Below are 56,937 nucleotides of genomic sequence, written 5' to 3'. Positions count from 1 at the left end.
AGCAGAAGAATGAAGATATCACCGGCAATCCCATTGCTTAATAAAATGAATGAAATGGGACATATTTATTTTCTCTCTCGACATTAAAGCCCAACAATCACACCAACCTGCACTGCGTATTAAAAAGCAGCTTGCTGCTCCTAATACACTCATAGGTCAGCACATCGCCATTACAGCTCCGCCGCCACCTCATCAGCCCATTTCAGCCACGCCTCTTCACCCAATATGCCACGGCGTAGGGTGAGGTAAGGCAGGCGGTGCTGGGCTTTTTGTGCATCATCTAGGGCTAGATAGAGCTTTTCGATTTCCCGCAGGCTATGCAAGGTTTGCTGGTGGATATCCACATGGCGGGCCAACTCATCGCGCAGGTTGTCTGCCTCGATCAAGGTGCCGCCGTACAGTTTGACCAGCAAGGCGTCGTTGATCTTGTTTGCCGCCGCTGGTTCGCGCAGCCAGCGTTGCAGTTCGGCCATGCCCGAATCGGTGAGGGTATACACCTTGCGGTCGGGCTTATCGCTTTGTGCTTCGACTTGGCAATCCAGCCAGCCTTCTTCGCTTAACCGGCGCAGTTCTAAGTAGACCTGCTGGTGCTTGGCATTCCAGAAATAGCCCAGCGACTGTTTAAAGTGCTGGACGATGTCATAACCACTGCCGGGCTCGGTGGCCAGCAGGGTCAGAATGGCGTGGCGCAGTGACATAACACTTCCTTGATTTAAAACGGGCGCAGTTTACCTAGCGGATGACCGCGCCCCAAACCGTCCTAGTTTTTTAACCGATAGCCGGTGCGGAACATCCAGCTCACCACCGCTAAACAAGCCACTAAAAACACGCCGGTCATGGCAAAGCTCAGCGCTACATTGACGTCGGCCACACCGTAGAAGGTCCAGCGGAAGGCGCTGATCAAATACACCACCGGGTTAAACAGGGTGATGGTTTGCCACAGCTCCGGCAGCATGCTGATGGAGTAAAACGCGCCGCCTAAGAAGGTTAACGGGGTGACGATCAGCGCGGGCACCACTTGCAGCTTCTCCCAACCATCGGCCCACAGGCCGACGATGAAGCCGAACAGGCTAAAGGTGAAAGCGGTTAGCAGCAGGTAAGCAAGCATCCACACCGGGTGGGCAATCTCGAAGTCCACAAACAAGCGCGCGGTGAGCAGAATCACCACGCCGAGAATCACCGACTTGGTCGCCGCTGCGCCGACATAACCGATGACGATTTCCAGCGGCGAAATCGGCGCCGACAGCACTTCATAAATCGTGCCGGCGTAGCGCGGCATATAGATGCCAAACGAAGCGTTGGAGATGCTCTCGGTGAGCAGCGCCAGCATGATCAGGCCCGGCACGATAAAGGCGCCATAACTCACCCCATGCACCTGCGCCATGCTGCTGCCAATCGCCGAGCCAAACACGACGAAATACAGCGAGGTACTGATCACTGGCGTGGCAATGCTTTGCAACAAGGTGCGCCAGGTGCGCGCCAGCTCAAACAGATAAATAGCTCTAATGGCATACAGGTTCATACGCCCTCCTTGAGCAGGCTGACGAAGATGTCTTCCAGCGAGCTTTCTTTGGATTTCAAATCACGCAACTCGATGCCTGCCGCCGCCAGCGCGGTGAGCAAGCGCGGAATGCCGCTGTCTTCATCTTGGCTATCGAACGGGTAACGCAGTCCGTGGCCCTCTTCGATGCGCTCTAAACGGAACGGCACTAGGCTGTCCGGCAATGCGCTGAGCGGTTCTTTAAGGTGCAGAATCAGTTCTTTGCGACCGAGGCGCTGCATCAGCACGGCTTTGTCTTCGACCAAGATCAGCTCGCCCTTGCGGATGATGCCGATGCGGTCGGCCATTTCTTCGGCTTCTTCGATGTAGTGGGTGGTGAGGATTACCGTCACCCCGCGCTCGCGCAGGCGGCGCACCATGGCCCACATATCGCGGCGCAGCTCGACATCCACCCCAGCGGTGGGTTCGTCGAGAAACAACACACGCGGCTCGTGCGACAGCGCTTTGGCGATCATCACGCGGCGCTTCATACCGCCGGACAGCTCGATCAGCTTGGCGTCGCGCTTATCCCACAGCGACAGCTCTTTGAGCAGCTGCTCGATATACGCCGGATTGGGCTTTTTGCCGAACAGGCCGCGGCTAAAACTCACCGTGGCCCATACGGTTTCAAACACATCGTTAACCAGCTCTTGCGGCACTAAGCCGATTAAGCCGCGCGAGGCACGGTAGTCGCGCACGATGTCATGCCCGCCCACCAACACGCGGCCACTGCCGGGGTTAACGATGCCGCACACAATGCTGATCAGGGTGGTTTTGCCCGCGCCGTTGGGGCCGAGCAAGGCAAAAATTTCGCCTTCTTGGATATCCAGACTGATATCGCTTAAGGCGGTATGACCAGAGCTGTAGGTTTTGCCCAGCTGGTCGATATGGATGATGGCAGACACGCGCGGCCCTCAAAGCTGTCTTGAATTAGCGGCAAGCCTAGCACCCTTGGCCGCCGTGCTGATCTACGCTGTGTTAATAGCCACCTTTAATCCAACACAAGGAATGCCCTGCCGGTGAGCAAGGCCAACAACCTGCGACAACAACACAACCTGCAAGCTGGGCTGGCGCGCACCTTGATTGGCTCCATGCTGATCATCATGCCCATTGCCGCACTGGTTTTATGGTTGGGTGATGAGCCGGTGCGCGCCAAGCGCGCTGTGCTGATGTACGCCGTGATGCTGCCGCCACTGTTATTGAGCAGTTATTTGCTAATGCGTTTGCGCGCACGCGGCGCCCTGCTATTGGCGTGGTTAAGCACCTGGCTGATTCTGAGCTTAACCTTGTTTAGCGCCGGCACTGTGTTTGCCACCCCCATGCCGGCACTGGTGATCTTGCCCGTGGCGTTAGCGCTTAGCGGCGAGCGCCTGCTGAGCTGGCTAGGCTATGCCTTAAGCGCATTCAGCATCGCACTGGTGGCCTGGTTAGAGGCGCAGCAGCTGATCCCGCTGAAGGTGCCGACCAGCTTAGGCGGCATCGTACTGGGCTGCTTTATCGCGCTGCTGCTACTGGGCTTGCTGCTACGCAATATGAGCCGCCACGTGATTGGCCTTTATCAAGCCAGCGTGGATAACTCGGCGCGGCTTGAGCGCCTGACCTCGCGCCTCGAGCTGGCCCTTAAGGCGGGGCATATGTGTTATTTCCGCCTTAACCCAGCAGAGCGCAGCGTGGTGCTCAGCCCCAACGCGCAAGCCATGCTGCATAGCACCCACAGTCGTTGCGCACTGGAGCAGTTACCCGGTTTCGATCCACACAATGCCGCACTGCTACTGCAACAGGCTGAGGGCTTAGACGAGGCGGGCTTTAGCGAGCCTATTGAGCTGGAACTTAATGGCCCCGAGCACCACTTGTGGGCACGAGTGTTTTTGATTCGTGAGCACGACAAGCCCGAACTGATCTGCGCGCTGCAAGACATCAGCGCAGAAAAACAGCTAGCGCAAAGCAAAAGCCAGTTCGCCGCTATGGTCAGCCATGAACTGCGCACCCCGCTCACCGCGTTACTGGGCTCGATTCGTCTGTTGCACGGCTTGCACAACGCTCAACTCGACGCCCAAGGCCAGCAGATCGTCGATCTCGCCCTGCGCGGCGGCGAGCGTTTGGCGGCGCTAGTGAATGACATTCTCGACTTTGAAAAACTGCAGTCTGAACGCCTACAGGTGCAACTGAGCCAGCAGTCGATCAATGCGCAAATTCACGCAGCGCTAGAAACCCTGCAACCACTGGCCGTCACCGAACAGGTAAGACTCGGCTTTAATGCGGCCGAAGACTACCAAGTGCTACTTGATAGCGGCCGCACCCAGCAAGTACTGGTCAACTTACTGGCCAATGCCATCCGTTTCAGCCCTGCACACAGCACTGTGCAGATCAGCGTTAGCGCTACGCCCAACGGCTGCCGCATCACCGTGAGCGATCAAGGCCCGGGCATTCCCCTCGACTTTCAGGACAAACTCTTCCAACCCTTTACCCAAGCGCATAACGACGACACGCGGCAAACCAAAAGCACCGGACTGGGCTTAGCCATTAGCCAAAAGCTCATGCACTGCATGGGTGGCGAGCTGAGCTTCTTTAGCAAGCCGGGGCAAGGCGCGCAGTTTTATGCCGATTTTGTCAGTACGGAGCCTGCCAGTGAGGAGCCCTGTAGTGAGCCCGCTTAAGCCCTTTGCCACCTTACCCGCCAGCCTACGTTATGGCCTTGGCGGCCTTTGTTTGGCGCTGGCCTATGTGCTGGCAGGTCGCTTAGGGCTGTTATTGGCGGTGCCACCGGGGTTTGTAACGCCGATCTTCCCTGCCCTAGGCATTGCCGTGGGTGCGGTTATTCTCTGGGGCTACCCTATGCTTTGGGGCGTGCTACTGGGCAGTACTGTGCTCAATCTGAGCTTGGGTATCAGCAGCCTTACCGAGCTGAGCTGGGCTGGCTTGCCGGTAGCGCTGGGCATTGCCCTAGGCTCAACCGCGCAATGCTTGCTGGCCGCGTGGGCCATACGCCGCTGGCTCGGTGCCGACAACCCGCTGCAAGACGAGCGCAGCATTTTTTTATGGCTGCTATTGGCTGGGCCGCTGGCCTGCTTAATCAGCGCTCTGGTTGGCCCCAGCGTGCTGTGGCTGGCGGAGATAATCAGCACTGAGAAATGGCTGTTTTCTGCGTGGACGTGGTGGCTCGGCGACAGCCTTGGGGTGATGCTCGTCGCGCCCGTCATGCTTATGCTGTTCGGCAAACCCGCCCCTTTATGGCGCCCGCGTTTACTCAGCGTGGCGCTGCCGTTGCTCGTCAGCTGCGCGATCATGGTGTTTATCTTTTTGCGCGCCAGCGCCGTGCAACAAGAACGTGTGCAGTTGGAGTTTGAACAACAAGCCAAGTTGCTGTTTAACGCCCTTGAAAGCCGCCTAAATCGCTATGGCACGGTGCTCCATTCCATTGAGCGCTTCTTTACCGCCTCAACCTTTGTATCAGCGCAAGACTTTAGCCAATTCACCGAAGAGATGAACGACGGCTATCCAGGCTTGATTGCCTTAACCTGGAACCCTTTGGTGCAGCACTATGAGCGCGCCGCACTGGAAGAACGCTTACAAAGTATGCAGCCGGGTTTTGCGATTAAAGAGTTCACCCCTGACGGCCGTTTAGCGCTGGCAAGCCCGCGCGCGCAATACGTGGTGCTGGCATACATGAACCCCCTGCAAGGCAATGAGCGCGCCTTGGGCATCGACGTCAGCACTGAGCCAATCCGCAATGCCGCGTTAGAGTACGCCCGCGATAAAGGCAAACTGGCCATGACGGCCCCCATCACTTTGGTCAACAACGCCGAACGCAAGCTTGGCGTCCTGCTGTTTTACCCAGCCTATTGGACGGCCCCAAGCGCCCTCAATGAAGAACAGCGCGGGCTTTATCTACGCGGCTTTGCCGTTGCCGCCATCCAAGTGCAACGCTTAATTGAGGCCACAATCCACAGCTACACCGCCAGCGCCGATAATTTTATGCTGACGGTGAAAGACTCACAGGCCACGCAAAACACCCTGCTCTTTGGCGACGATAACTACCGCGTGCCCGCCTACGCAGAAGACTTACGGCAAGTCGCCACCCTGAACTTTGGCGGCCGCGCCCTGACCTTACAGCTATTACCCAGCGCAAGTTTTTTGCAGCACCAACAAAGCTTGCAGCCTTGGCTATTGCTCACCACAGGTTTGCTGCTGTGTAGTTTATTAGGCGCTTTTTTATTGGCCATTAGCGGCCGCGCGCAGGCAGTTGCCGAGCAAGTGCGCGAACGTACCTTTGAGATCACCTCGGTGCTGAATAACGCCGCCGAAGGCATCATCATCATGAATGCCAGCGGCCAATTCTTGCGCGCCAACCCTGCCGCGCAACAACTGTTGGCACTGGGCGGCAATGCCAGCAAAACCAATCTGCAAGACGTGCTGCGCGAGGTCGTCTCTGTGCCAGAACTGCTCAGCGCGGGGCTTGAAGAGCGGGTGGAATGGCAAATGCGCGACCTGCATCAATGCCCGCTGGATATTGAAGTCAGCCTGAGTAGCTATCTACTGCCCAATGGCCTGCGCTACGTGGCCATGCTGCGCGATATTTCCAGCCGCAAACAAATCGAGCGCATGAAACGCGAGTTTGTCGCCACCGTCAGCCACGAACTACGCACCCCACTGACCTCCATCAAGGGCTCACTCGGCCTACTGGCCGGCGGCGTGGGTGGCGAGCTCAACGAGCAAGCGCTGCAACTGATCAATATCAGTCGCAGCAATGCCGACCGCTTGGTGTCACTGGTCAACGACATTCTCGACATCGAGCGCCTAGAGCTGGGCCACAAGCAGCTAGAGCTCGCAGAGTACTCAGTAGCCGAGCTGCTTAACCAAGCACTGGTGCTGAATGCCGGCTACGCCAGCAGCTACAAGGTGCAACTGCATAGCGACTGCGCCGAGCTAAACGACGCCGTGCGCATCAGTGTGGATGCGCAAGCGCTGCAACAAGTGCTGAGTAACTTGATCTCCAACGCGGTGAAGTTTTCGCCCGAAGGCGACAGCGTGATGATTCGCGGCCGTCTGCACGACAACCGCGTGCATGTAGCGGTGGTCGATCACGGCCCGGGGATTCCTCAAGAATTTCACGGGCGTATTTTCGCCAAATTCGCCCAAGCCGATAGCTCCGACACCCGCCGACGCGGCGGCACGGGGCTGGGTTTAAGCATTAGCAAAGCGCTGATCGAGGCAATGGGCGGCGAAATCGGCTTTACCAGCCGCGAAGGGCAAGGCAGCACCTTCTACTTCGAACTGCCCTTGGCCGAACAGGCATAACCTAAAGGCAGAAAAAAGCCCGAGAGCATTACCCCTCGGGCTTTAGCAGACAGCCTGTTTAATCGGCGAACGACTCAAGCGCAAGGCGTACGGCGCACAGCAACCGAGACATACCTTTTGGTAGGTGAGGTTGCGAGCACCGCACAACGCAGCGATTGAGTTGTGCAGCCATTAAACCAGTGCCGCCTAGTGCCTTCTGCATGAATTCACGCTGCCAGCGATGGATTAGCGCAGAAGGATCACTTCGGTTAACCGCCCAGCCGTTAAGCCGTTTGCGGCTTGCTCTCCGCTTGGCCCTGCTCTGGCTGATAAGCCTCGGCGATCAATTTCTTCACCTTATAGGCCTGCCAACCGAGCATCCGCGCGGTGCACAGCACGCCGCCCATCAAGGCGCCGCCAACCCCAGCAGTCACCACATCCGAGCCGGTTAAATAGAAGTTCTTAATCGGCGTTTGCGGGTGAATCCAGTTCTGCTGGAAGCGCTTCACGGTGTGCTCGATGCCGTAAATCTCGCCTACTTGGTTCCACTGGAACCACTCGGTAGACAGCGGCGTCGACAGCTCGTAGAAGTCCAGCGCTTCACGCAGCTGCGGGTGGTGCTTGTACAGCGCCTCCAGCAGCACTTGGCTGATTTTTTCTTTAAAGGCTTCGTAGTCTTCGCCACGCTTGTTCCATGTGCTGCCCTTCCACTGCTCAAACCACTGCGGGAAGCTCGGCGCGACGATCTCGACGGTGGATTTATTCGGGTAGCGGCGGTTCCAGTCCGGGTCTTTAGCCGACGGGAAGGAGATATAAATCATCGGGAAATCGAGCCCCGGCGAATCCATAAAGCGCTTCACCGACAGGTCGTGATTGAACTCGGGGTACAACCAATAGTTAGTCTTCGGCAGGTTCAAGGCTTTGGCATCACCTTTGAACCCCGCGTAGATGCACACGTGCGAGGCCGAGGGTTTGACCTCTTCTAGGTCACTGAGCAAACCCAACGGCGCGCTGACGGTTTTTGGCAGCAGCTTGTCATAGGTCGGCAGCAAGCCGGCGCAGCTGACGATCTTATCGGCGGTAATCACGTGGCCGTCTTTAACCAACTGCACGCCGTAGGCGCGGTTGTCTTTAACCAGCACCTGCTCAACGCCAGCGTAGGTAAACACATGGCCACCGGCCGCTTCGATCACCGGAATAATGGTTTCAGCGATGCGAATCGAACCGCCCACGGGGTAGTTACCGCCGGTCACGTAGTGCTTAGCCACCATGGCGTGCATCACAAACGCCGCCTGCGCCGGCGGCAAGCCGTAGTCGCCCCACTGCGCGGTGAGCACGCCAATCAGCTGCTCGTTGCGGGTTAGGCCTTCCAGCACTTCGCGGGTGCTTTTAAAAAAGTAATCGGGAAACAGCTTGCGACGCAGCTTGTTGTACAGGGTGCCGATGCTGCGCGGCAGCGCTTGGCCAGCGAAGAACTTGGGGATTTGCGCGCTGACTTCGCTGATCAGCTCGACATAACGGTCGATGGCCGCCGCTTCCTCGGGGAAGTGCTTCTTCATCTCGGCCTTAAACTCTTCACGGCCGGCCATGTAGCGGAATTCCTGATCGCCGATGACGATATGGTCGTAGTGCGCGTCCATCTCGGCCCATTCCAACTGGCCATCGGTGATTACATCAAACACGCGGCGAATCACCGACCACGGCTTATGCACCTCGCCGATGTAGTGCACGCCCACATCCCACTCATAGCCGCCACGCTCGTACACATGGGTGTAACCGCCAGCGGTGTAGTGCTGCTCCAGCACACAGACTTTTTGCCCCAGCTTGGCCAGCAGCGCGGCGGTACACAGGCCACCAACGCCCGAGCCAATGACGATAGCGTCGTAATGAGACAGCGCCTTTTGCGCGCGAAAACGAGTGCCGGTGCGTTTCATAAAAAGTCCCTGTGCTTGTTATGGGTGGACGATGATTTTTAATGCAATTATTTGCATATATAGGCGACACGCACAGGAAATGCAAACGCTATCGGCTAAGCGGCCCTGTTTGACTAGCGCAGACAAAAAAACGGCAAGCCGAGGCTTGCCGAGTGGGAATGCTGCCCGCCGATGCGGCGGCGGGCGGAGCAAACTTAACTAAGGAAGTACGGATTGCAGCGGCGAACAGTGCAGGCACAAGGCGCCCGGCGCACAGAAAACGAGACATACCGTGTTGGTAGGCGAGTTTTCGAGCACCGCGTAACGCCGTGACTTCGCTGTGCAGCCCTTCAAGCCGTGCTTCACTGCCGGATGAGGTGATCAAACGCTGCCAGTGACGCCTTCGCGCCTTCGCCGATGGCGATGACGATTTGCTTGTACGGCACGGTGGTTACGTCACCGGCGGCAAACACGCCGGGGATGTTGGTCGCGCCACGGCTGTCGGTGATGATCTCGCCGCGCGGCGACAGCTCGACCGAGCCCTTCAGCCAATCGCTGTTAGGCAGCAGGCCGATCTGCACGAAGATGCCGTCCAGCGTCACTTCATGGTGCTCGCCACTGATGCGGTCTTGGTAGACCAAGCCGGTGACTTTCTGGCCGTTGCCCTTCACTTCAGTGGTCAGCGCGCTCTTAATCACTGTGACATTCGGCAGGCTGGCCAGCTTGGTTTGCAGCACGGCATCGGCGCGCAGCTTGTCGTCGAACTCGATCAGGGTGACGTGGCTGACGATACCGGCCAAGTCGATAGCCGCCTCAACGCCGGAGTTACCGCCGCCGATCACCGCCACGGGCTTGCCTTTAAACAGCGGGCCGTCGCAATGCGGGCAGTAGGCTACGCCCTTGCCACGGTATTCCTGCTCGCCGGGCACGTTCATTTCGCGCCAGCGCGCGCCGGTGGAAATAATCACCGTCTTGGCTTTTAGCGAAGCGCCGCTCTCGAACTGCACCTCATGCAGGCCGCCTTCAGCCGCGGGCACCAGCTTGGCGGCACGTTGCAGGTTCATGAGGTCCACTTCGTACTGCTTAACGTGTTCTTCCAGTGCGCGGGCCAGTTTCGGGCCTTCGGTTTCTTGCACGGAGATAAAGTTTTCAATCGCCAGGGTGTCCAGCACTTGCCCGCCGAAGCGCTCCGCCGCTACACCGGTGCGAATGCCTTTACGCGCGGCGTACACCGCAGCGGCAGCGCCAGCGGGGCCACCACCGACGACTAGTACGTCGAACGGGGCTTTGTCATTCAGCTTGGCGGCCTCGCGGGCTGCCGCGCCGGTGTCGATTTTGGCGAGGATTTCTTCCACGCCCATGCGGCCCTGAGTGAACAGCTCGCCGTTTAAGTAGATGCTCGGCACCGACATGACTTGGCGGGCTTCAACCTCATCCTGAAACAGCGCGCCATCAATGGCCACGTGACGGATGTTAGGGTTGAGCACGGCCATCAGGTTCAGCGCCTGCACCACGTCAGGGCAGTTCTGGCAGGACAGCGAGAAATAAGTTTCGAAGTTAAATTCACCCTCCACGGCGCGGATCTGTTCGATCACCTCGTCGCTGAGTTTGAAAGGGTGGCCGCCAACTTGCAGCAGCGCCAGCACCAACGAGGTGAACTCGTGGCCCATAGGGATGCCGGCAAAGCGCAGGCTGATGTTGGCGTCGTCGCGGGTTAAGGCGAACGACGGCGTGCGGCTGTCGGTGCCATCGGTGCGCAGGGTGATTTTGTCACTCAGGGCTTCGATGTCGTTGAGCAGGCCCAGCAGTTCTTGCGATTTCGCGCTGTCATCCAGCGAGGCAACAATCGCGAACGGCTGAGTCACCTTGGTCAGGTAGCCCTGCAATTGGGTTTTCAGGTTGGCGTCTAACATGGCGCGAGTCCTCGTGAGAATCTGCTTAATTCGGGGTGGGCCATAAAGGCCCCTTACAAGAAGGGCGCGAATGTGTCGCGCCCTTCTCTCACAGCACAGCGGATCACGCTGCGTTGCTTGGGTGGCTTACAGGCCACGCATCGCGTAATGACTCAGCAAGGCGAGGCCTAATTCGGTCAGTTCGTGCTTGGCCTGTGTGCTCATCGCTTAACCTCGGCTTAGATCTTGCCGACCAGGTCCAGCGACGGAGCCAGGGTCTTCTCACCCTCTTTCCACTTAGCTGGGCACACTTCACCCGGATGGGCAGCGGTGTACTGAGCGGCTTTCAGCTTGCGCAGGGTTTCGCCAACGTCACGAGCGATTTCGTTGGAGTGAATCTCTACGGTCTTGATGGTGCCTTCCGGGTTAACCACGAAGGTGCCACGCAGTGCCAAGCCTTCTTCAGCGATGTGCACGCCGAACGCGTTGGTCAGCTGGTGAGTCGGGTCGCCGATCAGCGGGAACTGTGCCTTGCCAACGGCCGGCGAAGTTTCGTGCCATACCTTGTGCGAGAAGTGGGTGTCGGTAGTGACGATGTACACCTCAGCACCGGCCTTCTGGAACTCGGCGTAGTTGTTGGCCGCGTCTTCGATTTCGGTCGGGCAGTTGAAGGTGAAAGCAGCCGGCATGAAGATCAGCACGGACCACTTGCCCTTGAGGCTTTCTTCGGTAACTTCGATGAACTTGCCGTTGTGGAAAGCGTTAACCTTGAACGGCTGAACTTGGGTGTTAATCAGGTTCATGAATGACTCCTTGTGGGATGAATTAACGTTGGACGAAGGCAAGACTACGCAAGCCCGGCTCATTCGTTAAATCAAATGAACCAATGAATGCCATAGGGATAGCCTATCGAAGCGCTGCAATGATAGCGCCGGCACCGACGAATGCCAGCACCCGCGCCCACAGCATAGCGACTGAGGATGACAGTGGAGGTGAACGGCGGCGGTTTCAACCCCCAAGGCGGGTTTCGCGCCGCGCTAGTGCGGGTTAACGGTAGGTCTCGCGGCGGTAGATGATCGGCTGTTGGCCGCCAAAAATCCCAAACGTGGCCTGCCCTTGCGGGTCGCTAAGGCCACTGCCAAACCAGTCAAAGTGCAGGTATTCCGGCACATCGAGGTTCACTTGTACGCTGCCGTCATTACCGGCGCCCGGCGCCGTCAGGCTTAGGCTGCCAAGCCCGCCGGTTGGCCCGCTAAGACTCGCCGAGGTATCGCTGCTGGCGAGGTTGCCGATGAAGTTGCTCAGGCTGACATTGGCGCTGCTGAGCACAGTGCAAGTATCGCCGGCTTCCAGACTAAACACGCCGCCGCTTTTCCAGCTTTGCAGTTGCAGCGGCAGGCTTAAACCTTGCAGCTCCGAGCCATGCGCATTGCCAACACTGGCGCGCCCCAAGCGCAGCTCGCTGCCAGCAAAGGTCTGGGTAAAGCCTGCGCAGCTGGCGCCGCCGTAGCAGGCACCATCTAGGTCGGTGAGCGCCGCGGCGGCAAAGGCCAGCTCGGCGTCGATGGCCACTGGCTCATCCTCACTGCTCGGCACGGCAGCCTTGCTGTACAGCAGGCCCTGCCCTTGATAGGTAAAGGTGCGCGCGCCATCGCCATTGCCTGCACCGTTGACCACAATGCTTTGCGTGCCGTCTAGGCTCATGCGTGCATTGAGCCCCGCGCGCCCGGCAATGGTGGAGTTCACCCCTAGTGAGGGATTCGCTAAGCGCCAGAAAGCGCCACGGTCATAGTTATTAGTGGTGCCACCATCGCGGCTCACCGCAGTGACACTCAGCTGTGGCTCATTCTGATAGCCAATGCGCTGGCCTTGATAGCTAAAGGCGCCACACGCATTGGTGAGAGTCGCACTGGCAGTCACTTGGAAGTTAGCGGGAATAAAGCGCCCTACTGGGCCACTCACCCCGGCTGGTACTGTCTCACCCAGATAGCCGTTGAGCGGCGGGGTGACGGTGATTTGGAACACGCCCACTTCGCCTTGGCGCACACTCACCGTGCTCTCGCCCGTAGCGCTCACGCCGTGGTCGTAACCGGCTGGCGATAAAGAACCGCTATCGCCACCGGCCGGTGCCAGCACAGCGCTGGTAAAGCCTAAGCCGGTCTGTTCATAGTTAGGCGTGGCGGGGTTATCGCTTAAATCGGCGTCCGTATCGGAGCCATTCCACGCCACGGGCCTAACGCGCAGATTAAAGCTATCACCGGCGCGCACATTGCCAGGGTACAGCGGGCAGCTGACATCCGCCGTGCATGTGGTGAGCGTCTCGGTGGCCACATGCAAACCAAACGGTTTCACCACGAAGCTGTCGTTACCTTGCATCAGCAAATCCGGCTGCCCCGCGACTTGCTCGGTGTATTGCGCGTTAAGGGTCAGCTGACCGGCATCTGGGTAAGTCACGGTGAAATTCGCGCGGGCATTGGCATCGAAACTTAAGCTTACCGGCGTGGGGCTGGCGGCGTTGGTGCCTAGAGAAGTGCTGTTGACGCTGAGCGCTAAGGTGCCGGTGCTCGGGTTGCTGTAGTTAAACCAGAAGCCAACGTTTTTATTAACATTGGCAAAGGCCGGCACACAGGCCTGGCTGGCGTCGTCTTTCTTCACCGCGCTGATCTGCACCGCCGACGACGGCTTGCCGGAGGTCTGCGTGGGCACATCGAAGATAAAACCGCTGTCGGCAAAAGCAATGTCGCAACTGTTGCTGCCGGCACTGAGGTTGCGGCACTGCGCGGTGTTATTCGCGCTTGGGCTAGAGGCGCTCACGGCCACAGTGCGTGTTCCAGCCGTGGTATTACGCAACGCCACCGTGGCACTACCGCCGGTCACGGTTAGCGGGTTTTGCGCCCAGCCAGTACCAGCCAAGGTGACGCTCACAGGGTCGGTATACAGCTGAGTACACGCGCTATCGCGGCAGGCTTTCACGGTGACGGTTTCTGGCGAGCAGGTCAGGCCATTGCCGTCATGCTCCAGCCTGATATGGTCGATCAGCACCGGCGTGGTAATGCCAAAGCGTGAACATACCTGCACGTTATCCAGCTCATGGATATTGCGCGAGCCACCCGTAGAGCCGGTAAACGAGAGCAAGAAGTTCTGCGGCAACGGTGCCTGATTCACATCGGCGCGCGCATCAAAGTTGGCGATCAGGTTTTGGTAGCCGCTGCCAGTATCGCGATCAACGCGCAGATACACTTTGCCGGCCTCGCGGCCATCCATCACCAGTTTGTAGCGATGATTCGGCCCCGGCGTGTTGCCGCCAATATCGACCCCCGGGTTTAGCGAGCCGGTACCGGCCAAATAGCGGTAGCCATTTAAGCGAGACCCCGAACCTCGAATTGCTACCGAGTCGCGGCGGAAGCCCACGCCCCCCACACGCCCCTCACTGGCACGGGAGAAATTACCGTACTCATCAACACCTAGCCCCAGCCAACCGCCGGCAAAACCATTGATCCGTGGGTTAGAGTTTGTGCGTTGCGCGTAGCCTAACGAACCACCGTAGCTGCCGGGAATTGGAGTGATGCTTTGATCGGACAAAATCACCGCCACCCCATCGGCGCCGCGACCATTGCTAGATCCTGCATAGGCGAGGTAGTCGAATTCCACCTCCAGATAGTTGCCGTCAGCGGGAAAGACGCGCTGCAGCGTGGCCAACGTAGCCTGGCGATTTTGTGCTTCGGTTAAGCGCAGCCGGTTACTGATCAGTGCAGGACTAAAGTTGCCGGATGAACGAGACAGCGCCCAATCGGCGCCGGGCGCGGTGCGGTCAAAACTGTCGTTAAAGCACGCCAAGCGCAACGGACAGGTCTTACGTTCACGCATTAACGCGGCGATTTGGCTATCCGACAGCGGCCGATCAAAGATGCGCACCTCGTCGATCTGGCCGTTGAAATATCGCCCGCGAAAGCCTTGGTCATTGGCGATTTGGAAAGGGTCGGTATTGCCGCGTGGCGTGCCAGAGTAATTACGCTGCCCAGCCAGTGCACCATTGATATAAATACGCTGATCGCCCGGGGCATAACGCAACACGATATGCGTCCATTGCCCCACCGGCACACTCACAGTGCTATCAAACTGGCGCGTGCTGTTGGGGCCTGTGGTTTGCCACCACCAGTTCACCCGGCCGTTGGGCTTTAAGTGAAACTCGTAGTTTTCATCCTTCGAGGCAATGGTCATCAAACCGCTACGCGGTAAGCTGGCGGGCTTAACCCACACCGCCAAGGTGAAGTTGTCATCCATGGTTAAGCGGTTGTCGTGCGGATGCTCGATGTACTGCTGCCTACTGGTATCAAACACGCCATAACCACAAGTACCTTCACCCGCCACAATCGGCAAAGCGGGGTCTAAATCAAGATTGGTTGCGCCGCGCTTCACCGCTCCGTGCATCGCATTGGGCGAGTCATCCAATACTTCGTTGCCATTGCCACTCCAGATGGCTTCGTTCATCGACCAACTGAGCACTGGCGTGAGCGGCGCCGCGCACGCATCACCGGGGGCGCTGTACGAAACTTGTGCGTTTTTATCGAGATAAATATTGCGCGCTGTGATCGCACCAAAAACTTTTGTATTTTCTTTCAGTAGAGCTGGGTCACCCTGACCGTTTCCTGAGGCCGCATAGAAATAACCGCTGGCGGTGCTGCCCTTTTCAAACTCCAGCTTACTGTATGCATAAAGATAAAACAGATCGGGGGTTCCGGAACTATTATTCCCCGAGGAGTTAATCAATGAATTTTCGCCCAGTTTGAAATCATCACGTACAAACCATCGAACCTGAGCATTACTTGAAATCTTAACGCTGGAATTTTTACTAGAGTCAAACTTACCAACCCAATAATCTCCCGGCGAAAGCGTCAGCTCCGCCCCGTCACCCAATACAAGCTTATCGATATAAAAAGTCTGCCCAGCGCCAGCAATGGTCAGCTTGGCATTTTTTCCAAGCTTTATTTCTTTGTATTGATTAGTGCCATCCCCTGAAAGAGCACCCGACCTGTTATCAGCCAAAATATATTCCGCTTTATAGCCACCCATATCAGGAAAAGCACCAGCGCTTTGCGTAGGCACCGAGCCACCACTGGCCGCACAATCCGAGCTACCGCAAGTGTTGTTATTGCCCTTCTTTTCGATCGACTGCACCGGCAAGGCTGTCGCTGGGTTATCAAGCAGCACAGCATTTTGCTCAAACGTGACCTTGCCGCCATTACTGGCCGACCCCACGTACCAGCTCTGAATACCGCCTGGAAAGTTCGCTTCACAGCTACCGACATCTGCCCAAGCAGGTAGTACTGTGAAAACTCCCAACAAGCCAATCCAGCGCATATTCATCATCGCTCCACCACGGCTTCCAAACGGCGAAAGGCATAATCAGGACGCGTATCAGGCGAGCCGTTTTGTGCCACGGCTTGCAGTTGGTAGATGGTTAACGCCGCACCATCTTCGCCGGTGTAGCCGTTACTCGTGCACGTAACGGCCACTGTGTACTCACTGAGACTGCCGGCCATGACTGGGCTGCCCGCGCAGGCGCCGCCATTCAGCGCTTGGTAAATGCCCCACTCCAAACCTGCGCGGGCGGCTTGGTAGGCCCGCGCCTGTTGGATGAGCAGGCTGCCGGTGGCGCTTTGATTGCTGGACAGGCGCGCCATGGCGATCACCACCACAGTGACAATAATCACCACAAACATCGACGCCACCAGCGAAAAGCCGCGCTGGCGTTGTAACCCTCGCGGCACCGCTAACTTAGGGCGCATTGTCGACGTGAACCTGCTGCAGTAATTCAATGGTTTCGCCTTCAATCGTCATGGCCAGACGCAAAGTCACCAAGCCCGCGCGCTGCGGCGTGCCCGGCGCATAGGTAAAGCTGCACGCGCTGAGCTTATCCACCAGCAACTCGTCGGTGCCGCTAAATGCCGGGGTTAGCACCGTACGCGTATAACGTAGCAATTGATTGCCGCTACAACGGTAACCAATCACCTGATCGGCCAAATAAAAGCGACGCTCGGGCGAGGCAAACGCAAAGCGAAAGTCGCTGCCATAGCCTGAGAGCGTCACCTGGGTTTCGTTACCCGCTATACCGGTGGCGGCAAAGCCAGCGCCGGTGGGGCTGATCACTCCGGGGTTGGCATACGCCCACACATTGCTGCCCGCCACGGGGCTGCCGCCTGATTCGGCGCCAATGTTGTACACCACCAACCAGCGCGCCCCCGCCACACTCAAACTGGGGTGCAGCACCTGAAACGCCGAGCAGTTGCCCGTAACCGTGCACGCCGGGTCGCTGTTGTTGGTGCTAAAACGCAGGCTATCGCCACCTACCCGATTGGGCCGATAGCGCCCGGCGGCCAGCACGTTGAGCATGTCCATGTCATTGCCCTGTACACGCACCGAATTAGGCACCGCCAAGCGGATATCCCGCGCAATGCGATTGAGCGCCGACGCGGCTAAATCGACCAACTCAGCACGCCGGCTTTGCGCCACAAAGCCTTCAAGCGGGCGCGATAGCACCGCGCTGATCATCACCGCAACCACCCCGGCCAGGGCAATCACCATAACCAGTTCCACTAAGGTAAACGCGCGCTGTGTCTGTCGTGGCATAGGCACCTCAGTACCGTGTCCGGTAGCCGCGTAGCAGCAGCGCCTGACCTTGTGGATCAGTCACGGTGACGTCCACACTGAGTACCGCGCCAGCAGGCACGCCATTCCACGCTGCGCCATTAGCCACCGCCACTTGAATGCGGTAATTGCTTAAACCCGCCAGCGCATTGCCGGAGGAGTCACGCGCGCCGTTATCGTTCAGCCCGTTGTAGTCACAGACGTTATCAAACAAAGCACGATTGCCCGGCGCGCTGGGGCATTCGTTGCCGGTGCTGGGGTCGAGATAAGGCTGGGTAAGGATTTCTTCCAGATACGCCTCGGCAATCGCCAAGGCTTGTTGGCGCAACATAGGGTCTGCGGAGCGCGCCGTGATGCTGGCCATGGCGCTGAACAAGGCCGAGGCGGCAATACCGATGATCACAATACTGATGATCAACTCCACCAGCGTCATGCCGCGCTGGCGTTTCATAGCTGGCCTTTCACGTAACCGCTGCCGGCGGTGACGTTCAGGGTAAAACTACCAATACCGGCACTGGCGGCGGCGCTGCGGCCTTGCGAGTCAAACACCACGGGGAAACCCGTCGTGCTTACCGTCACGCCGTTAGGCACGGCACTGTTGCCATACGGCGGCTGGCCCTCATACGGGTCAACCACCGCCACCCAGCTGCTGCCATTGGCGCAATTTTGGTTGCGCTCGAGCAAGTAGCCCGATGCTTGGCTCAAGCTCACCCGCACTTGGCAATTGCTGGCTACCGCAAGCTTTTGCGCATAACGCACGGCGGCGAGGGTTTCTTCGTAAAACAGGCGGTCGTCAAATTGCACCCGCGAGAAAAAACGCGGCCCCACCACTGCTGCCAAAATGCCGAGGATGACAATCACCAAAAGCAATTCGACGAGGGTGAAGCCGCGCATAGGGATTGCTTATTCAACAACCACCGTCATTACGCGTAATGACAGGCGAAGGACGGTTTTGGTTAGGATTTGCCGCTTGGTAAGTCACATTGCACCCGCCTGCGCCTGCGGTGTAGCCGGTGATATTGTAAGTGCGCGTAGCGTTAGCACCTCCCCCACCACCTGATGCAGCAAAACCACTAACGTTTGCAGCAAGATCAATACCGCTCGCATTAGCCCTTGGGTAGCCATTACGCATCGTAATGTTCAAACCCTCTAATGGAATTTGTGCATTAACCGCGGTGCCATTCACTAAATGCACTGAGTGCGCAATGGCTGCCGATGACTTCAAACTACCCTCTAAACCTTGCAGCGACGCAATACGCGCACTCTGGCCAAAGTCGGCAAAACGAGGCAAAGCAAATGCCGCCAATATTCCCAAAATTACAATCACCATGATGAGTTCAATCAGGGTGAAGCCTTGGTTAGCATTGCGCATTCGCTATACCTCTTAGTTTTAACAACCGTTAACTGTGGCCACAACTGTAGAGGGCCCAGTATTACCAGCGGTGTAGACAACTTGGCAGTTGGTGCCTGTGTACCCTTGAACGGTATAGGTTATTGAGGCACCAGCAGCAGCACCGCCAGCAGTAGCCGCAAAACCATCTACTTGGGCAGCCTCGTCGATACCAGCCGCATTCGCTGTTGGGTAACCAGCCACCATAGTAATATTGACACCCTCAAGGGTAACGCTAGCGTTGGCCGCTGCACCTGCAGCAACCTGCGCGGAGTGCGCAATGGCTGAGGCAGAGCGCAAACTACCCGCCAAGCCATTAATCGAAGCTATGCGAGCTTGACTGCCAAAGTCAGCAAACCGCGGCAACGCAAAGGCGGCCAAGATGCCCAAAATTACAATCACCATGATCAGTTCGATCAAAGTAAAACCACTTTGTTGCTTTTTCATACGTACATGGACCTCATGCCGTGTTACTGAAAGGTAACGGTGACTTCACCGTTATTGGCGTTGTATTGAATATTGTCGTTACCACCATCTAGGTTGTAAGCGAACGTGCAGATAGTGGTAGCCGCCGTAACGGTGTAATCCGGGTTGGTGCCTGTAATCGTTGGCGCCGAGCCTTGCAAAACGTTGTTAAACACTTCGCCGCAGGTTGCAACACTCATTGCAGTAGTGGCCGGCAGTGTACCCGCCCCGCGATTGATACCGATCGGCCAGCCGTTGGCGTTGACATCCACAGTGCCGTTGCCGAAACCCGCCACGTTTTGCTGGCAGTTAGTGCCGCTACAGCCCTGCGAGCCGCCGTTGCGGTTAACTTCCCATTGTGAACGCACTAGCAAAACGGCCGAGGCTAAGGCGCCGGCGGTACCGCGCACTGCCGCTTCGTGAGCATCTTTGGTGGCGTTGATAAAGCGCGGCAAGGCCACGGCAGCCAAAATGCCAAGAATGGCGATGACCACGATCAGTTCAATCAAGGTAAAACCGCGTTGACGCATAGGGCCTCCTAGAGCTCTAAGCGGCGGATGTACCGGCGCAATTCCTCAGCGCTGACGTCGTCCATTTCGTACACGGCCGCAGTGCCGTTTTTCGGCACATTGTGTGAACTATTTAACACTTCAGCGCCTAAGCGTCGAATCTCCAGCGCCAAAATGCCGCCTTCCTCAGGCGTTATCCATCGTGCTTGCAAGCGATATACCACCCACTTGCGATCTGTTAGGTAATGCCAGCACCCCGGCTGCGGCGCTGCGTTACCTTGCAACTCGCCGCAATACTGCTCGGGCTGCCAGCTCAGCAGGGTGAACGGGTTCACCGCGTGCAGATCCGGCGCCGGCTTGCCAGCGGCCATGGCTTCGGCCACTTCGGCCAACACGCTGTCGGCCAAACTGCCGCGAATCGCCGCCACCGTGCGCTGTTCAAGCACTGCGCTGGCGCGCTCTAACATCATCCACGCAACACTGCCGCCCAACAGACTTAGCACCAGTGTGACAACAATTCTCAGGCGACTGATTTGCTTATCTTGAGCATAGTCGGGGTGACTCACATTTTCCCCTTGGCCGCCGACGACAGTTCCCACATCGGCAGGAACACGCCCAGCGCCAACACCAAGACCATAATGCCCAGCGCCACAATCAAGATCGGCTCAATAGCATCGGCAAGGCGTTTTAAGTCGTAGTCGACCTCTTGTTCATAGAAGTCGGCCACTTCAAGAAATAATGAATCCAGCGAGCCGGTTTCTTCGCCGACCGCCATCATTTGCAAGACCAACGGTGTAAACAGCCCGGTATTGGCCGCGGTGCGGGTGAGCGCTTCGCCACGCTCGACCCCGGCGCGCATCTCGATGATGGCATTGCCGATATACAAGTTGCCGACGCTGCCGGCATTCACCGACAAAGTTTGCAGAATCGGCACGCCAGACTGGTACATCATGGCGAAGGTGCGCGAGAAACGGCCCAAGGCGATGCGCTCAAAAACACCGCCCACGATGGGCAGGCGCAGCTTGGTTTTGTCCCACCACAAGGCGCCATCATCGGTTTTGATGTAGCGAAAAAACGCCACCAAACTGCCGACCAGAATCAGCAACAGCAGCCACCAATAATTGACCATGAAATCGGACATGCCGATCAAGATGCGCGTGGGCAGCGGCAGTTCGGCGCGAAACTGCTCGAACACTTTGGCAAACGCCGGAATCACAAACAGGTTGATCACCGTCAGCGCCACGCCCATGGCCAGCATCACGAAGGTGGGATAACGGGTGGCCTGCTTGATGCGCTTGCGGGTTTCGCGCTCTAGCTCCAGATAGCCGGATAACTCACCGAACGCGACATCCAACTTACCGGTGTTTTCGCCGACGTTAATCATGCTGATAAACAGCGGCATAAACACTTTAGGGTGCTGGCGCAGCGCAGCCGCCAAGCTCATCCCGGACTCCATGTCCGTGGCCACTTCTTGCAGCACCTCGGCAAAAAACTCGTTACGCCCAGATTCGGCCAAGCCGCGCATGGCGCGAATAATGGGCACGCCGGCTTTGTTCAGGCTGCGCATCTGGCGGCAGAAGATAATCAGTTCTTCCAGCGCCACCTTGCGGCGCTTAAAGCGCTGGCGGATTTGCTGCAGCACATCGTCGCCGCCCGCCCCGCTCGCGGCTTGCTCTTCAATCGCCAGCGGGGTGATGCGCTGCGACTGCAAGGTTTGCGCAACAGCCTGCGCATTGGCGGCACTGAGCACACCAGAGACCTTAGCGCCCTGCGCATTACGCCCCTGATAGTGAAACTCGGCCATTACACGGCGCCTTCCATGCTATCCGTCAGCGTGGCGCACACCTTGAGTACCTCCTCGACACTGGTCACGCCAGCCAAGGCGTAGTCCAGCGCGCAGTTGGCCAGTGGCCGGTAATTGGGGTTGCGCTTGGCCGCTTGAGCGAAGGTTTCCGGATCGGCGCTGCGCAGGGCGCTGACCATGGCATCGTCCATTTCCAGCAGCTCATACACACCGATACGACCGCGATAGCCTGTGTTATTGCAGTGGTGGCAGCCATTGCCATGCTTGAACTTACGCCCCTCTAGCGAATGCCCGGCGAGGCTTTCCAGCCACACACGTTGCTGCAAGGCGGGCTCGTACTCTTCCATGCAGTTTTCGCAGATGCGGCGAATCAAGCGCTGCGCCAACACGGCATTTAACGAGGTAGCGACCAAGAACGGCTCGGCGCCCATGTCGATCAAGCGCATGGCCGAGGTCATCGCATCGTTGGTGTGCAAGGTGGATAGCACCAAGTGACCGGTCAGTGCGGCGCGCAGGCCGATTTCGGCGGTTTCTTGGTCGCGCATCTCACCAATCAGCACGATGTCCGGGTCTTGGCGCAACGCAGCGCGCAACACGCGGGCGAAGGTCAGGTCGATCTTGGCGTTGACCTGCACTTGGTTGATACGTGGCAGGCGGTATTCCACCGGGTCTTCCACGGTGATGATTTTTTTATCCGGGCTATTAAGCTCCGACAGCCCGGCATACAGGCTGGTGGTTTTACCCGAACCTGTCGGGCCAGTGACCAGCACCAGGCCAAACGGGCGCTGCAGCAAACGGCGAAAACGCGCCAGCAAATCCGCCGGCATGCCGGTTTTATCCAGACTAAACACGCCGGCTGACTGATCGAGCAGACGCATCACCACCGACTCGCCGTATTGCACAGGCATGGTCGAGACACGCACGTCGAGGCTGCGGTTTTTCACCCGGATATTGAAGCGGCCATCCTGCGGCAGGCGTTTTTCCGAGATATCCAAACCGGACATGATCTTTAAGCGCATCACCAAGGCTGAGGCGATGCGTTTTTCTTTCATCACCTGCTCGTTGAGCACACCGTCGATACGCTGGCGGATGCGCACCACGCCTTCGTCGGGCTCGATGTGAATGTCCGAGGCCTTCATTTGCACGGCGTCTTCAAACAAGGTTTGCAGCAGGCGCACCACCGGCGCTTCGGTGTTGCTGTCGTCCGACAGGCGGGCGAGGTCGAAGTCGCTGTCGGCGAGGTCTTCTTCCAGCTCACCGGCAATCGAGGCGATTTCGCTGGTGCGGCGATAGACCAGCTCAAGGGTCTCGACCAGCTCGCCTTCGCGCACCACCGCCGGCAGCAGACGGTCTTTTAGGTGGTGTTCGAGGGCGTCCATGGCCATTAAGTCGAGCGGGTCGCTCATGGCCACGCGCAAGCCTTCCGGCTCTTTGGCCAGCACCAGCGCGCGGTAGCGGCGGGCCATGGTTTCCGGCAGTTTTTGGATCAGTTCTTGGTTGAACTTAAAGTGCTTAAGCTCGATAAACGGCACTTGCAGCTGCTCGGACAACGCCTTAAGCAAACGCACTTCGGTGACAAAGCCCATGTCCACCACAGTGCGGCCGAGCTTAGTGCCGGCGCGTTTTTGTTCCTGCAGGGCGAGGCCCAGCTGCGCATCGGTTAATAGCCCGGCTTGGATCAGCACATCGCCGATGCGCAGTTTTTTCCGTTGGCCTTGTTCTTCACTCATCGCCTAATTCCTTCAGCAGCGCGGCTAAACGACTGCGCGCGTAATCGGCAGAAGCACCTTGCAAGCTGCCAGTAGCCAAGCCCAACCGGTAATGATTGCTCGCCGTACGCAGGTCGCCCAGTTGCTCCAGCGCGATGGCCAAGCCGAGCTGCCAGCTGCCTTGGCCCGCTTGATAGCGCAGCAACTCTTGATAGCGCTCGGCGCTTTGCGCCCAGTTGCCGGTTTGCTGGTAAGTGGCAGCGAGCAGCGCGTGGTAGGCCGGGTCTTTAGCCAGCGGCGGTAGATAACCACTTAAGGTTTGCGCCGCAGCGGCGGCTTGGCCTTGCTCCAGCTGGCCCCGCGCTAAGAGCATGCGCAGCTCGCTGTTTTGCGGATGACGGGCGATTTGCCCCGGCAGCCAGCTCTGTAGCTGATTGATTTGCCCGGCGGCCAAATACGCTTTGGCCAACCAAGCGCTGACTTCGCTGTTGTCCGGCTGCTCACGCTGGGCGGTTTCCAGCAAGGTGATAGCGCCTAAGTAATCCTGCGCGAGCATGGCTTGCTTGGCGCGACTCAGCTCGTCTTGGCGACGCGGGGTGACTTTAATCTGTGTGTTCGCCGTTGGCTGGGCGCGCACCGCTGGCGCCGTGTTAGCCGTGTGAGTGGCAGGCTGTGTGGGCTCTGCCGGCGGTGCACTGACCGGCACGGCGAACAGCTCAACCGGCTCGCTGGCTTCTTCGGCAATCGGCAGGTCGGTTAAGTCCAGTTCGGCCTCGGCGGCGCGCGGGGTGACTTCTAGCCACAGCTGCCAACGATCGGCGGCGCTTTCGAGGCGATCATCCACTTGCAAGGTGCCGCCTAGGGCCACCAACAGCAGCTGCACATCATTACCTTGCGGCTCTAAGCGCCACGACAACACCAGTGGCGCACGCTGCACGCGGCCTTGCTGCAAGCCTTGCGGCAGTGCGGTGGCGGGCAGGCGAATGCTGATGGCGCCGTCTTCGTCTTTGCGCTCGTAGCTCACGGGTTTATCCAAGAGCAGCTGCAAGACAAAGCGCTCGCCTTGGTTTTGCGGCAGCACGGCTTGAATCTGCGCCAAGGCCGGCGCCGGTGTCACAGCAGGCACCACAGGTGTTGGAGCCTGCACTACCGCTGGGGCTGGCTTGGCGGCCGGGTCAAAAATCACTTTCAAAGACATACCGAGCAGAATCGCCAGCAGCGCGCAGCCACCTAGCCAAGCGAGTAACGGGCGCTTGCGACTAAGGCGGTCTTGCAGGCGCTCGTCGGGGTCGTCATCCACCGGCGCCATGCCGGCAAACGGTGCGGTTTCTTCCGGGCTGGCGCGGCGTGCTTCTAAGTCACGCAGCATCTCATTGACCAGACTCATCGCCACCTCCTTGTTCGGCGTTGGCGACAGTGGGCAGCCACGGTTGCAACCAGTTCAACAAGGCAGGCGCTTGCCACAGGGTTAACGCCACGACCAAACCGGCGGCCACGCCCCAAGGCCAGCGAGGCTGAGCGTTCGCTGGCCCCTGCACGCCTTCGGTATCGTCCAAGGCGCGCTGGACAAAACTGCGCGGAATGCGTCGCTGGCCTTTGCCAAAGCCGACCATCAGCGCCTTGTGCGCGACGATATTGATCAGCCGCGGCACGCCCCGCGTACCCTGCGCCAGCAAGCGCAGCGCGGCGCGTTCAAACAAGGCCGGGCCGTTGTAACCAGCCACGCTCAAGCGATGATTGAGGTAACGCTCAATCTGCTCGCCCTCAAGCTGCTTGAGGCGATAAGAAAAGGTGATCCGCTGACGCAACTGGCGGAAGCGTTCCTGCCCTAGCACGTCATCCAACTCGGGCTGGCCGAACAACACCACCTGCAACAGTTTGCTGCGCTCGGTTTCTAGGTTAGTCAGCAAGCGCAGCGCTTCTAAGGTGTCATCCGGCAGGGCTTGTGCTTCATCAATCAGCAGCACACAGCTACGCCCGGCGTGCGCCAGCTCGATCAGCTTTTGGTTAATCGCTTCCAGCAGGGCAATTTCGCCAAGGCTATCGGCCTCTACCAAGCGCAGCTCGCGGGCCACCGCGCGGCGCAAACCTTCTGGGGTCAGGCACGGGTTGGGCACATAGGCGAGCTGAAAGCGCTCGGCGTCGAGGCTGTTGAGCAAAGCGCGGCACAACAAGGTTTTGCCGGTGCCCACTTCGCCGCTGATTTTGATAAAGCCCTCACCTTGCTCCAGCGCCACTAAGAGCAAGTTCAAGCACTCCTGATGGCCCGGCAAGCGCACCATGAACTCGGTGTTCGGGGTCAGCGAGAAGGGCATTTCGCGCAGCCCATAGAAGGCCTGATACATGACTTACCTCAGCACCTTGAAGGCTTCGGCGCTGTCTTGAATCTGACGCAGCCAAGTTTCGTTATTCGCCACCACCACCGGGCGCAGCAGAATCACCAGCTCACTCTTTTGCAGGGCTTTGCGTTGCTGTTTAAACAAGCCGCCAATCACTGGCAGCTGTGTGGCCCACGGCAAACCGGCGTCGGTGTTGTCGTTGGCGTTTTGCATTAAGCCGCCGATCACCACCACTTGGCCGCTTTTGGCGCGCACGATGGAGTCCGATTGACGGGTGGTCGACAGCGCCAGCGGCAGGTTGAACTCGGCATCACCGAGCAGAATAGATTTGTTCTGGTCTTCGACCTTGCTGATAGTCGGGCGCACATGCAGCGTCACGTCGTCACGCTGGTCGATTTGCGGGGTGACATCTAAGGAGATACCGGAGAAGAACGGCGTCAGGGTGATGTCCAAATCTGGCGAACTGGTGCCACCAGAGGTGGTTGTGGTGGTGGTCGAGACGTCGGTGACGAAGTACTCATCAGTGCCGACTTTAATCACCGCTTTTTGGTTATTCAGGGTGGAAACCCTTGGGTTAGACAGCACGCGCACTTCACCTTGGGTTTCGAGCAGCTCAATCGCGCCTTCGAACTTGCCGAAGTCAAAGACAAAGCCAAACACCCCATCAATACCTGTGCTGCCGCCTAGCGCAGCACCACCAGCCGTGACGCCTTTTTGCCCTGAGAAGTACTGCCAGTTCACCCCAGCCTGAAAGCCATCGTCGAGGCGTACTTCGAGAATCTTCGCTTCCAGCACCACTTGGCGCTGCAAGTTGCGCTGCGCTTGAGCGAGGAAGCTTTCCACCGCTTGCTGATCGCTCACCGAAGCGCGCACCACCAACAGGCCTGCCTGCGGGTTAACCACCACGCTGTTGGCGTCTTCGCCGCCGATAATCATCGCCACCACAGTTTGCAACTCGGCCCACAGGTCGGAGGTGCTGGTGGTAGTCAAACGGCTGGCCGGCACTGTGCTCGAGCTGGTGCTGGTGGTAGTGCCGCCACTGCTGGAGTCCGAGCTATTGCTGGTAGTGGCTTGCCCGGAGCTGACTTGGGTTTCTGACACGCCTTCACGCTGCACGTTGAGGTAATCGACATCGTAGGTGCGGGTGATTACCTGATTGGGCAGGATGCGATAGCCGTAGGCAGTGCGCTGGAAGTCAAACCCGTACACATCGCGCACCGCCGCCAAGACTTCTTCGAGGGTGACGTTTTTCAAGTTGAAGGTAATCAGCCCATCCACTTGCGGGGCGACCACTAGGTTTTGCCCGGCGCCTTCCATCAGGCTTAGAAAGAATTCGCGCGCCGGCATATCAATGGCCGACACATCGAAACGCGGGCCACTGCGCACCGGCAGGTTGTCGTAGTTAAGCGGCGGAATCAGCGCCGCCTGCACCGCCGCCGGTGGGCGATTGTGTTCGCGACTTTGCTTCAGCGCTTCGTCTAGCTGGCGGTTGGTCTGCTCGTAGAGTTGCTGCTCACCATCACGAAACGACTGGCATGCGCTTAAGCTCAAGGCCCCCAACAGCAGTAGCACGGTTAGCGAATGTGTTGGTTTGATCATGGTCGACTCTTCGTTATGACCGGGCGCGCCAAACGCACTGTGCGCTGCTGACCGGCGTGTTCTAAGACAACGTCTGCTTTATTGATCGCCACCAGCTGATGCCCGCCAATACGGTCACCCACGCTTAGGCTTTGGCCGTTAATCATGGCGCGCACCGCCCCCCGGCGGTCACGCAAGATGGCTTGTAGCTGCAAGGTTTCTTCACTGGCTTGCGCAGCAGACACGGCGGCTTGCCCTGCCGGTGGCAAGGTTGGGTCGACGGCCGCCCAAGCGCTAGCCGCGCCCAGCAGCGCGCTGGCTAACAGGGCCAACTTAAACACCGATCCACTCCGCTGAACGGCTCAAGGTATAGACCTCCAATTCGATCTCAGCATGACTCGGCCCGGCCTCACCGACCCGGTAATCCAGACGCTGCCAATACAGCCGCCAGCCACTGCCTTCCACTTGCTGCAAATACTTCAGCACATAGAAATAACTGCCCGATAACTGCATGCGTACCCCGTGGCGATACAGCACCGCTACCGGCGGCGCGTCAGTTTTATCTGCATCGGGTTTATCGGCATCAGGCTTAGATAACTGCAGCGGCTCGCTAAAACTACTGAGCGCATTGAGCTGCAAACCGGGCTGTTCTTTGAGCAAGGTTTGCAGCAGGTTTTTCATCTGTTGCGGCGAAATCAACGCCGCAGTCTGGCCATCCAACTGCGCCTGTAGCTGGTTCTGCCGGTCTTGCGCCGCCAACAGGCGCGTGCGGTAAGGCAAGTTCGGGTCAGCGGCGAGCTTGCCTTGCATGTCCGTTAGTGCACTCTGGTTGTCGTCCATTTGTGTCGACAGCTGACTCACCTCAGCGTGCTGTGCCTTGATCGCCGCCTCGAGCGGATCAACCACTACCAGCACATAGAGCATGCCGAACACGGCGAAGGCGACCAGCAAGGCCAAATTTTGCTCCCGTGCATTAAGCCCATACCAACGCGCTAACAAGGCTTTCATGGCGTGGCCTCCTGCAGGTCGCTGGACAAGCTGAAATGCTGGAAGCCCGCCTCATCGCGCTTGAGCTCAAACTGGCGAAACAAACGCCCGGTGAACGCGCCGTGGCCACCTAAAGAATCGAGATACGGTTTAACCTGCGCCTGACTGCTGGCATTGCCACGCAAGCGCAGCAGCGCCAAGCCTTCGTTAAGCTCAATGCGGGTCAGCCAGATGCCTTGCTGATGCCGCTCGGACAAACCTTGCAGCACACTGGCATAGCCGCCCACCGCAGCGCTGTCGAGCAGGCGCAGATAATCATCGAGGCGCTCCAGCTCGCGGTTCACCGCTTCCGCCTTGGCCAGCTCCAGCGGCAGGGCTTCATCGAGCACCGGCAGACGAAAGTTTTCTTCCAGCTGCTCACGTTCTTGCTGAATCAATTCGGCGCCAACGCGCAGCTGCGCGGTGCGCTGTTTGGCCTGCTGCAGCTGCCAGCCCAACCAACTGGCATGCGCGATCAACAGCGGCACCAACACAAACGCGCCTAGCTTGGCGTGACGCAGTAGCGGGGTGGATTGCCGGCGCGGCCGTTCGAGGCGATAGAGGTTGATATTGCGCATCAGGCCGACGCCTCCTGACGCAAGGCGCCACCTACAGCGGCTAAGCAATAAGCTTGGGTGCGCTCATCCAGCTCGGGGGCTTGAGCAAACAGCGCCGGCAGATCGAGGCGATCAATCCGCGCCGCCAAGCCGATTTTCAGTGCATCCAATACCGGCTCACTGGCGCGCTTGGAGGGCAGCAGTAATAAGCGCCCCACGGCACCTTTGCCGATCTGGCTTTCGTAGTAATCGAGCGAGCGCTGCACTTCCAGCAGCATGTTGTCGTAACCCTGCGCTAGGGCGTTTAGGCCCAGCTCGACACGGCGCACCATGTACAGGTCTTCACCCTGCTGCACGGTAATCAGACCTTCGGTGGAGCGCAGCCGCAGCAGCGCGGCATTAACCCCCGGCGCCGCAGCAAGCAGGCCAAGATTGCGGAAGGCCATTTCGGTGATATCGACATAGCGCAGCTTTAAGCCGGCTTCGCGCAGTTTGTGCCTTAGGTCTAACACCAGCGCTTTGCTGACCACCACCAGATAGGCCATCTTGGCGCGGCCACGGTAGGCATCATCCGGCAGGGTGAGGACGTCGAACACCACTTGCTCGGGGTCGTCGTCGATCAGGTCTTTGAGCCGCCATTGCAGCGCCTCGCGCAGTTCTTCATCGGGCACTTCGGGGCGATCGAGGAGCAGAAACTGGTAATTGGCCGGGTGCAAAACCACCACCGCTTCTTGCCCGGCAAGACCAAGGCTTTTCACGCTCTCGGCAAGACGCGCCGCTTGCTCCGCCTCGGCGCATTCGACAAACTGGCAGCAGGTTAAGGACGGCTCGCCTTCGTCGGCGCGCTCGACCTGCGCCACGGCAAAGCCCTCTGGCCCGAACTCAATACCGACCAGCCCCCCAGCCGTGTTTTTCTTTTTTTTCTTAAACCAGTTCAAACTGGTTGCTCCCGGCAAAATGCTCCTCGCTTAGCCTGAGGATAGTCATTTGAACGTCAATTGCCAGCGCCAAGCCTTTTTATAGACACAACTTTTAATAGTTCCGCTAAATGATTGATCTTGCACTGTATGAACCCGAGATACCGCCCAACACGGGCAATATCATCCGCCTCTGCGCCAACACTGGCTTTCGCCTGCACTTAATCGAGCCGTTAGGCTTTGTGCTGGACGACAAACGCCTGCGCCGCGCCGGCTTGGACTACCACGAGTGGGCACGCGCGCAAGTGCATGCCTCGCTGGAGGACTGCCTCGCGGCGATTAAGCCGCAACGCGTGCTGGCCATGACCACCAAAGGCAGCCACTGCTACACCAAGGTGAGCTACCAAGCCGGCGACTTGCTGCTATTCGGCCCAGAAAGCCGTGGGCTACCGGTTGAGGTGCGCGAAAGCGTGCCGCCGGAGCAACGCATTCGCCTGCCCATGCTGCCGCAAAGTCGCAGCTTGAACTTGTCCAACGCTGCCGCCGTCGTAGTCTACGAAGCATGGCGCCAGCTGGGCTTTGTCGGCAGTCAAGACACGTAACGGCAAGCCGCAAAACGCAAACCCAAAAACGCAAAAAGGGCGCCGATCAGGGCGCCCTTTTTATATCGCTGAGAAACGCTGATTAAGCGTTGCCGGCAACCTGCTGCTGACGCGCCATCTCTTGGGCGAACAGCGCATCGAAGTTCACCGGTTGCAGCATCAGGGCCGGGAAGCTGCCCTTCACTACCAGGTTGTCGATGTTTTCACGCGCATAGGGGAACAGGATGTTCGGGCAGAACGCGCCCAAGGTGTGCGCCATTGCGCCCTGCTCCAGACCGCTGATCAGGAAGATACCGGCCTGCTCCACTTCAGCAATAAAGGCCACTTCGTCACCGACTTTCACTTCCACGCTCAGGGTCAGTACCACTTCGTGGAAGTCGCCTTCGAGCTGGGTGTGCTTGGTGTTCAGATCCAGACCTACTTGCGGCTTCCACTCTTGGCGGAAGATTTGCGGGGCTTTCGGCGCTTCAAAAGAAGAGTCACGCACGTAAATGCGCTGCAGCGAGAATTGTGCTTCTTGCTCAGTAGCTGCGGCGGCGCCGTTGGCAGTTTGTTCAGTCATGGAATAAGTCCTTCTTGTTGGAATGCTTACCCTGCAAGCAGGGCATCGAGTCGACCGGCGCGTTCTAGAGCATAGAGATCGTCGCAACCGCCGACATGAAAATCGTTAATCCAGATTTGCGGCACTGAGGTGCGCCCGGCTTTGCGAGTCATCTCGTTGCGCACCGCGGGGCGGCCATCGACGGAGATATCCTCGAAGCTCACGCCCTTGCGCTCCAGCAGCTGCTTGGCGCGCACGCAGAATGGGCACCATTGGCTAGAATACATCACCACGCGGGCCATTACTTCACCAAAGGCAGCGCGTCTGCACGCCAGCTGGCCACACCGCCAGACAGCTTGGCGACTTGGAAGCCCGCCTTGCCCAGCGCTGTGCACGCAGTACCGGCGTGCATACCGTTCTCGTCCACCACGATCACGGTTTTGTCTTTGAACTTGTCCAGCTCGCTGATGCGGCTAGCCAGTTTGTCGTTAGGGATGCTCACGGCCCCGGCGATATGCCCGGCGGTGAAATCTTTCTTCGGACGAATATCCACCAGCACGGCAGTGTCTTGGTTGACCATCGCAGTCAACTCACGCGCCGTTAGGCTGCGGCCGCTGCGGCGGGTTTCGTTAAGAATGAACAAGCACAACAACACCACAAAGGCAGTGCTGAGCAGGTAGTGATTGGAGACGAATTCGATCAGCTGGGAAAACATGACGCGTGCGACTCAGGCAGCAAAAACAGGCGGGCCAGTATACACGCCAAGCGGCCGCTGGGAAGGCACGCCCCGCGTGGCGCGCCGTGCGGCATACGGGTAAAATGCGAGCCCTTCCTAATTAGCTAGCGAAAGTCTGTTGCCCATGTCCCTGCGCAAACCTCTGGTTCTGATGATCCTCGACGGCTTCGGCCACAGTGACAACCCCGAGCACAACGCCATCTACGCGGCCAACACGCCGGTGCTGGATGCGCTCAAAGCTCGCCAACCGCATGGTTTGATCTCAGGCTCTGGCATGGATGTCGGCTTGCCAGACGGGCAAATGGGCAACTCCGAAGTCGGCCACATGAACTTAGGCGCAGGCCGCGTGGTGTACCAAGACTTCACCCGCGTGACCAAAGCGATTCGGGACGGCGAGTTCTTCGCTAACCCCGCCATCACCCAAGCGGTAGATAAAGCCGTTAGCAACGGCAAAGCCGTGCACGTGCTGGGCTTGCTGTCTGATGGCGGCGTCCACAGCCATCAAGAACACCTCGCCGCTATGGTCAAGCTGGCCGCCGAGCGCGGCGCCGAGCACATTTATGTGCACGCCTTCTTAGATGGCCGCGACACGCCGCCGAAAAGCGCCGCCGACTACATTGGCTACCTCGAAGAAGAACTCGCCAAGATCGGCAAAGGCCGCATCGCCAGCCTGACCGGCCGCTACTTTGCTATGGACCGTGACAACCGCTGGGATCGCGTCGAAAAAGCCTACCGCCTGATTGTCGATGGCGACGGCGAATTTAACGCCGCCAGCGCGCAAGACGGCCTTGCCGCCGCCTATGCCCGCGACGAGAGCGACGAATTTGTGAAGGCCACTACCATCGGCGAAGCGGTTAAGGTGGCAGACGGCGACGCCGTGGTGTTTATGAACTTCCGCGCCGACCGCGCCCGCGAGCTGAGCCGCGCCTTTGTTGAGGCCGACTTCAGCGAGTTCGCCCGTAGCCGCGCGCCGCAACTGGCCGGTTTTGTGATGCTCACCCAGTACTCGGCGAGCATCCCCGCACCGTGCGCCTTCGCCCCCGAAGCGCTGACCAACGTGCTCGGCGAATACCTCGCCGACAAGGGCCTGACTCAGCTACGCATCGCGGAAACCGAAAAATACGCCCACGTGACCTTCTTCTTCTCCGGCGGTCGTGAAGAACCCTTCGCCGGCGAAGAGCGCATTTTGATTCCTTCGCCAGACGTCGCCACCTACGACCTGCAGCCGGAGATGAGCGCCCCAGAAGTCACCGACAAAATCGTCGATGCCATCGAAAACCAGCGTTACGACGTGATCATCGTCAACTACGCCAACGGCGACATGGTCGGTCACACCGGCGTATTTAGCGCAGCGGTAAAAGCCGTGGAAACCCTCGACAGCTGCGTAGGTCGCATCGTCGAGGCGCTGGAGAAAGTCGGTGGCGAAGCGCTGATCACCGCCGACCACGGCAATGTCGAGCAGATGGAAGACGAGTGCACCGGCCAAGCGCACACCGCACACACTTGCGAGCCTGTGCCGTTTATCTACGTGGGTAAGCGCGCCGTGACTATCCGCGAAGGCGGCATTTTGTCCGACGTAGCACCGACTATGCTGGCCCTGCTCGGCCTGCCGCAACCGGCGGAAATGAGCGGTAAAAATCTGCTGACAGGCATTTAATTACCGCATCAGATCGCAATAACGCCCTACCCCAGTGGTAGGGCGTTTTTTTTGGCTGAGGTAACCGGCATACTTAAGCCGTTATTCGCCCACCGTGGACCACCATGCGCCTGCCTCTTGCCGCTCTCTGCCTGCTGTTTGCATTACCTCTGCAAGCCGCCGACCCTGCCGATAAGGCGCAGACTCAGCGCGAACTTAAAGCCGCCGAAGACGACATCAAAGCCCTGCAAAAGCTGCTGGATAAAATCCGCACGGAAAAATCCGGGGTCGAAAAGTCGCTACAAAAAACCGAGCGACAAATGGGCGAGCTGGAAAAAGACGTTAAAGACATCCAGCAGCAGATGGACGAGTCCGAAAAAGAACTCGACAACCTGCAAGACGAGAAAAAAAAACTCCTTGATGCCAAGGCCGCCCAGCATCAGCAGATCAGCGTGCAGGCCCGCGCCGCCTTTCAAAGCGGTCGCCAAGAGTATCTGCGCCTGCTGCTTAACCAGCAGCAGCCGGAAAACTTAAGCCGCACGTTGACCTATTACGACTATTTAAACCAAGCGCGCCTAGAGCAGCTCGACACCTTCAACACCACTTTGCAGCAACTGGCCAATGTCGAAACCGATATCGCCAAACAGCAGCTGCAACTGGAAGGCCAGCGCGGCAATTTAGACATGCAGCTGGCCAAGCTCGAAGAAGTACGCAGCGAACGCAAAGCGCTGGTCGCTAAGCTCAACAGCAACCTGCGTCAGCAAGGCGGCAAATTAACCGCCAAACAAGCCGAGCAAAAACGCCTCAATCAAGTACTGGCCAGCATCGAAGCAGAACTGGCGCGGCAAGCCCACGAACGCGCCGAGCGCGAACGGCAAGCGCAGTTAGCCGCCGCGCAAACTCATCCGCAAACCGGCAAAGCGGTGATCGCAGTGAGCACCGGCAACGGTGTCGAAGGCCCTTTTGCTAAAGCCCGCGGCCGCTTGCCATGGCCGGTGAACGGGCAACTACTGGCTAAATACGGCAGCCCGCGCAGCGAAGATGCGCGTTTAAGCTGGGATGGCGTGTTACTCGGCGCCCCCGCCGGCAGTGAAGTACGCGCCATTCACGATGGCCGCGTGGTATTCGCCGAATGGCTACGCGGCGCCGGTTTGCTACTGATCGTCGATCACGGCGGCGGCTATTTAAGCCTCTACGGCTACAATCAAACCTTACTGAAGACCCCAGGCCAACACGTGCGCGCCGGTGAAACTATCGCCACGGTTGGCAGCAGCGGCGGGCAAACCACGCCCGCGCTGTACTTCGCCATTCGCCAACAAGGTAAACCCAGTGATCCCGGCCAGTGGTGCCGGACGCAGGGATAAGCGTCCGCAATTTCAGGAGAACCTGCATGCTTGCACTGCCCTTTAGCCGCACACTGCTGGCCGCCAGCCTCGCGCTGTGCACTGTGCTAAGCCCCTACGCCTTGGCCGAGCACGGCGACGACGAGAGCAAAGCAGCGCTGCCGCTGGATGACCTGCGCACCTTTGCCGAAGTGCTCGACCGCATCAAAGCCGCCTACGTTGAGCCGGTGGACGACAAAACCCTGCTGGAAAACGCCATTAAAGGCATGCTCAGCGGCCTCGACCCGCACAGCGCTTATCTAGAGCCGGAAGCCTTTAACGAGCTGCAAGAGAGCACCACCGGCGAGTTCGGCGGCTTAGGCATTGAAGTCGGCGTGGAAGACGGCATCGTCAAAGTGGTCAGCCCCATCGACGACACCCCAGCCGCTGAAGCGGGCATCGAAGCCGGTGATTTGATCATCAAAATCGACGGCCAGCCGACCCAAGGCTTAGGCATCAGCGAAGCCGTGGACAAAATGCGCGGCAAACCCGGCAGCAAGATCACCCTCACCTTAGTGCGCGACGGCGGCCTGCCGTTTGATGTCGAAATCACCCGCGCGGCGATCAAAGTACAAAGCGTGAAGCGCCAGATGCTCGAAGATGGCTACGGCTACCTGCGCATCACCCAGTTCCAAGTCAACACCGGCGAACAAGTCGGCAAGGCGCTGGATAAGCTGCAAAAAGACGCAGGCGGCAAGCTCAATGGCTTAGTGCTGGACTTGCGCAACAACCCCGGCGGCGTGCTGCAAGCGGCGGTGGAAGTGTCCGATCACTTCCTGCGTAAAGGCCTGATCGTCTACACCAAGGGCCGCGACAGCAACGCCGAGCTGCGCTTCTCGGCCACCCCAGCCGACAAGCTGGAAAACGCCCCGCTGGTGGTGCTGATTAACGGCGGCACCGCATCGGCCTCTGAGATCGTTGCCGGCGCCCTGCAAGACCACAAGCGTGCGGTGATTATGGGCACCGATAGCTTCGGCAAAGGCTCAGTACAAACTGTGCTGCCGCTGAATAACGAGCGCGCGCTAAAGCTCACCACGGCTTTGTATTACACGCCGAAAGACCGCTCTATTCAGGCCCAAGGTATAGTGCCGGATATCGAAGTGCAGCGCGCCCGCGTGACCCGCGAGCAAGACGATGACTTTGCCGGCTACAAAGAGGCCGACCTCGAAGGCCATCTGGGCAACGGCAATGGCGGCGCCGACAAGCCGAGCAAAGACAAGAAAGCGCGCCAAGAGCGTCCGCAAGACAACGACTATCAGCTCAATCAGGCACTGAACCTGCTCAAAGGCCTGAACATCACCCGCTCGCTATGAGCCGCGTGCGCGGCGTTAGCCTGTGTCTCTGCCTGCTCGGCAGTAGCGCTTGGGCTAACCCCGCCGCACCGCTACCCGGCAGCCTTGGGCATACCCAAGCGCTGCCGACATTACCCGCCGCCAACAGCGCCCCCACGCGCGACACGCTAGCCGCTCCTGTTAAGCCAACGCCGCCAAGCCCAACTCGCAAGGTAGCCGCACCCGCGCGAACACCAGCCGCACCGCTGCAAACAGAGCCCAACCAGCCCCAAGCCAGCAAACCGACGCCGCCCCCTGCGCCCAATGGTTATTGGCTGAGCATCATCATTGATGACTTAGGCGGCAATTTAGCCCGCGACCGCCAAGTGATGGCCCTAGCCCCAGAGATTGCGCTGGCGATCATGCCCGACACCGCGCACAGCAAAACCCTCGCCCACGAGGCGCGCGAGCAAGGCCGCACTATCCTGCTGCATATGCCCATGGCGCCGGCAACTGGGCCCTATGCGCTAACCCCCGAACAAAGCCCAAGCGAGCGCGCCGAGCGCCTGCAGCAAGCACTGCAACAAGTGCCCGGCGCCAGCGGGGTGAATAACCATATGGGTAGCCGCATGACCAGCGACGGCGCCGGCATGCAGCAACTGATGCAGCTGTTGGCCGCCAAGCGACTGTTCTTTGTCGATAGCCGCACTGCCGCCAGTACCCAAGCGGCGGCCAGCGCCCAACAAGCGCAACTGGCCAGCTTGTCGCGCGATGTGTTTTTGGATGATCAGAACGATCTCGCCCATATCCGCAGCGAATGGCGTAAAGGCATTGCACTGGCCAAACAGCAAGGCTCCGCGCTGTTAATTGGCCATCCCTACCCCGCCACCTTGCAGGTATTGCGCGAGGAGCTGCCCAAACTGGCCAGCCAGCACGTGCAGCTTTTACCGCTTAAACCGCTGATCGCCCTGCGTGGCAATCGCGCCATGGCCGCGCATGGTTCCGGCGGTATTTACCAGCCGAAAACGACAACGCCCGCACAAGGCGGGCGCTGAACGCAGCAGTCGATTACAGATAGCTGTTGGTGATGTCGTCGACATAACCCTCGGCGCGCATCTGATCCAGCGCTTGTTGCAGGCGCTGGATGACTTCGTCCGGGGTGTCCAAATTTAGCGCCAAATACAGATTCGACTCGTTGATGGTGTACACCACCTTCAACGCCCCCGGAAAGCCTTCCTGTTTAGCAAGGTAGCGCCCTACAGGGTCGTTCGTGGCCCAAAGGTCAATCTGACCCTTAGTTAGCTTTTTGATGTTTTCCTGATCGCGCAGGGCATTAATCAAAGGCACATTTTCAGCTTCTAGCATTTGACTAACAGCCGAGTTTTTATACGCCCCAACACGATACTGAGCCGCTTCAGCAAGGCTACCAACTTGCAGGGCGCTTTCCGTTTTCGCCATCAAAACACGCTGCGTTTTACCCAGCGGGCCGACCCACTTAAATTGGTTTTCTCGCTCAGGCGTACGACTCGTAGAGAACAAGCCATAGCCTGGTTTTTCTTGGGTTAGGCGATAAATGCGATCCCATGGAAAGCGCAAGGTCATCACATAATCGATTTTCGCGCGACGAAACATCTCCCGCACCAGCTCAGCACTGATGCCATCAATCGAATCCTCACGGGCAAAATTCTTGTCATTGATCGCCATGTTGAACGGCGGGAAATTTTCCGTTAGCAACACAACTTTGTAGTTTTCAGGGAGTTCAGCTCGCGCCAAGCCGCTACACACCAAAGCAGCCAGCAGCAAGAAGCCACGCAGGGAAGATGCTTTCATACTTCTACTTCTCAAATTGAGGTTGTTTTATTTGAGCATGCAGTCTTGCAGAACTGCTCACCAACACCGTGTGAAATATTTCACACACCCAACATACACGCACAAAAAATGGGGCATCAAGCCCCATTTTTATAGACCATCATCACGCTCACTGCAGATACTTATTCAGAGTTTTATCGACAAACCCCTCGCTGCGCATTTGATCCAGCGCGCCTTGCAGCTTGCTGACAATGGCATCGTCAGTCTCTTTATTCAGCGCCAGCCACAGCTCGGCCTGGTTAAAGCGCATCACGGTTTTAAGACCCGTCACGCCTTCTTGCTTGGCCAAGTAGCGGCCCGCTGGGTCGCCAGTGGCCCACAGGTCGATTTGGCCTTTTTGCAGCTTGTCGACGTTGGTTTTGTCGTTGAACGAGCTCTTCGGCTCGATGCCCTGCTGCAGCAGGTACTCTTCGATGGCGTCGCCTTTGTAGGCGCCGATGGTGTAAGCCTTGGCTTCTTCTAAGCTGTTGACCGCCAGCGCACTATCGGCTTTGGCCAGCAGCACCCAGTCGTCTGGGCCGATGGGGCCAACCCACTTAAATTCTTTTTCCCGCTCGGGGGTGCGCGCGGTGGAGAACACGCCATGGTTGGGCTTTTCTAGCGCCATGTTGTAAACGCGGTCCCACGGGAAGCGCAGCGCAAGGTAGTACTCCACCCCAGCGCGCTTGAACATCTCTTGCACCACTTCCACGGCAATGCCTTCGATGCTGTCTTCGCGGGCGAAGTTCTTGCCGTTGGTGGCCATGTTATAAGGCGGGAAATTCTCGGTGCTGAGAATGATCTTGGCCTGTTCGGCCTGTACCGGCTGGCTTAGCAGGCCAACAGCCAACAAGCCCAGCAACGCACGCTTCAACATGTAGGATCCCCTTTTCTTGGCGCGCAGCGCAGTTGCTACGCGTGTTTTGTTCTTATCGTCTAAACGCTCAAAAGAGACTGATTTGATGACCGCCTCTTAGCGCATCACAATCCCTTGCGCCGCCATAAACGCCTTGGCTTCCGGGATGGTGTACTCACCAAAGTGGAAAATGCTCGCCGCCAACACGGCATCGGCACGCCCTTGCAACACGCCATCGGCCAGATGCTGCAAGTTGCCCACGCCGCCGGAGGCTATCACAGGGATATGGATGGCATCACTGATGGCACGAGTCACACCTAAGTCATAACCGCTCTTCACGCCGTCCTGATCCATGCTGGTCAGGAGGATTTCGCCGGCGCCTAGCTCTTCCATCTTGCGCGCCCATTCCACGGCATCTAAGCCGGTGGGCTTGCGCCCGCCATGGGTGAAGATTTCCCAGCGGCCTTCGCCCACGCGCTTGGCGTCGATGGCCACCACGATGCACTGCGAACCAAAGCGCGAGGCGGCCTCGCCGACGAACTCGGGATTAAACACCGCGGCGGTGTTGATCGACACTTTGTCGGCGCCGGCATTCAGCAGATTGCGGATGTCCTGCACGGTACGCACGCCGCCGCCGACGGTCAGCGGGATAAACACTTGGCTGGCCATGCGCTCGACCGTGTGCAGTGTAGTGTCACGCTCTTGGTGGCTGGCGGTGATGTCGAGAAAGGTGATCTCGTCGGCGCCTTGCTCATCGTAGCGACGGGCGATTTCTACCGGGTCGCCCGCATCGCGGATGTTCTCGAACTGCACGCCTTTGACCACGCGGCCGTTGTCGACGTCGAGGCAGGGAATAATGCGTTTTGCCAGTGCCATATCGATGCTCTCGTGGGCGGGCTAGGCCGCCAGCCGTAACCCGCTATGCGGATTCAGATTCAGACTCAACCAAGATGGCGGGTTGGCTAACCCGCCCTGCTCTCAAGTTAAGCGTTAAACGCGTCGCACACGGCTTGCGCCTCGGCGACATCTAAGGTGCCTTCGTAAATCGCCCGGCCAGTGATGGCGCCGATAATGCCAGGGCTACGCGCGTCGAGCAGCTTTTGGATATCGCCCAGATTATGAATACCGCCGGAGGCGATCACCGGAATCTTGCTCGCGGCGGCCAGCGCTGCGGTGGCTTCGATGTTGCAGCCTTGCATCATGCCGTCTTTAGCGATGTCGGTGTAGACGATGGCCGCCACGCCGTCAGCCTCGAAACGCCTGGCCAAGTCAGTAGCCTGCACGCTGGAGACTTCCGCCCAACCGTCGGTGGCCACGAAGCCGTCTTTGGCATCCAGCCCAACGATCACTTTGCCGGGGAAGGCTTTACAAGCTTCGGTCACAAACTCCGGCTGTTTAACGGCTTTGGTGCCGATAATCACGTAGCTCACGCCGGCGCGCACATAGTGCTCGATGGTTTCCAGTGTGCGGATGCCGCCGCCAATTTGAATCGGCAGACCGGGGTAGCGCTTGGCAATCGCGGTGACCACTTCGCCATTCACCGGCTGGCCTTCGAAGGCGCCGTTCAAATCGACCAAGTGCAGACGGCGGCAGCCACCGTCGACCCACTTGGCGGCCATGCTCACCGGGTCGTCAGAAAACACCGTGGAGTCTTCCATACGGCCTTGGCGCAGGCGTACGCAGGCGCCGTCTTTCAGATCAATGGCGGGGATAATCAGCATCGCGATAACCTGTTCAAGTCGAGAAAATCAGTCATGGGTTAGCTCTTTTCGAGCGCCCAAAGGTCGCTTTCAATGCTGGCAAACCTGTCTTGCAGGTGCGCCTGCACATCGAAAATCGCCTTGTTGTAGTAATGCGGGGCAATCTCTTGAGCAAACAGATCGAGCAGCTCTTGTACTTCGAAACTGCCCAGTGCTAGCTCAAAGCGCTCATCGAGAAACGCTTTCAGCAAGGCCACAGCGGCTTGCTCTTGCTCGGCCTCAAGACGCAATAACGGCGTCTGGCTCTTGCCCCGACTCATTTACCAGCGGCCATCCCACGCGGCAAAGTTCTGCAGCAGTTGCAGGCCGTGGGTGTGGCTTTTTTCCGGGTGAAATTGCACAGCGAAACGCGAACCATCGGCCAGCGCAGCGGCGAAATCGACGCCATAATGCCCACGCCCAGCCACTTGGCGAGCGTTGCCGGCTTCAACATAGAAGCTGTGCACAAAGTAGAAGCGGCCATCACTGGGAATCTCGTGCCACAGCGGGTGGTCGATGCTGTGCTCGATCAGGTTCCAGCCCATGTGCGGCACTTTCAGTACGGCGCCGTCTTCGACCAAATCAGTACCGAAGTGGCGAACTTGGCCGGGGAACAAGCCGATGCAGTCCACGCCGCCGTTTTCTTCGCTGCGCTCTAAGAGGGCTTGCATGCCCACGCAGATGCCCAAGAACGGACGATCTTGGCTGACTTCACGCACCAGCTCGTCAAAGCCCAAGCGCTTGATCTCGGCCATGCAGTCGCGAATCGCGCCGACGCCGGGGAAGACAATACGATCGGCCTCGCGGATCACCTGCGCATCGCTGGTGACCAACACGCGCCCGGCACCGACGTGCTCCAGCGCCTTGGCCACCGAGTGCAGGTTGCCCATGCCGTAATCAATAACAGCGACGGTTTGCATTAGAACCTGCCCATTCCACATTCATGTTCGCGTTGCTGCACCAAGGCGCGCCAAGCAAGGCGCGCAACGCCGGCAATGGCGCTCTCATTGGCAAGTTGCGCAACGCAGCGTGGCGCGTCTTGGTGCGCAACCCCATGGGCCAAGGCAAATTGCTCGTGCCCCGGCGTTAATCGTCGCTCATTTGGCATAACCAAACTTCTCTCCTCTTGCCTTGCGCCACGAGCAATTTGCCATTGGCGCGGGCACGAATGTGGAATGGGCAGGTTCTACAGACAACCTTTAGTCGACGGCATTTGCCCAGCCATGCGCGGGTCTAGCTCCAGCGCCATGCGCAGCGCGCGGCCGAAAGCTTTGAACACGGTTTCGATCTGGTGGTGGGTGTTGGTGCCACGCAGGTTGTCGATGTGCAGGCTGACTTGCGCGTGGTTAACGAAGCCTTGGAAGAACTCTTGGAACAAGTCCACATCAAAGCCGCCCACGGTGGCGCGGGTATACGGCACGTGCATCACTAAGCCGGGGCGACCGGAGAAGTCGATCACCACGCGTGACAGGGCTTCATCCAGCGGCACGTAGGAGTGGCCGTAGCGAGTCATGCCTTTCTTATCGCCGACCGCTTTGGCAAACGCTTGGCCCAAGGTGATGCCGACGTCTTCCACGGTGTGGTGGTCGTCGATATGCAGGTCGCCCTTACAGAAAATATCCAGATCAATCAGGCCGTGACGGGCAATCTGATCGAGCATGTGCTCAAGAAACGGTACGCCAACATCAAACTTGGCCTGACCGGTGCCATCCAAGTTGATAGCGACCTTGATCTGGGTTTCCAGGGTGTTGCGCTCGACGCTCGCCTTGCGTTCGCTCATCGACGGCTCCGCTTGGGACAGAAAAAAGGGCCGCCATTATAGAGTCAGGCCCGATTGGCGGCTACCTTGGCGCGATCAGTAGGCATTTCCTCTGCCTGCACCGCGTTCTGGCGCAATAAAACCGCCAGCCACAGACGCTGCACTAAAAACACCGGCAGCAGCGCCCACAGCCACGGGGTGAGCAAACCCGCCAACGCGCTAACCAGCAGCGCCAACTGCAAGCGCCAACGCTCGGCACTGGCGAAGCGCGCGCTGCCGTCGAACAACAAACCGAGGCACACCACGCCACTGACAATCAGCACGCCGAGCAACACTGCTTGCCACACAGCAGCCTCACGACTGGCGAACAGAAACGCCAGCGCCAAGCCATTGACCAACAAAAACTGCGCCAGCGCATAACCCCACAGATGGGCACTAAAGCGCGCTTGATACAGCCCCTCGCCCATCTTTGGCCACGGCGTGTGCGCCACATCGGCGGGGCGCCAGCCGGTGGGCATCCACCACAGGCGCAGCTTGTCCCACGCACGTTGCGTGGCGCAGGCATCGGCCCACAGCAGACGCCACCAGGAGAACTGCAAGCGCAGTGGGTCGAAGGTATTCACCGGCGTGGTCACGCCATAGCGCACCGGCTCGTCTTCGGCCTGAAAGGTGCCAAATAATTTGTCCCAAATGATCAGCACGCCGCCGTGATTACGGTCGATATAGCGATCATTCTGGCCGTGATGCACGCGGTGATGGCTGGGCGTAACCAGCCATCGCTCCAGCCAACCAAGGCGGTCGATATGCTGGGTGTGAATCCAAAATTGATACGTCAGCTGCAGACCTAGCAAGGTGATAAACACCGGCAGCGGCACGCCCAGCAAGGCCAGCGGCAAGTAGAAGGGCCAATCGAAGGCGGTCTGGAAGGCGCCCTTACGCAGCGCAGTCGACAGGTTGAAGTCTTCGCTGGAGTGATGCGGCTGGTGTGCGCCCCACAGCAGGTTGTAACGGTGCAGTGTGCGATGCGCCCAGTAGAAACACAGATCGACCAACACAAAAGCCGCCAGCCAACCCAACGGATTATCTGCGGGCCAATCCAGCAGGCGTGCATGCTCGTAGAGCCACGCATAGGGCACGATCAATAGCAGGCGCAGCGGTGCCTCCAACAGCACCCGCAACACAGCCGTCTGCATGCTGGTGCTAGCATCGGCGAGGCGATAGGTGTGCTTGCCACTGGCGCGTTCGTAGAGCAGCTCCAGCAGAATCAGCACGATATACAGCGGAAAGGCCAGTACAGCGATATTCATAGCAAGGCTCGGTGTTTTTCTTCAGCCTAGCCAAGCATGGCGCCTGTTGCGGTAACCGCAGCCGCCAAAAGCAGGGGCCGCTGACGCCAGTTGAGTGAAGCGCGCCGGCCCAGCACACTAAAGCAATGACTACCAACACCCTAATCATCGGCGCCGGCGCCTTAGGTTTGGCCTGTGCTGCGCGCTTAGCCAGCCCACAGCGCAGCGTGGTGATCGCCGAGCAAGCGCGACTCATCGGTGCGCATACCTCTAGTCGCAACTCAGAGGTAATTCACGCCGGACTGTATTACTCACCCGGCTCACTCAAGGCACGCGCCTGTTTAGAAGGCCGCGAGCGCCTCTATCACTGGTGTAAAACGCACCAAGTGCCGCACCAGCGCATCGGCAAGCTGCTGATTGCGGTGGAAAACAGCGAGCTACCGGCACTTGAGCGTCTTGCCGCCAATGCACGCGCTTGCGGCATTGACGAGCTAGCGCCGCTTAGCCAACACCAACTGCATGCCTTAGAGCCTGCGGTGTGCGGCGTGCAGGCGCTGCGCTCGCCCAATACGGGGATTATCGACAGCCACGCTTACTTGCTCTCGCTACTGGCCCACGCCGAACGCCACGGCGCCAGCTTGGCGCTGGATACCCACATCGAGCGCTTGCAGTGGCAAGGCGATCATTGGCTGGCCGAAGGTACTAGCAGCGGTGAGCCATTCAGCCACGCCTTTGATGCAGTGATCAACGCCAGCGGCCTGTGGGCCAGCCAGCTGGCGACGCAAATCGACGGCTTTAACCCGGCGCTAATCCCCATTACACATTGGTGCCGTGGGCGCTACTTCAGCTACGCCGGCCGCAGTCCGTTTACGCAGCTGATCTACCCCATGCCCGAAGCCAACACCGCCGGGCTTGGTGTGCACGCCACGCTCGACCTAAGCGGCCAACTACGTTTTGGCCCCGATGTGGATTGGTCGGTCGAGCCTTGTGCCGCGCATGTCGAGCCGGATTACAGGGTTAACGAACAACTGCGCGAGCCCTTCGCCACCGCCATCCGCCGCTACTTTCCGCAGCTAGATGCCGCGCGCCTGCAACCGGCCTACGCCGGCATTCGCCCTAAGCTCAGCATGGCTGGCGAACCGGCTGCCGACTTTGTGCTGCAAGGCCCACGGGAACATGGCCTGCCGGCGCTGGTCAATCTATACGGCATCGAGTCGCCGGGGCTCACCGCCAGCCTAGCGCTGGCCGAGCAGGTTGCGGCGCTGTTGGCTTAAGCGCCCACCCTGAATCAACGGCGCCATCCGGTATACTCACACCACGCTGCTCCGACTCATCGCTTACAAGGAAGCACCATGAAGTCCCTAAGCAAACTGCTCGCCCTGCTATTTGTTGGCCTGCTGCTGATCGTGATCGGTTTGGGCTTTGCCCTCACCCACCTGTTCGACCCCAACGACTACAAAGACGACATTGCGGCGCTGGCCCGCGACAAAGCCGGCATCGCCCTAGACCTGCAAGGCGACCTCGGCTGGAGCCTATTCCCCTGGCTGGGCCTAGAGATTCACCAGGCCAGCATCGCCAGCCTGCAAGCGCCAGAAACCCCGCTGGCTGACGTGCAGCGTTTGGGCTTCTCGGTGCGTGTATTGCCGCTGCTGCGTAAAGAAGTGCAGATGAGCGCCATTCGCGTCGACGGCCTGACCTTGAATCTAGAGCGCGACGCCAAAGGCCAAGCCAACTGGGAAAGCCTCGGCAAACCGGCCAAAGCCAGCGCCGAACCCAAAGGCACCGCGCAGCAAACGGCCGACACAAGCGCCAGCAACAGCACGTCAGGCGATAGCGGCGCCCCGCCGGTCAGCCTGAATATCGACAGCCTGAGCATTAACGATGCGCGCCTGAACTACCGCGATGCGAAAACCGGCGAGCAGTTCAGCGTCGAGAACCTGCAGCTGACCACCGGCGCCGTGGCCGAAGGCCAGCGTATTCCGCTAGAGCTGCACGGTTTCTTCAGCATGGCCAAACCGCTGCTGCGCGCCCGCGCCGACCTTAAAGGCGGCCTGCGCTTTGACTTAGGCCTCAAGCGTTTTGCGCTGGAAGACCTGCACCTGCAAGGCGAAGCCAGCGGCGAGCCGCTGAATGGAAAAACCCTGACCTTCACCGCGCAAGGCCAGCTGCTGCTCGACCAAAGCGCACAAATCGCCCAATGGACTGGTCTGCAAATCAACGCCAACCAACTCAAAGCGCTCGGCGAGATCAACGTTAAACAGCTGGATAAGAGCCCCAAACTGAGCGGCACATTAAGCCTGGCCAACTTCGATGCGCGCGCCTTCTTAGAAGGCCTTGGGCAAACCCTGCCGCCCATGCAAGACGGCAACACCCTACGCAGCGTCGAGCTGTTCGCTCAGCTCGATGGCAGCGACAAAGCGCTGCAGCTGAATGACTTGAAACTCAAACTCGACGACAGCCAATTCACCGGTCAAGTCAGCATCGCCGACTTCGCTAAGCAAGCGCTGCGCTTTGACTTAAACGGTGACAAGCTCAATCTCGACCGCTATCTGCCACCGAAGAGCGAAGCGCAAACCGCGCAAGCCGCACAGCGCAAAGCGCAAGTGAAAGAAGCGCTCGGCGCCCCCGGCCACGGCACCACGCCGGCACCGGAAAAGCCCACCGATGAAGCGTGGAGCGACGAGCCACTGTTGCCACTGGACACCCTGCGCAAGCTGGATATCGCCGGGCAACTCAAGCTCAAGCAGCTCACCGTCGACGGCATTCCGCTGGATAACTTAAGCGCCAAGCTCAAGGCCCGTGGCGGCATGCTGACGCTGGAGCATTTCCAAGCCGACACCTTTGGCGGCCAAGTGATCGCCAGCGCCAGCTTAGATGCGAAAACCGACAACCCGCTGCTGGATGTCAGCAAAGAGGTTAAAGGCATCGCCATCGAGCAAGTCCTCAAAGCACGCAAGCAGGAGCAAGTACTCAAGGGCAGCCTGTTCTTCGACACCCAGCTCACCGCGCGCGGCAATAGCCTGAAGCGCTGGATGAACAGCTTAAATGGCGTAGCGCAATTCAGCCTGCGTGAGGGCGTGTTGGTCGGCGCCAACCTTGAACAGCAACTGTGCCAAGGCATCGCCCTGCTCAACCGCAAAGCGTTAAGCGCCCCGATTGAAGGCCGCGATACGGTGTTCCAACAGCTCGGCGGCAGCCTGCGGATTAAAAACGGCATCGCCCGCAACGACGACCTGCGTGCCAGCCTGCCGGGCCTGAGCGTGAAAGGCGAAGGCGATATCGATCTGCGCGTGCTGGGCATCGACTATCTGGTGAATATCCTCATCGAAGGTGATCGCCGCGAGATGCCCGACGAAGCCTGCCAAGTGAACGAGCGTTTTGCCGGCATCGAATGGCCGCTGCGCTGCCGTGGCCCAATTGAGCTGGGCGCCCGCGCTTGTCGTATCGACCAAGAAGGCCTCGGCAAGATCACCGCCAAATTGGCCGGACAAAAACTCACCGAGAAGCTGGAAGAAAAACTCGGCGACAAAGTCAGCCCCGAGCTGAAAGACGCACTGAAAGGGCTGTTCGGCCGTTAATGACACCGCAAGCCTTCAGCAACGCCGTGCTGGCGTGGTACGACCAGCACGGCCGCAAAGACCTACCGTGGCAACAAGGCATCACGCCTTATCGGGTGTGGGTGTCGGAAATCATGCTGCAGCAGACGCAAGTCAGCACCGTGCTCGGCTACTTCGAGCGCTTCATGCATGCGCTGCCGGATGTGCAGGCCCTCGCTGCCGCTAGCGAAGACCAAGTGATGCACTTATGGACCGGCCTTGGCTACTACAGCCGCGCGCGCAACCTGCACAAAACCGCCAAGCAGGTGGTGAATGAATTTGCTGGGGAGTTTCCGCGCTCAGTCGAGCAGCTCAGCGAACTGCCAGGCATTGGCCGCTCCACCGCTGGTGCCATCGCCAGCCTGAGCATGGGCCTGCGCGCGTCGATTCTCGACGGCAATGTCAAACGCGTACTGGCACGCTTTCTCGCCCAACCCGGCTGGCCCGGCGAAACCGCCACCAGCCGTGCGCTGTGGGCAGCTGCCGAGCGCTTTACGCCTGAGGCGCGGGTTAATCATTACACCCAAGCGATGATGGATTTAGGCGCCACCCTGTGCACCCGCAGCAAGCCGCAATGCTTGCTCTGCCCGCTGAGCAGCCACTGCCAAGCACGCTTACTCGGCACGCCAGCCGCATACCCGGAATCCAAACCGCGCAAAGCCCTGCCGCAAAAACAGGTGGTCATGCCGCTGTTTGCGCACAACGGGCATATCTTGCTCTATCGCCGGCCCAGCCAAGGGTTATGGGGCGGTCTGTGGAGCCTGCCAGAGCTAGAAAACAGCGCAGCCATCGACCGCGAAGCGCAAGCGCGGCAACTGCAACTCAGCAGCCAGCAGCCAATGGCCGAACTAAAGCACACCTTTAGCCACTTCCAACTGCACATTCAGCCGGTGCTGGTAAACTGCCAAGCGCAGAGCAGCGTGGCCGAGGGCGAATGGCTTTGGTATAACCTCAGCGCGCCGCCCAAGCTGGGGCTCGCCGCCCCCGTGCAAAAGCTACTTAAGCAAGCTGCTGCCCTGCTGTAACACTCAACGCATTACGAGGACACCGTCATGGCCCGCATGGTCAACTGCCGCAAGTACAAGCAAGAACTCGAAGGCCTAGACCGCCCACCCTACCCCGGCGCCAAAGGCCAAGACATCTTCGACAACGTCTCTAAACAAGCCTGGGACGAGTGGCAAAAGCATCAAACCATGCTGATCAACGAACGCCGCCTGAACATGATGAACGCCGAAGACCGCAAGTTTCTACAAGCCGAAATGGACAAATTCTTCGCCGGCGAAGAATACGCCCAAGCGGATGGGTATGTACCGCCGAGCGCTTAAGCGCTCGGCCTAGTACTCACTGCGTGCGCCAAACAGTTCTATTGATGTAATCGGTATAGCTCAGCACTACCCTGACCACCTGCTGAGAAACAGGCCCGCCTTCATAGTCTGGCACCACGGGAATGACTCGCTGGCCGACCTGCCGCTGACTAGTAACCACTTTCACCGCCTGCAATACCGCTTGCGCCTTAAGGCCGCTCATAATCAGCGTGCCCTGATCCATGCCCTCGGGCCGCTCATGGGCATTGCGCAGGGTCACCGCCGACAGGTCGAGTAACGAGGCCTCTTCGGTAATCGTGCCGCTATCGGAAAGAACGCAAAAAGCGTGCATCTGCAGCTTGATGTAATCGAGCAAGCCGAATGGCTTAGAAAAACGAATCAGCGGATGTTCTAACGACTCACCCAAGGCCTCTAGGCGCTTGCGCGTTCTTGGGTGGGTCGAAACAATCAGTGGGAAACCATACTCATCAGCCAAAGCGCGCAACGTAGCCAGCAAGTCGCGCAGGTTGTCTGGCGTGTCGACGTTCTCCTCGCGATGAGCACTGACGATAAAGAACTTGCCAGCCTCTAACCCCTCGCGCACGAGCACATCAGAAGCCTCGATCTTAGGCTTGTAGTAATCCAGCACCTCATGCATGTGCGAGCCCGTTTTGATGATGGTTTCGGGGCGAATTCCCTCGGCGATCAAGTAACGGCGAGCATGCTCGGTCAGCACCATATTGATATCCGACAAGTGGTCGAGCACCTTGCGGTTCAGCTCTTCCGGCACACGCTGATCAAAACAACGATTGCCTGCTTCCATATGGAATACCGGAATCTTGCGGCGCTTGGCTGCGATTACGGCAAGGCAGGTATTGGTATCACCATAGAGCAGCAGCGCGTCGGGCTGCTCTTGCTCAAACACAGCATCCGCTTTGGCAATCACTTCTGCGATGGTCTGCGCTGCTGTCTCACCAGCGGCACCGAGAAAATGGTCAGGCTTACGGATTTCCAGATCATCAAAAAAAACCTGGTTCAGCTCGTAATCGTAGTTTTGGCCTGAGTGCACCAGCACGTGGTTAACCTGGCGGTCCAATTCGGCAATCACCCGACTCATCTTGATCAGCTCCGGGCGGGTGCCAACCAGGGTCATGACTTTAAGCATTGAGCTGCTCCTTGATGTAATCGAGCTTGAGCAGCAGCTGCTTGATGCCAGGCACATCTAAACGCTCGGTATTGTGTGAGGTGTAATCGTCCAGCTCGGAGATTTTCTCCTCACCCTCGACAAAATACTTCTTGTAATTCAGGTCGCGGTTATCCGCTGGAATACGGTAATAGCGCCCCATATCCTCAGCCTTGGCCATCTCCTCACGGGAGACTAGTGATTCGTAGAGTTTTTCCCCATGCCGCGTGCCAATCACCCGCACCGGGTTATCGCAAGCTAACAGCTCTTTGAGCGCCTGGGCCAAATCGCCAACCGTTGAGGCCGGCGCCTTCTGCACGAACAGGTCGCCCTGCTGGCCATGCTCGAAGGCATGCAGAACCAGGTCGACCGAGTCTTCCAGCGACATCAGAAAGCGCGTCATCTGCGGATCGGTCACCGTCAGCGGCTCGCCGCTACGCAGCTGCTCGATGAACAGCGGAATCACCGAACCGCGCGAGGCCATCACGTTACCGTAACGGGTGGCGCAGACCACAGTACCGCCCTCGGGAATCATCCGCGACTTGGCGACCATTAGCTTCTCGGCCATGGCCTTGGAAATACCCATGGCGTTGATCGGATACACAGCCTTGTCGGTGGACAACACCACCACCCGCTTAACGCCGCTGGCAATAGCTGCGTTGAGTACATTCTCGGTGCCATTGACGTTGGTACGCACGGCTTCCATCGGGTAGAACTCGCAGGACGGCACCTGCTTCAGTGCCGCCGCATGGAAGATATAGTCCACGCCAACCATGGCTTGCTTCAGGCTGTCATAGTCACGCACATCACCGATGTAGAACTTGACCTTGTCGTTAGCCAGCGCAATGCGCATGTCCTCCTGTTTCTTTTCGTCTCGCGAAAAAATACGGATTTCACGCACTGCAGTATCGAGAAAACGCCGGAGCACCGTGTGACCAAAGGAGCCGGTGCCCCCAGTAATCATCAATACCTTGTTGTCGAACATAGAATAGAACCTTCCAAATCGGAGCCAAGGCACTGGGCTTAGCTCATATCATCCACTTAAACGTAAGCTCAGCGCTGGGCGTACATGCGCTTCACTAGCTCAGGCCAAGCTGGCGCCACATAACCGCTTGCCGCACTAAAGCGTGAGCCATCCAGAGAGCGGTCAATCACCAGCGCATCATCAGCAGCAATGTCGATCTGCTTGCCGTATTGAGCCGCCACTAAGCTGAGCAATGTGTACTTATCTACAGGCTGAGCCGCGACATGATACAGCCCCTGCAGCGTAGGGTCAGGCAACACAAAGTCCTTCATCACCCGCGCCAACTCAACAGTCGGCAGACCGGAAAAAATCGCCTTAGTGAAACCTTTCACGCGCCCCTGCTGGGCAAGAAACCAATCGACTAAGGCGTAATGACTATTCAGCTCATGACCAATAATCGAAGTTCGCAACGTCACCGCATGTGGCACATCATGCAACTCGCCAATAAACTTGGACTTGCCATACAAATCTTCTGCATCGGATATGTCGCTTTCCAGATACATGCCCTTGCGCCCAGAAAATACGCAATCCGTACTGACATGAATCAGCCGCGCCCCGCTCAGTTCACACAGCCGAGCCAAGCGGTGCGGCAGCATGGCATTGATCGGCAGCGCGGTCAGTGGATCGTTGGCGTCGGCCAAATGTTTGATCAAACCGACGCAGTTGATCACCACCTCCGGCCTGACCCGCGCCATCACGGCGGTCAGCGCATCCTGATCGAGCACATCGACCCCGCACAGCAGGCGCGCATGGCTCTCCTCGGCGAAGTGGCGCAGCGCCGCGGCGCTGCGCAGCGTGCCCCAGGTCTGGTGCGCAGCATCGCCACTGAAAACACGAAAGACGGCATTACCGAGCATACCGGTGACGCCTAGAACCAGAATTCGAGCCATTAATCAAAACCTTCCAAAGATCTCAAGGCCTGTAGAAAAAACGCAGGAGCCTATCAGAAAAATACAAAATCAGGACGTTCAGCAGGATTGACCCAAATAGCAGATAACTCTGCATTGGAACATAGCCGAAGCTGGTGTAACGGAAGGCTACCACCTGAGCGATCAGCGCGCAGAACACCAGATTCTGACCACCCAATCGATAGACTAGATACTCGATACCAGCAGCTAGCATCGAGAATGCCAAAACCGCGCAGAATAGGAAAAGGTAGGATCCGGGATAAAACAGAAAAGCGATAAAGCCCGGCAAGGAGACAAAATGCAAATCTCCGTCACGCGTATTGTCGTACGCCGACTCAACAAAATTACGATCGTAAAATGAGTTTGCCGAGGTATCGAAACGCTCCCCAAGCGCCTGAGCGAAGGTATCCCACCCCGTCTTGTTGGAGCCCACTACCGACATCACACCTTCAATACCAACCCAACGATCTAAAAATAAAATTGAAGTCTGCTCAACTACCGCCTGACCAACCTCCGCTTGCGAATACCCAGAATAAAATGCATTGGCCCGCAACCAATTCACCGAGACTACCGAAACTACAAAGAAGCCAACGAAAGCAACCAATGCAATACTGGCCAGCCCCAGCCGCAAGCGCATTTCAGAGCGTTTGAACTGGGCTACAGCACCGTACAAAAGCGACGATCCGTTGAGAATCATGCCGCGACTCCACAGCGAGATGTTAGACAGCGCAGCCTCCAGCATGGCAAGGCTGATCGCTACCCAGTAGCGCTCCCGATTCAGCTCAAATTCGAAACGCAGGATCAGCGCTGAAACCGAAGCCATTCCAAACATAAGTAGCCAAGAAAAAACGCCATTTAACCCCAATGGCAATATCACCCGAGCGACCTGCCCCCTCTGATAAAAGCCAAACCAAGCATTCGCTGCGCACACCAATACGACTGCAACGACAAACGTACAAAGCAATGTGCCACGGAAGCGGCGATAAAAAGCAAATATGCCCGCATACCCAATCTTTGGCATGCTCAGCGGATAGCTGAACCCCCAGCGCTGACGGACCAGGCGCCCCAACAGTATGGCTGCGAACGCACAGCAGACAACGAGCAGAGCTTTATCCAGCGATGCAGCTCCGCCATCAAAGTTACCAACAGATATGTTGAAGCGCCCCTCGGAGAGTGCAGTGCGCACGCTGAACTTCAACCAGAAGCCAATCCACAGCAGGACGCCAATAAAAGCATCGAAAAAGATCGCACCCCGGCCGAAACCGAAGAACAGCAGCGCAGTGGAAAGCGCCGTAAACAGCAGATAGATCCAGGCGCTCCCCTGGTACTCGACCAGCGTGCAGCCGGTGAGCAGTGCAATCAGCGCGAATACGACCACCCACACGGCCTTGATCAGAACTTCCCAGCGCATAAAACCCTCAGACACCCTTTTCGTTGAAAGCTTCTGGGCGTGCCGTCGGCCGCGCGATCTGCGCCAGCAGCAACCCCCAAAGGAAGAACATGATCACGCCAGAGTACGGCTGGCGCAGGCCGACCTTGAAGGCACTGTCGAGCGTGAGCATGAAGATGACCACCAGCGCCAGCCCCAGGGCCGGGGTGGCAGCCCAGAACGTACGCCAGCGCCGTAGAACCGCGACCAGGCTATACAACGCCAGCAGCACCAGCGGTAGCAGCCCGAGCAGGCCGAAGTTGTAGGCGAAGTCGAGATAATAGTTCAGCGCGCTCGGGTACAGCTCGCGCTGTGGCGACCGGGCATGGCCAAGCAAGGCGCTGGTCCAACTGCCGGTAATGCCATCGATGTAGAACGTCCAGCGCTCTAGGTAGCCGCCCCGCCCTTCCAGCACCCGCAGCGTCAGATCAGCGGAGGCCGGCAGCGGCGCCGATCCTTCGCCCTGCAGCAGAGCACGGACATACCAAAGCGCCAACAGAGCCCCCGCGAACGCAAGCAGCGGCAGCACCAGCCGACGCGCGTCACGCACGCCCTGCTGCAACAGGAACAACAACAGCCCGAGCGCAAGCAGCAGGCCGGCCAACAGCGACCAGGACAGCACCACATAAGCCCCCATCGCCAGCGTCACCCCCTGCAGCCAGCCGTCCAGCCCGGCCCGCCCCCACAGGCCGAACAACGCCAGCACATAGGCCGCAACGAACAGCAGCGGAACGTACTGCAGATGCTGGTAGATGCTGAACAGCCGCAGCGAGGGCGACAGTATCGGAGTGCCCGCCAGCAAGGTGGCCAGCAGCTGCAACGGCACGATCGCCAGCAACACCAGCAAGGCCGCACGCGCCACCAGCGCCTGGGCATCCTCGCGCCCGCCGAACTGCTGCCCGAGCACCAGGGCGAACATCGGCAGGATGTACTGGATCAGCAGGATCAGCTTATGCTGCCCCTCCCCCGCCGGCCCCAGCAACAGGCTGGTCAGCAACATGCCGATGAACACGAAGAATAGACTCAGCAGGGCCAGGCGCGCCTGCGAATAGCCCCCCAGCAACACCATCCCCAGGTAGCAGGCCAGCACCGACAGCGGGATCGGCAGCAGCGCCAGCACCCCGCCACTGCTGAACTCGTGCGCTGGGTCACGAAAGATGCCTTCCTGCAGCTGGAAGAACAGCGGCAGGAAAATCGCCAGCGCAATCAGCAGTAGCAGACGTCGCTGGCTGAACCAGCCGGTATAACGCTGCGCCAAAAGGCCATGCCGCTCGCTGGCGTAGAACATCCATGACAGCAGCGCACCGAGCAAATACAGCAGGGCCAGGGCATTCACCCCCAGGCCGTAGAAGACGAAGGGAATGCTCGCCACCAGCAGGATGTTCGCCAGGATGTCCGAGCCGAATACATCACCACCGACATCGTCCTGGATGATGCGCAGGCGGATGCGTTGCGCCAGCACCATGACCACGCCACCGGCCAGCGAGCAGCCCACCGCCAGCCAGAACAGCTGGCCCTTGTGAGTCCAGTCGAGCACCTGCGGCAGGCCCCAGACCAGCGCCACCAGGCCCAGCCCCGCCAGCAGCACCACCACCAGCATTAGATTGAACAGCCGCATCAGGCGCCCCGGCCCGGCGGAGCGCTGTTCATGGCGCACCATGGTCGGCCCTAGCGCCTGGGAGAACACCGCACCGAGGATGCCGCCCAGGGCGAAGGCGGAAAACAGGTCGCCCGCCACCTGCTTGCCCGCCACCAGCAGGATGAACAGGCGAAAAACGTACACCGAAACGCCGATGACCGCGGTCGAGCCGAAGTGCGGCAACAACAGGCGGATGCTCGGCAACAGCGGCATGGGATTACACAGGGCGCGACCGAGCAGGCCCAGACTGACGCAGCCGAGCAGCGGCGACAGCCCCCAGAGCAGAGTCATGGGTATTGCCAAGACGCCGCCATCGAGCAGCGCCAGCAACAACGCCAGACCCAGGCAGCCCTGGATCAACAGAAAACGCAGCGCCGCACGGCCCTGGTGATGCAGCTCCTGCTCGCTGAGAAAGACCTCCGCCAGCCACTCGGCTGCCCGCCGCACTACCAGCAGCAGTACGAATAGCCAGCCGCCATCGACCACACCGATACACAGCATGAAAGCCAGGACGCTCAGCGGCAACAGCAGCAGCAAGCGCAGGCGGAGGATGCCGGCCGCGCCGATCGTGCCGGACTCTGCCAGGATCAGGCTGCGCGCATTACCGGAGAAGGAGTAGAACAGCGCTACCGTGGCGCCGTGGATCAGGCCGAAGTCGGCCGCCAGGACCGGCTTGCCGAATAGGCTCAGGCCGATCATCACCAGCATCATGGCGAAGGTGTTGGCCATGAAGGCCAGCGGGAAGACCAGCAAGCGCATCAGCAGACCTCCCTGCGTACCGTCACGACTCGAACGGCATGCACGCGCATCAGCACTGCAGCAGCTCGACCAGTCGGCGCACCTGGCTGGTCATCTCGAAGTGGGCATCGAAATAGGCACGCCCAGAGGTGCCCATGGCAGCGCGCTCGCTGGCACTGAGCGCCTGCATGCAGCGGATGTTGGCAACCAGTGGCAGTACCTGCTCGGCCGGCGAAGCCAAACCGGCGCGCGCCTCACAGACCACCCGGGCACCCTCGCCGCTCATGCAGGCCAGGATCGGCCGCCCGGCGGCCAGGTACGCCTGGATCTTGCTGGGAATGGTCTGGGCAAAGGCCGGCTCGTCGTTCAGCGACACCAGCAGGGCCGAAGCACGCTCAAAGATCTGCGGCATGGCCTCCATCGGGAAACGCCCCGGCAACACCAGGTTGTCCAACCCCAGCGCCTGCTGCTGGGCCTTGAGCCAAGCCAGACGGCTGCCGCTGCCCACCAGCACCAGCCGGATACGCGGCTCGTCACACAGGAGGACCGCCGCCTGCACCAAGGTGTCGAGCGCCTGGGCGGTGCCCAGGTTGCCGGCGAACACCACGCAGAAGTGCTGCTCGAGCAGTTCGAGAAGCTCGCCAGGCACCGGCACCACGGCCTCGCTGCTTACATCCATGGAATTGGGATAGTACTGGATCTTCGCCGGGTCAGCATACTGCGCCACCGGCTCGACGAACGCCAGCGACTGCACCAGCAGGGTGTCGCACGGGCGGTAGATGGCACGCACCATCCAGCCCACCGCACGCAGCAGGTACGGATTGCGCACGAACCCGGTGGCTGAGAGGCTCTCCGGCCACAGGTCCTGCACCCACAGGGCCAGCTTCGCCTTCTTCAGCCACTTGAGCAGGATCGCCGGAATCGCTTGGGTGATCGGCGATGGCGCAAATACCAGAATTGCGTCGAACTGGCGCCCGCGCAGCATCCACGGCAAGCACAGCAGGCCGCCGAATACAAAGGACAGGTAATTGAGGATCAGATTCTTCGCACCACCCTGCCCGCGCGGCCACAGCGGCACCCGCAGTACCTCGATGCGCCCCAGGTAGCGTTCGCGCTGGGTACCCGCAGCGCGGTAGCCATCAAAGACCTTGCCGTCGGGATAGTTGGGCTTGCCAGTAGCGACCACCACCTCGTGGCCTTGCTCGTCGAGCGTACGCACGATGTTATTGATGATGAAGCTTTCCGGCCAAAAGTACTGGGAGAGCATGAGGATGCGCATGGCTCAACTACTCGCATTTGATGAAAGTACGCGGTGATAGAGGTCAAGCATGCGCGCCGCATTGACGTCGATCGCGAAGGTTTCCTCGGCCCAACTCTTCGCCTGACATCCAAGCTGACGGCGAAGGTCGGGATTTTCCGCAAGCCGCTGCAACGCATCGGCGATCAACAGCGGGTCTGGTTTCGGTACCGCCAGCCCAGTCACCTCGTGTAATAAAGCGTCCGGCAATGGGTCGTTCACTGCCACGACACTGGGCACCGAGTAGAACGCCGCCTCAAAGACCGGACGCCCCGCGGCATCCAGATGCGAGGGAAAGCAGAGAATATCCAGTTGTGGATAAAGTTCGCGGACATCGCTCACGAAGCCGAGCAACTTGATCTGGTCTTCCAGACCCTCGCGGCAGATCAGCCCCTCCAGCTCGCTGCGGACATCTCGCGCAAAGCCAAACTTGCGCAAAATCCAAGCCTTGAGTCCAGATATCTCCCGCGCGTTCTCACCCGCCACGAGGCACTGGATGGAAACGCCACGGGATTTCAGGATGCGCATCGCCTCGACCAGCTCGAAGATACCTTTGAGCGGAATCAGCACGCCGAGAAACCCGACCTTGACCGGCCCAA

Annotated in this window: 54 protein-coding genes and 1 pseudogene (2 of these 55 running past the window's edge); 12 read left to right on the top strand and 43 right to left on the bottom strand. The window is 58.9% G+C overall.

The window, feature by feature from the left end; genetic code table 11:
- Positions 1-13: the final stretch of a hypothetical protein gene (locus tag BMX80_RS11550; RefSeq protein WP_074868612.1), read on the top strand. 1,124 nt of this gene lie to the left of the window's left edge; 13 of the gene's 1,137 nt are visible here — the last part of the coding sequence; the start codon falls outside the window, past its left edge; the stop codon is at positions 11-13.
- A gap of 157 nt (positions 14-170) precedes the next feature.
- On the opposite strand, the gene BMX80_RS11545 is transcribed toward BMX80_RS11550, so the two are convergent.
- The 3 genes from BMX80_RS11545 to BMX80_RS11535 all read right to left on the bottom strand — a co-directional run bounded on the left by BMX80_RS11545 (position 171) and on the right by BMX80_RS11535 (position 2,445).
- A complete protein-coding gene (locus BMX80_RS11545; RefSeq protein WP_074868608.1) occupies positions 171-698 on the bottom strand; it encodes a PadR family transcriptional regulator in 528 nt (175 codons plus the stop codon).
- A 62-nt stretch (positions 699-760) separates the two neighbouring features.
- Complete coding sequence (locus tag BMX80_RS11540) at positions 761-1,522, bottom strand: ABC transporter permease (RefSeq protein WP_074868605.1); 762 nt, start codon at positions 1,520-1,522, stop codon at positions 761-763.
- Entirely contained in the window at positions 1,519-2,445 is a 927-nt protein-coding gene (locus BMX80_RS11535; RefSeq protein ID WP_074868603.1) for an ABC transporter ATP-binding protein, read from the bottom strand. The genes BMX80_RS11540 and BMX80_RS11535 overlap by 4 nt, the downstream gene beginning before the upstream one ends.
- Before the next feature lie 114 nt (positions 2,446-2,559).
- On the opposite strand from BMX80_RS11535, the gene BMX80_RS11530 reads away from it, so the two are divergent.
- Both BMX80_RS11530 and BMX80_RS11525 read left to right on the top strand, forming a co-directional pair.
- Complete coding sequence (locus BMX80_RS11530) at positions 2,560-4,197, top strand: sensor histidine kinase (RefSeq protein ID WP_074868600.1); 1,638 nt, start codon at positions 2,560-2,562, stop codon at positions 4,195-4,197.
- Entirely contained in the window at positions 4,184-6,838 is a 2,655-nt protein-coding gene (locus tag BMX80_RS11525) for a CHASE domain-containing protein (RefSeq protein ID WP_074868597.1), read from the top strand. The genes BMX80_RS11530 and BMX80_RS11525 overlap by 14 nt, the downstream gene beginning before the upstream one ends.
- A 263-nt stretch (positions 6,839-7,101) precedes the next feature.
- On the opposite strand, the gene BMX80_RS11520 is transcribed toward BMX80_RS11525, so the two are convergent.
- The 22 genes and pseudogenes from BMX80_RS11520 to BMX80_RS11420 all read right to left on the bottom strand — a co-directional run bounded on the left by BMX80_RS11520 (position 7,102) and on the right by BMX80_RS11420 (position 29,585).
- Positions 7,102-8,751 (bottom strand): phytoene desaturase family protein, encoded by a 1,650-nt coding sequence (locus BMX80_RS11520; RefSeq protein ID WP_074868592.1) that lies wholly within the window; start codon positions 8,749-8,751, stop codon positions 7,102-7,104.
- A gap of 341 nt (positions 8,752-9,092) precedes the next feature.
- Positions 9,093-10,643, bottom strand: coding sequence for an alkyl hydroperoxide reductase subunit F (gene ahpF / locus BMX80_RS11515; RefSeq protein WP_074868589.1), 1,551 nt, complete (start codon positions 10,641-10,643; stop codon positions 9,093-9,095).
- A 218-nt stretch (positions 10,644-10,861) separates the two neighbouring features.
- A complete protein-coding gene (gene ahpC / locus BMX80_RS11510) occupies positions 10,862-11,425 on the bottom strand; it encodes an alkyl hydroperoxide reductase subunit C (protein WP_074868585.1) in 564 nt (187 codons plus the stop codon).
- A 244-nt stretch (positions 11,426-11,669) separates the two neighbouring features.
- Complete coding sequence (locus tag BMX80_RS11505) at positions 11,670-15,113, bottom strand: DUF6701 domain-containing protein (RefSeq protein ID WP_175474908.1); 3,444 nt, start codon at positions 15,111-15,113, stop codon at positions 11,670-11,672.
- Between the two features lie 66 nt (positions 15,114-15,179).
- A pseudogene (locus BMX80_RS18100) lies at positions 15,180-15,695 on the bottom strand (DUF7305 domain-containing protein); the annotation flags it as partial.
- Positions 15,696-15,988: 293 nt separating this feature from the next.
- The gene (locus BMX80_RS11500) at positions 15,989-16,411 is read right to left on the bottom strand and encodes a hypothetical protein (RefSeq protein ID WP_074868580.1); all 423 of its coding nucleotides are present in this window, start codon (positions 16,409-16,411) and stop codon (positions 15,989-15,991) included.
- Entirely contained in the window at positions 16,401-17,252 is an 852-nt protein-coding gene (locus tag BMX80_RS11495; RefSeq protein WP_074868577.1) for a PulJ/GspJ family protein, read from the bottom strand. Before BMX80_RS11495 ends, BMX80_RS11500 begins: the two co-directional genes overlap by 11 nt.
- Positions 17,253-17,259: 7 nt before the next feature.
- Positions 17,260-17,721: a type IV pilus modification PilV family protein gene (locus tag BMX80_RS11490; protein WP_074868575.1), complete on the bottom strand. Its 462-nt coding sequence runs from the start codon at positions 17,719-17,721 to the stop codon at positions 17,260-17,262.
- Positions 17,718-18,164, bottom strand: a complete 447-nt coding sequence (locus BMX80_RS11485) for a pilus assembly FimT family protein (RefSeq protein WP_071870959.1) — start codon at positions 18,162-18,164, stop codon at positions 17,718-17,720. Before BMX80_RS11485 ends, BMX80_RS11490 begins: the two co-directional genes overlap by 4 nt.
- Before the next feature lie 13 nt (positions 18,165-18,177).
- Positions 18,178-18,642 (bottom strand): pilin, encoded by a 465-nt coding sequence (locus BMX80_RS18050; protein WP_074868560.1) that lies wholly within the window; start codon positions 18,640-18,642, stop codon positions 18,178-18,180.
- Between the two features lie 18 nt (positions 18,643-18,660).
- Positions 18,661-19,107, bottom strand: a complete 447-nt coding sequence (locus BMX80_RS18045) for a pilus assembly FimT family protein (protein ID WP_074868557.1) — start codon at positions 19,105-19,107, stop codon at positions 18,661-18,663.
- A gap of 23 nt (positions 19,108-19,130) precedes the next feature.
- Positions 19,131-19,655, bottom strand: coding sequence for a prepilin-type N-terminal cleavage/methylation domain-containing protein (locus tag BMX80_RS11470; protein WP_071870961.1), 525 nt, complete (start codon positions 19,653-19,655; stop codon positions 19,131-19,133).
- Positions 19,656-19,663: 8 nt separating this feature from the next.
- Positions 19,664-20,200, bottom strand: coding sequence for a hypothetical protein (locus BMX80_RS11465; RefSeq protein ID WP_074868555.1), 537 nt, complete (start codon positions 20,198-20,200; stop codon positions 19,664-19,666).
- Positions 20,197-21,438, bottom strand: coding sequence for a type II secretion system F family protein (locus BMX80_RS11460; RefSeq protein ID WP_074868552.1), 1,242 nt, complete (start codon positions 21,436-21,438; stop codon positions 20,197-20,199). Before BMX80_RS11460 ends, BMX80_RS11465 begins: the two co-directional genes overlap by 4 nt.
- Positions 21,438-23,168: a GspE/PulE family protein gene (locus BMX80_RS11455; protein WP_071870964.1), complete on the bottom strand. Its 1,731-nt coding sequence runs from the start codon at positions 23,166-23,168 to the stop codon at positions 21,438-21,440. Before BMX80_RS11455 ends, BMX80_RS11460 begins: the two co-directional genes overlap by 1 nt.
- Positions 23,161-24,534: a tetratricopeptide repeat protein gene (locus BMX80_RS11450; protein ID WP_074868550.1), complete on the bottom strand. Its 1,374-nt coding sequence runs from the start codon at positions 24,532-24,534 to the stop codon at positions 23,161-23,163. The genes BMX80_RS11455 and BMX80_RS11450 overlap by 8 nt, the downstream gene beginning before the upstream one ends.
- Positions 24,518-25,492, bottom strand: coding sequence for an ExeA family protein (locus BMX80_RS11445; RefSeq protein ID WP_074868546.1), 975 nt, complete (start codon positions 25,490-25,492; stop codon positions 24,518-24,520). Before BMX80_RS11445 ends, BMX80_RS11450 begins: the two co-directional genes overlap by 17 nt.
- 3 nt (positions 25,493-25,495) lie before the next feature.
- Positions 25,496-27,085 carry a pilus (MSHA type) biogenesis protein MshL gene (mshL, locus tag BMX80_RS11440; protein ID WP_074868540.1) on the bottom strand — a complete coding sequence of 530 codons (1,590 nt, stop codon included), beginning with the start codon at positions 27,083-27,085 and terminating at the stop codon, positions 25,496-25,498.
- Complete coding sequence (locus BMX80_RS11435) at positions 27,082-27,405, bottom strand: Type II secretory pathway component (RefSeq protein ID WP_235821638.1); 324 nt, start codon at positions 27,403-27,405, stop codon at positions 27,082-27,084. Before BMX80_RS11435 ends, mshL begins: the two co-directional genes overlap by 4 nt.
- Positions 27,398-28,072: a type II secretion system protein GspM gene (gene gspM, locus BMX80_RS11430; protein ID WP_074868537.1), complete on the bottom strand. Its 675-nt coding sequence runs from the start codon at positions 28,070-28,072 to the stop codon at positions 27,398-27,400. The genes BMX80_RS11435 and gspM overlap by 8 nt, the downstream gene beginning before the upstream one ends.
- Positions 28,069-28,668 carry a PilN domain-containing protein gene (locus BMX80_RS11425; protein WP_071870969.1) on the bottom strand — a complete coding sequence of 200 codons (600 nt, stop codon included), beginning with the start codon at positions 28,666-28,668 and terminating at the stop codon, positions 28,069-28,071. Before BMX80_RS11425 ends, gspM begins: the two co-directional genes overlap by 4 nt.
- On the bottom strand, positions 28,668-29,585 hold the full coding sequence (locus tag BMX80_RS11420) for an MSHA biogenesis protein MshI (protein ID WP_074868534.1): 918 nt from the start codon (positions 29,583-29,585) through the stop codon (positions 28,668-28,670). The genes BMX80_RS11425 and BMX80_RS11420 overlap by 1 nt, the downstream gene beginning before the upstream one ends.
- Positions 29,586-29,695: 110 nt before the next feature.
- Here BMX80_RS11420 and trmL point away from each other — a divergent pair, with 110 nt between their 5' ends.
- Positions 29,696-30,166 carry a tRNA (uridine(34)/cytosine(34)/5-carboxymethylaminomethyluridine(34)-2'-O)-methyltransferase TrmL gene (gene trmL / locus BMX80_RS11415; protein ID WP_074868531.1) on the top strand — a complete coding sequence of 157 codons (471 nt, stop codon included), beginning with the start codon at positions 29,696-29,698 and terminating at the stop codon, positions 30,164-30,166.
- Between the two features lie 82 nt (positions 30,167-30,248).
- On the opposite strand, the gene secB is transcribed toward trmL, so the two are convergent.
- The 3 genes from secB to BMX80_RS11400 are packed head-to-tail and all read right to left on the bottom strand — an operon-like array spanning position 30,249 to position 31,422.
- Positions 30,249-30,728 (bottom strand): protein-export chaperone SecB, encoded by a 480-nt coding sequence (secB, locus tag BMX80_RS11410; protein ID WP_071870972.1) that lies wholly within the window; start codon positions 30,726-30,728, stop codon positions 30,249-30,251.
- Between the two features lie 26 nt (positions 30,729-30,754).
- Complete coding sequence (grxC, locus tag BMX80_RS11405) at positions 30,755-31,009, bottom strand: glutaredoxin 3 (RefSeq protein WP_071870973.1); 255 nt, start codon at positions 31,007-31,009, stop codon at positions 30,755-30,757.
- Positions 31,009-31,422 carry a rhodanese-like domain-containing protein gene (locus tag BMX80_RS11400; RefSeq protein WP_071870974.1) on the bottom strand — a complete coding sequence of 138 codons (414 nt, stop codon included), beginning with the start codon at positions 31,420-31,422 and terminating at the stop codon, positions 31,009-31,011. The genes grxC and BMX80_RS11400 overlap by 1 nt, the downstream gene beginning before the upstream one ends.
- A gap of 145 nt (positions 31,423-31,567) precedes the next feature.
- Here BMX80_RS11400 and gpmI point away from each other — a divergent pair, with 145 nt between their 5' ends.
- The 4 genes from gpmI to BMX80_RS11380 all read left to right on the top strand — a co-directional run bounded on the left by gpmI (position 31,568) and on the right by BMX80_RS11380 (position 36,787).
- Positions 31,568-33,100 (top strand): 2,3-bisphosphoglycerate-independent phosphoglycerate mutase, encoded by a 1,533-nt coding sequence (gpmI, locus tag BMX80_RS11395; RefSeq protein WP_074868528.1) that lies wholly within the window; start codon positions 31,568-31,570, stop codon positions 33,098-33,100.
- A 104-nt stretch (positions 33,101-33,204) separates the two neighbouring features.
- The gene (locus tag BMX80_RS11390; protein WP_074868525.1) at positions 33,205-34,443 is read left to right on the top strand and encodes a murein hydrolase activator EnvC family protein; all 1,239 of its coding nucleotides are present in this window, start codon (positions 33,205-33,207) and stop codon (positions 34,441-34,443) included.
- 26 nt (positions 34,444-34,469) lie between these two features.
- Positions 34,470-35,774, top strand: coding sequence for a S41 family peptidase (locus BMX80_RS11385; protein WP_074868522.1), 1,305 nt, complete (start codon positions 34,470-34,472; stop codon positions 35,772-35,774).
- Positions 35,771-36,787 (top strand): divergent polysaccharide deacetylase family protein, encoded by a 1,017-nt coding sequence (locus tag BMX80_RS11380; protein WP_083394312.1) that lies wholly within the window; start codon positions 35,771-35,773, stop codon positions 36,785-36,787. Before BMX80_RS11385 ends, BMX80_RS11380 begins: the two co-directional genes overlap by 4 nt.
- Positions 36,788-36,800: 13 nt before the next feature.
- On the opposite strand, the gene BMX80_RS11375 is transcribed toward BMX80_RS11380, so the two are convergent.
- The 8 genes from BMX80_RS11375 to BMX80_RS11340 form a co-directional block, all read right to left on the bottom strand.
- Positions 36,801-37,562 (bottom strand): substrate-binding periplasmic protein, encoded by a 762-nt coding sequence (locus BMX80_RS11375; RefSeq protein WP_071870978.1) that lies wholly within the window; start codon positions 37,560-37,562, stop codon positions 36,801-36,803.
- Between the two features lie 148 nt (positions 37,563-37,710).
- Positions 37,711-38,457: a substrate-binding periplasmic protein gene (locus BMX80_RS11370; RefSeq protein ID WP_074868519.1), complete on the bottom strand. Its 747-nt coding sequence runs from the start codon at positions 38,455-38,457 to the stop codon at positions 37,711-37,713.
- 96 nt (positions 38,458-38,553) lie between these two features.
- Complete coding sequence (gene hisF, locus BMX80_RS11365) at positions 38,554-39,312, bottom strand: imidazole glycerol phosphate synthase subunit HisF (protein ID WP_071870980.1); 759 nt, start codon at positions 39,310-39,312, stop codon at positions 38,554-38,556.
- 107 nt (positions 39,313-39,419) lie between these two features.
- The gene (gene hisA / locus BMX80_RS11360; protein ID WP_074868516.1) at positions 39,420-40,157 is read right to left on the bottom strand and encodes a 1-(5-phosphoribosyl)-5-[(5-phosphoribosylamino)methylideneamino]imidazole-4-carboxamide isomerase; all 738 of its coding nucleotides are present in this window, start codon (positions 40,155-40,157) and stop codon (positions 39,420-39,422) included.
- Between the two features lie 38 nt (positions 40,158-40,195).
- Entirely contained in the window at positions 40,196-40,456 is a 261-nt protein-coding gene (locus BMX80_RS11355; protein ID WP_074868513.1) for a DUF2164 domain-containing protein, read from the bottom strand.
- Positions 40,457-41,095 carry an imidazole glycerol phosphate synthase subunit HisH gene (gene hisH, locus BMX80_RS11350; protein ID WP_074868510.1) on the bottom strand — a complete coding sequence of 213 codons (639 nt, stop codon included), beginning with the start codon at positions 41,093-41,095 and terminating at the stop codon, positions 40,457-40,459.
- Between the two features lie 266 nt (positions 41,096-41,361).
- Positions 41,362-41,955: an imidazoleglycerol-phosphate dehydratase HisB gene (gene hisB, locus BMX80_RS11345; protein ID WP_074868507.1), complete on the bottom strand. Its 594-nt coding sequence runs from the start codon at positions 41,953-41,955 to the stop codon at positions 41,362-41,364.
- Between the two features lie 44 nt (positions 41,956-41,999).
- On the bottom strand, positions 42,000-43,241 hold the full coding sequence (locus tag BMX80_RS11340; protein ID WP_074868504.1) for a sterol desaturase family protein: 1,242 nt from the start codon (positions 43,239-43,241) through the stop codon (positions 42,000-42,002).
- Between the two features lie 125 nt (positions 43,242-43,366).
- Between BMX80_RS11340 and BMX80_RS11335 the strand changes: the two genes are divergently transcribed.
- From BMX80_RS11335 to BMX80_RS11320, 4 genes are all read left to right on the top strand, one after another.
- Positions 43,367-44,494, top strand: a complete 1,128-nt coding sequence (locus BMX80_RS11335) for an NAD(P)/FAD-dependent oxidoreductase (protein WP_074868501.1) — start codon at positions 43,367-43,369, stop codon at positions 44,492-44,494.
- A gap of 78 nt (positions 44,495-44,572) precedes the next feature.
- Positions 44,573-46,798, top strand: a complete 2,226-nt coding sequence (locus BMX80_RS11330) for an AsmA family protein (RefSeq protein WP_074868498.1) — start codon at positions 44,573-44,575, stop codon at positions 46,796-46,798.
- Complete coding sequence (gene mutY, locus BMX80_RS11325) at positions 46,798-47,841, top strand: A/G-specific adenine glycosylase (protein WP_074868495.1); 1,044 nt, start codon at positions 46,798-46,800, stop codon at positions 47,839-47,841. Before BMX80_RS11330 ends, mutY begins: the two co-directional genes overlap by 1 nt.
- A 27-nt stretch (positions 47,842-47,868) precedes the next feature.
- Entirely contained in the window at positions 47,869-48,141 is a 273-nt protein-coding gene (locus BMX80_RS11320) for an oxidative damage protection protein (protein ID WP_071870989.1), read from the top strand.
- Between the two features lie 16 nt (positions 48,142-48,157).
- Here BMX80_RS11320 and wecB read toward each other — a convergent pair whose 3' ends face one another.
- From wecB to BMX80_RS11285, 7 genes are all read right to left on the bottom strand, one after another.
- On the bottom strand, positions 48,158-49,285 hold the full coding sequence (gene wecB / locus BMX80_RS11315; RefSeq protein WP_071870990.1) for a non-hydrolyzing UDP-N-acetylglucosamine 2-epimerase: 1,128 nt from the start codon (positions 49,283-49,285) through the stop codon (positions 48,158-48,160).
- Positions 49,278-50,288, bottom strand: coding sequence for a polysaccharide biosynthesis protein (locus BMX80_RS11310; protein WP_071870991.1), 1,011 nt, complete (start codon positions 50,286-50,288; stop codon positions 49,278-49,280). Before BMX80_RS11310 ends, wecB begins: the two co-directional genes overlap by 8 nt.
- 68 nt (positions 50,289-50,356) lie before the next feature.
- Positions 50,357-51,217 carry a dTDP-4-dehydrorhamnose reductase family protein gene (locus tag BMX80_RS11305; RefSeq protein WP_074868492.1) on the bottom strand — a complete coding sequence of 287 codons (861 nt, stop codon included), beginning with the start codon at positions 51,215-51,217 and terminating at the stop codon, positions 50,357-50,359.
- Between the two features lie 22 nt (positions 51,218-51,239).
- Positions 51,240-52,646 carry a hypothetical protein gene (locus BMX80_RS11300; RefSeq protein WP_074868489.1) on the bottom strand — a complete coding sequence of 469 codons (1,407 nt, stop codon included), beginning with the start codon at positions 52,644-52,646 and terminating at the stop codon, positions 51,240-51,242.
- A 7-nt stretch (positions 52,647-52,653) separates the two neighbouring features.
- A complete protein-coding gene (locus BMX80_RS11295; protein ID WP_083394311.1) occupies positions 52,654-55,062 on the bottom strand; it encodes a hypothetical protein in 2,409 nt (802 codons plus the stop codon).
- A 49-nt stretch (positions 55,063-55,111) separates the two neighbouring features.
- Positions 55,112-56,320 carry a glycosyltransferase family 4 protein gene (locus BMX80_RS11290; protein ID WP_074868486.1) on the bottom strand — a complete coding sequence of 403 codons (1,209 nt, stop codon included), beginning with the start codon at positions 56,318-56,320 and terminating at the stop codon, positions 55,112-55,114.
- A gap of 3 nt (positions 56,321-56,323) precedes the next feature.
- Positions 56,324-56,937, bottom strand: the 3' portion of a protein-coding gene (locus BMX80_RS11285) for a glycosyltransferase family 4 protein (protein ID WP_074868484.1). 583 nt of this gene lie beyond the right edge of the window; only the last 614 of its 1,197 coding nucleotides appear in the window; its start codon lies beyond the right edge, outside the window — the gene reads right to left on this strand; it ends in the stop codon at positions 56,324-56,326.

Origin of the sequence: Atopomonas hussainii (genome assembly GCF_900109735.1) — a bacterium.
In the GTDB taxonomy this organism is placed as follows: domain Bacteria; phylum Pseudomonadota; class Gammaproteobacteria; order Pseudomonadales; family Pseudomonadaceae; genus Atopomonas; species Atopomonas hussainii.
The sequence above is the reverse complement of the archived record's forward strand: the minus strand, read 5'-3'. Positions and strand labels throughout refer to the sequence as shown.

Excerpts from the sequence above, each read along its gene's own strand:
- BMX80_RS11370 (WP_074868519.1), bottom strand. The coding sequence starts at position 38,457 with ATGTTGAAGCGTGCGTTGCTGGGCTTGTTGGCTGTTGGCCTGCTAAGC.
- BMX80_RS11295 (WP_083394311.1), bottom strand. The coding sequence starts at position 55,062 with ATGCGCTTGCTGGTCTTCCCGCTGGCCTTCATGGCCAACACCTTCGCC.
- hisA (WP_074868516.1), bottom strand. The coding sequence starts at position 40,157 with ATGCTGATTATCCCCGCCATTGATCTGAAAGACGGCGCCTGCGTACGC.
- gpmI (WP_074868528.1), top strand. The coding sequence starts at position 31,568 with ATGTCCCTGCGCAAACCTCTGGTTCTGATGATCCTCGACGGCTTCGGC.
- BMX80_RS11425 (WP_071870969.1), bottom strand. The coding sequence starts at position 28,668 with ATGCGCAATATCAACCTCTATCGCCTCGAACGGCCGCGCCGGCAATCC.
- hisF (WP_071870980.1), bottom strand. The coding sequence starts at position 39,312 with ATGGCACTGGCAAAACGCATTATTCCCTGCCTCGACGTCGACAACGGC.
- BMX80_RS11490 (WP_074868575.1), bottom strand. The coding sequence starts at position 17,721 with ATGAAACGCCAGCGCGGCATGACGCTGGTGGAGTTGATCATCAGTATT.
- BMX80_RS11495 (WP_074868577.1), bottom strand. The coding sequence starts at position 17,252 with ATGCCACGACAGACACAGCGCGCGTTTACCTTAGTGGAACTGGTTATG.
- BMX80_RS11505 (WP_175474908.1), bottom strand. The coding sequence starts at position 15,113 with ATGAACGAAGCCATCTGGAGTGGCAATGGCAACGAAGTATTGGATGAC.
- BMX80_RS11540 (WP_074868605.1), bottom strand. The coding sequence starts at position 1,522 with ATGAACCTGTATGCCATTAGAGCTATTTATCTGTTTGAGCTGGCGCGC.
- BMX80_RS11305 (WP_074868492.1), bottom strand. The coding sequence starts at position 51,217 with ATGGCTCGAATTCTGGTTCTAGGCGTCACCGGTATGCTCGGTAATGCC.
- BMX80_RS11300 (WP_074868489.1), bottom strand. The coding sequence starts at position 52,646 with ATGCGCTGGGAAGTTCTGATCAAGGCCGTGTGGGTGGTCGTATTCGCG.
- BMX80_RS11455 (WP_071870964.1), bottom strand. The coding sequence starts at position 23,168 with ATGAGTGAAGAACAAGGCCAACGGAAAAAACTGCGCATCGGCGATGTG.
- BMX80_RS11390 (WP_074868525.1), top strand. The coding sequence starts at position 33,205 with ATGCGCCTGCCTCTTGCCGCTCTCTGCCTGCTGTTTGCATTACCTCTG.
- BMX80_RS11310 (WP_071870991.1), bottom strand. The coding sequence starts at position 50,288 with ATGTTCGACAACAAGGTATTGATGATTACTGGGGGCACCGGCTCCTTT.
- BMX80_RS11335 (WP_074868501.1), top strand. The coding sequence starts at position 43,367 with ATGACTACCAACACCCTAATCATCGGCGCCGGCGCCTTAGGTTTGGCC.
- hisH (WP_074868510.1), bottom strand. The coding sequence starts at position 41,095 with ATGCAAACCGTCGCTGTTATTGATTACGGCATGGGCAACCTGCACTCG.
- trmL (WP_074868531.1), top strand. The coding sequence starts at position 29,696 with ATGATTGATCTTGCACTGTATGAACCCGAGATACCGCCCAACACGGGC.
- BMX80_RS18045 (WP_074868557.1), bottom strand. The coding sequence starts at position 19,107 with ATGAAAAAGCAACAAAGTGGTTTTACTTTGATCGAACTGATCATGGTG.
- BMX80_RS11290 (WP_074868486.1), bottom strand. The coding sequence starts at position 56,320 with ATGCGCATCCTCATGCTCTCCCAGTACTTTTGGCCGGAAAGCTTCATC.
- hisB (WP_074868507.1), bottom strand. The coding sequence starts at position 41,955 with ATGAGCGAACGCAAGGCGAGCGTCGAGCGCAACACCCTGGAAACCCAG.
- BMX80_RS11470 (WP_071870961.1), bottom strand. The coding sequence starts at position 19,655 with ATGCGTCAACGCGGTTTTACCTTGATTGAACTGATCGTGGTCATCGCC.
- mutY (WP_074868495.1), top strand. The coding sequence starts at position 46,798 with ATGACACCGCAAGCCTTCAGCAACGCCGTGCTGGCGTGGTACGACCAG.
- BMX80_RS11355 (WP_074868513.1), bottom strand. The coding sequence starts at position 40,456 with ATGAGTCGGGGCAAGAGCCAGACGCCGTTATTGCGTCTTGAGGCCGAG.
- BMX80_RS18050 (WP_074868560.1), bottom strand. The coding sequence starts at position 18,642 with ATGCGCAATGCTAACCAAGGCTTCACCCTGATTGAACTCATCATGGTG.
- BMX80_RS11500 (WP_074868580.1), bottom strand. The coding sequence starts at position 16,411 with ATGCGCCCTAAGTTAGCGGTGCCGCGAGGGTTACAACGCCAGCGCGGC.
- BMX80_RS11545 (WP_074868608.1), bottom strand. The coding sequence starts at position 698 with ATGTCACTGCGCCACGCCATTCTGACCCTGCTGGCCACCGAGCCCGGC.
- wecB (WP_071870990.1), bottom strand. The coding sequence starts at position 49,285 with ATGCTTAAAGTCATGACCCTGGTTGGCACCCGCCCGGAGCTGATCAAG.
- BMX80_RS11385 (WP_074868522.1), top strand. The coding sequence starts at position 34,470 with ATGCTTGCACTGCCCTTTAGCCGCACACTGCTGGCCGCCAGCCTCGCG.
- ahpF (WP_074868589.1), bottom strand. The coding sequence starts at position 10,643 with ATGTTAGACGCCAACCTGAAAACCCAATTGCAGGGCTACCTGACCAAG.
- secB (WP_071870972.1), bottom strand. The coding sequence starts at position 30,728 with ATGACTGAACAAACTGCCAACGGCGCCGCCGCAGCTACTGAGCAAGAA.
- mshL (WP_074868540.1), bottom strand. The coding sequence starts at position 27,085 with ATGATCAAACCAACACATTCGCTAACCGTGCTACTGCTGTTGGGGGCC.
- BMX80_RS11450 (WP_074868550.1), bottom strand. The coding sequence starts at position 24,534 with ATGAGTCTGGTCAATGAGATGCTGCGTGACTTAGAAGCACGCCGCGCC.
- ahpC (WP_074868585.1), bottom strand. The coding sequence starts at position 11,425 with ATGAACCTGATTAACACCCAAGTTCAGCCGTTCAAGGTTAACGCTTTC.
- BMX80_RS11445 (WP_074868546.1), bottom strand. The coding sequence starts at position 25,492 with ATGTATCAGGCCTTCTATGGGCTGCGCGAAATGCCCTTCTCGCTGACC.
- gspM (WP_074868537.1), bottom strand. The coding sequence starts at position 28,072 with ATGAAAGCCTTGTTAGCGCGTTGGTATGGGCTTAATGCACGGGAGCAA.
- BMX80_RS11380 (WP_083394312.1), top strand. The coding sequence starts at position 35,771 with ATGAGCCGCGTGCGCGGCGTTAGCCTGTGTCTCTGCCTGCTCGGCAGT.
- BMX80_RS11485 (WP_071870959.1), bottom strand. The coding sequence starts at position 18,164 with ATGCGCGGCTTCACCCTCGTCGAATTGCTTTTGGTGATTGTCATCCTC.
- BMX80_RS11375 (WP_071870978.1), bottom strand. The coding sequence starts at position 37,562 with ATGAAAGCATCTTCCCTGCGTGGCTTCTTGCTGCTGGCTGCTTTGGTG.
- BMX80_RS11340 (WP_074868504.1), bottom strand. The coding sequence starts at position 43,241 with ATGAATATCGCTGTACTGGCCTTTCCGCTGTATATCGTGCTGATTCTG.
- BMX80_RS11520 (WP_074868592.1), bottom strand. The coding sequence starts at position 8,751 with ATGAAACGCACCGGCACTCGTTTTCGCGCGCAAAAGGCGCTGTCTCAT.
- BMX80_RS11400 (WP_071870974.1), bottom strand. The coding sequence starts at position 31,422 with ATGTTTTCCCAGCTGATCGAATTCGTCTCCAATCACTACCTGCTCAGC.
- grxC (WP_071870973.1), bottom strand. The coding sequence starts at position 31,009 with ATGGCCCGCGTGGTGATGTATTCTAGCCAATGGTGCCCATTCTGCGTG.
- BMX80_RS11320 (WP_071870989.1), top strand. The coding sequence starts at position 47,869 with ATGGCCCGCATGGTCAACTGCCGCAAGTACAAGCAAGAACTCGAAGGC.
- BMX80_RS11330 (WP_074868498.1), top strand. The coding sequence starts at position 44,573 with ATGAAGTCCCTAAGCAAACTGCTCGCCCTGCTATTTGTTGGCCTGCTG.
- BMX80_RS11460 (WP_074868552.1), bottom strand. The coding sequence starts at position 21,438 with ATGGCCGAGTTTCACTATCAGGGGCGTAATGCGCAGGGCGCTAAGGTC.